The organism is Paenibacillus sp. NPDC057886 (assembly GCF_042796655.1).
GTDB lineage: Bacteria > Bacillota > Bacilli > Paenibacillales > Paenibacillaceae > Paenibacillus.
On the sequence record NZ_JBHVMZ010000007.1, the window covers coordinates 265,959 to 323,629 of the forward strand.

Below are 57,671 nucleotides of genomic sequence, written 5' to 3' on the forward strand. Positions count from 1 at the left end.
TGAGAAGCTGATTATTGTCTGCAAACAGGACATACGGAACCTGACTCTGCCGTTCGGAGACCGGAATAATGGATTCTGACTCACCGTTCCGGTACACGTATGCTGTCTGGTAGGTATTGGAGTATACATTCAAGATCACATAGGCTTGTTCATCCGAACTCACAGCAACCAGATTGCTTGTCACCTCTTCCCCCTGATGCAGAAGCTCATCCTCTCCCGTTTCCAGGTTAATTCGGCGTGAATTGAGATAGTTCGGGTTATCCCTACTTGTCATATAGTAAAGACGCTGTCCATCCTCGGACAGATGGGAGAAATAACAACGATCATTGGGCTCTGCCGGAACAACAGGAAATGGGACCCCGCCTTCCGGTTGAAGTGCATACAGATGGTAATTCTCATCCCCGTCCCGATCAAACGCCGTGAGAATATGACGTCCTTCCGGGTCTGGCTTGATAAACTGGCTGCTCTGATTCAAATACGTCAAAGGATACGGGTAGCCACCCGGCAGATCCATCGCCCAGATATTGGGCTGGCCATTCAGATTGCTGTCAAAAAACAAACGTTTCTCGTCGGCCGATACGGCAAAATGGGAAATCCGATACGTCTGGAAATACTGTTCCACATCCGGTTTGGGAAACTGAATCATGACAAACCTCCTTGAGTATGAACGAAGTATCAAACAGTGGTAAATTAAGGGTATATTTATCCATATTATATGTACATCCATTGTTTACACAATAGATATGTAAGCTATTTCCTATTCAGATTTAAATACATGACATCCATCGGATGGAGGCTTGTACTTTTCCTTCCAAACATAGCGCGGCAATATACCCGCTTCCCACATCCAGCTCCCGAAGCATATAAGATCGTCCCTCGCGTTCAACCAGATTCATCTCAGCAGAATGTTCATCCACCGTATTTAACATTCTCCATTGTCCGCACAGGGCTTGACCGGAGGCTTTGATCCAGGCCTCCTTGCGTGTAAGCATCTCCCACAACAGACGGGAACGCTCTTGCCCTTTCTGCACACCATTTAGAATATAACCCTGCTCCTCCACGGTCAAAAATCGGTTGATGATGGCTTGCTGACGCAGCAGTGGACGCATCCATTCAACGTCTACGCCAAGCTCGGCACTACTGGACGTAGCTGCCAGAACACACAGACCCTTCGTATGCGATAGACTGAACCGGGGACCACCCTGAACATACGGCTTTCCAGAGATACCATAATTGAATTGAATATCGCATGCTTGCAGCTGCATGTATTGTGCCAGCACACTTCGCAGGAAAAGTCTCGATGTCATCCAGCAATGAGCCTCTAGCAAGGAGGATTTCCCGATTCTGGACATCCGCTGCTGTTCCTCTGGAGCAAGTGTAGCTTGAGCGATGGTCACAGCTGACTGCACCTGATCCTCGCTTATGGGAAGAGCTTGCTTCCAGAGATGGATCTCCGTTTTTCCGCCATCCAGCATGAGCCTGTCCCTCCTGCGACTTCATACTCCTACGTTGAGACGAAAATGATGTCCTCCGTGACACCAAAAATCATCTAATTATCTTGAATTATCTTCATCTGCCCACTTTACAGTTAGCGTAAAACAACCATTCGCAAATGAGCAGACGCTGCCACTTTTCTCAAACCGCTTATAATCTCTTCTTCTGTCAATTCCGATACATACGTACCGATCTGCATATAGTCCAGTCCAATCACTTTATGCTCCGATACATGCATACATCGCTGTTTTAACGAGTCCATATCGGTATAATACCGACTTAGCCATTTCAATCGTGCAACCTCCAGATTGTTCAGGGTTACGCCTCTCTCCTGAATACGATCACACCGCTCCTCAATAAGGGTACGCAATGAAGCCGGGTCTGTTGAATAACCGCAAGCGTTCGAAAATGCAAATTCCTGGCGATAATAATGGTCCCAGGCTGCTCCTTTGCCGAGCAGACCCGATTTGATGCACTCCGCATAAAAATCGGAAGTTTCACCCAGAAGCGCTTCGATCCCAATCATGCAGGCGACCTGATCCTTTAACTCCATTCCACTCTCGGCCCGAAATCCAAACCTCACAAGAGACAGAGGCAACCCGAATTCAAGTTCCAGATAACGTTCTCCGGACTCCTCCCCCCTCCGATCCCACGGAAGCGCACCATGTAGAGAAGCCGTCCCGTACTCCCGAACCGGATATTGCTCCAGTATTTCGATAACGGCCTCCGATTCAACCGGACCTGCCACAGCTACCGCCATGTTTCCTGTGGAATAATAATTGTTGTAGGCAGTATTCAGCACATCCGGTGTCAATTGATACAGACTGTCAGGTGTGCCAGCAACATCCGATGTTATAGGGTGGTTATTGCCATACATCATCTGAGTCAGCTGCTGCAAGGCTCGCCAGGATGCCTGATCTTCATACATGGACAGTTCCTGATAGATGGCCGCTCGTTCCTTCTCAATATGTACCGGGGTAAAATAAGGCGTTGCCAGCGTCCGGATAAACAGTTCCATACTTGGCCTAAACTGGCCTGTGCAGGCCATCTGATATGTCGTTACATCATAACGAGTCAATGCGGACGTTGAAGCCCCAAGAGCATGAAACATTGGTTTTACAGGTTGCTCATCCGGATTGTAGAACATCATGTGCTCCAGAAAATGAGCCCGCCCTGGCAGTGCAGCATCATGAATCGATCCATAAGAAACGGAACACGAAACGAAGGTATGATGAAAATGGGATTCAGGGAAGATGCAGACGTAGAGGCCATTGGACAAGCGCCGCTGGGTGGGCGCGACATTCACAGCAATATTCATGATTCTCCTCCTACAGCTATGCCGAATATTCGCTCTCGGGGTACAAAATCCAAGTCACTGCTTTTTTCAATCCGGAAGCCACCTCTGCCACTTGCTCGGATGTAACACCCGCTATGGCATCCAGAAATTGCGGGGTGGTCATGTGGACCTGATGGAGCAGCCGATCCATATGGAGGGTCACAACCTGCTCAGGCAAATCGTAGCCCACTTGCACATAATGCATCACATTTTGAATGGCCCTGTTCAACTCACGCTGATGGATGTCTCCGCTGCATAATTTCAACCATTCCGCATCGATCGCTTCAAGAACCTCTGTTGCATAGCCGCTGCTTGTTCCCGTTGTCACATGAAGCGTTCCGCGATAATCATCCAGTGTGCTGTAGATTTGATATACCCATTGCTTTTGTTCACGAAGTCCACACTGGAGTCTTGAGGCAGGCGTGGCGCCAAACAACGAATGAAAAAGAAACAAGGCAGGGTAGTTGGAGGCCCCATAATCCACTCCGGTGTCAAATGTCACATTAATTTTGCATTGCTGAACATCCATCAGCTCCATCATCAGTTCGCCTTCTTCCCGCCGCTCAGCAGTTTGATGTTCCCGTGTTAGGAATAAAGCCCGCTTGTCATCCATGCCCACCTCCGCTTCATCCAATGTCCGAAATGCAGACAGGACAAGCCCAATCATGGGATCAGGCTCAAAATCACCGATAACATGAACATGAATTGGACAACGAATTACCTCTCTATACCATTGCAGCAGTTCACCCTCGCGCACACAATGCCGAAGCTTCTCAAGTTCGGTAGCTCTGCCTCGTTCTGCATATCCCAGCCATTCCAGACAACGCCCCCGCACTACCTTATCCCATTCAGAGATATCGTAACCGGCGTGATGCTCTGCCCACCTGATCTCTTCCTGCACCTGCATCTCATCAAAATCAAAATCACCACTGGATACCGGCCACAGCATTAGCTCCGCAAGCAGTTCCAGCGCCTCCTTCGTTCGCGCCTCTGGTAGGGGCAGTACTCCTCCAGGAGTACGCAAACGAATGGATGCAAGCTGTGCATCCCCCTTGTACTCAAAATTGCACCCAGGCTCGTCCGCATATAGGGTCCACAAATGCTGGCGCAGCTGTCTTTTATCCAGCAAGCCCGGATATGGGTTAAGCAGCAGACGAACAATGACCATAAATACTGCTGCCGGAATTCTCCCTTGTTCGTTAACGATATTGAGATGGATATAGCGGCTTGCATATTGGCGTGTCGGCATTACATGAACCGACAGCTGATTGCGCTGCTCCGTAATAAATGACTGCATCCTGCTCCCCCTTATCAGGCGGTTAACCCAAATTGTAAATCATACCACTCTCGGTGTTCAGTCCAAGCTGACCGAATCCATCCAGCGGTCTGGAGAACCAGTCCAACCGATCCTCGCCTTCATCCAAGCGAATGGGAATCTCGTCCTCTTTCCAGTGAATAACCTGCTGATGGTGTCGGTCCCAAAATCTCCAGAGTGCAGGCTGCTTCCACAGCTGAGCACGAAACGGCTCATAAACACGTTCTGCCGATGCCTCAATGTCCTCTTCCAATGTGAAAGGAGGCAGAAAAACAATTTTCGAACGGAAATCCTCGGTCAACGTCATGAAATAGGGACATACAGGCTTGCGAGCCCTTGCTAAAATGCGAAATATGCCGCTCCTCGTCCGAATCCGTGAGCTAAGAAAAGGAAGTTCCACTGCGCGGTTATCCGTATTGAATCCGGTCTGTCCATCCACAAAAAGATTAAATGAACCTCCCTTCCGCAAATGGGAATATAATCGGATGCCAATCATTTCGTCCTCTGCATTAAGCAATTCTGCTCCTGCATATTGCCGGATGGAATTCCAGGCCTCCAGCTTCTGCTCCTGCTTCACAGTCCCTTGCTCAGCCACCAGATAAAAGGGGAGTTTGGCATTGATATGTCCTGCGCGAATCTCTTGTCCAATTGTAATCATATTGTGTCTGACAAAACCGTAGTGCCAGGTCAGCAAAGCTCCGCCTTCCTTAAGCGTGGCCCTTAGATGCTCGCGTCCCTCAACCTCATCCCACTCCATAAAGGAAAACGGGCTTTTTTTGTGTTCATCAATCGTACGCAAAAATGCCAGATAATCCATCCAGATCGACTCAGGAGACATTGCCGGCTGAAGGGGTGCAAGCTCCTTAACAATATTCATCAACGCATAGAAGTAGCCGAGTTGAATGCCGTCTGTTCTTTCCTTGCAGAGCTGATCCCGTACCTGTTCCCGGTGAAACGTATATAATGATCGAAAATCCTTCATCATCGCGGCTCCTTTGTTCCCTTATTCATGAATGCTCCCGTTCCCGACAGTATACCTTCCCTGACTGCATCCCCATCGACAGGCGAAGCAAACCGGCGACGATTCCGGTCCATGCCGTCTAGCATATAAGCCAACATGCGAAGCGCCAACTCGTATTGTCCGGGAATGTTTCTGTCTGATGACACACCCTGTCCTTCAACCATGTCCATACCGAGATAAGGAAGCGGGGCATCCAGCGCTGCAACGACGCAGTTTCGAATGTTCTGCCAGGTCGGTCCTCCGCCAATGGGAAAATCAACATAAGGAAAGCTTCCAGGATCAAGGCAATCCAAATCAAAGGTCAGATAAGCCGAATCGATATCGTATCTCTCCCGAACCTCATTCAGGACGCTGCGCACCTTCTCCGGTGTCATTTGCTCCGCTGATATCTGTATCAAGCCCGGATGTCTGTACATCTGGTCTGCAGAGCGAAGACCGCGCAGACCGATCTGTACAACAACCTCAACAGTCCCATCTTCCAACAGATGTCTAACGAAATTGGAGTGACTGGGCAGCTCCTGATGAATAGCATCTATACCGCAATCATGATGGGCATCGAACTGGACCATAACCCTGCGGCTTCCTTTGGCCTTTGGCATACGTTGAAGCACGCCCCGTGTTATCGAATGATCGCCACCCAAGCAACAGAGCAACGCCTGATGTTCTCTGGCACACTCCAGAGCCGAGGCAATTCCTCTTGAATAGGGCAGTTCTGCATGATTATCCGCTTCTTCCATGAGGCAAGAACCCCAATCCTGCATGACCACGTCTTCAAGCAACCGTGTTCCATTTCCGATATCATATAATCCCGAATTCCCTGATTCTTTTAATGACGCATACAACACTTTTTTATACGATTCCGCACGTAACGCGTGCACGAACCCGGATACAGAGGAATTCTCCAAGCTTGTTCCACCGGAATAGGGAATGCCCAAGATACAGAGTTTGGGTACCTGCTGTCCGATAAGCGGCTGATACAAAAAAAAAGGGACCTCCGGGGGTTCAACCCCCGGCAAATCCGGAGGGAATTGTGGCTCCAGCGTGTGCTCAGGCTCAAGTTCATAGAACTGGCCGAACGTTTCATCCGCAGCGATCCATGTATCTCCGATACGACGCACGAGATAAGCAGGTTCGGAATATTTCATGCAAGATCCTCCTTTACTTAGTTAGAGTCAAGTCTGTGTGGAATATCCCTGACTGGAAAGAGCTGCTTCTTCCTCTGTAACTCCTGACTCGTATGAAGACGGCTCTACATAATCCCGCTTTAGCCTTCGCATGAAAGGTAGGAAGAAAGACATGCCTATAACGTTCATGCCAGCAATAACGCCATAGAAATAGATAACCTGATTAAACAGGCGAGTCAGTCCCCATCCCAGTAAGATAATTAGCAGAAAATATATTGCATTAAGGAACATGGCCTGATACCCACGCCCGCTCTGTTCCATTGTAAGCAGCGTGGTCATCATGGGACCCATACCAATATAGGAAAGAGCAACCACAGAAAGATAACGTGCAGCTTCCGCACGAGATGCCGCGTCTTCAATCAGGAATGCAGTAAGTGGTTCTCTCCAGATCCAGATTGCAATAGCAATGATTGCATAGAGAGCGAAGGATTGCAGCAGACCTTGACGATAACTTGCGTAGGCCCTTGGTCGATGAGGCGACTGCAAGTTGTGATTGATCATGATGCCGATCGCGGAACCAATCACAATGCCCGGCAGAATCGCCATCGTCTGGATTCGATACCCGACACCAAAACCGGCAACGGTACCTTCACCAAAGTGGCTGACGATTTTATTAAAGAAAAAGGTGCTCAGAAAAATCATGCAGTATGAGATGAAAACGGGAATCCCTACATGTCTGAGTGCAACAAAATGCTTCTTCGCAAAAACAAAGTGTTCCACAAGTATTTCTTTGCGAACGAAAAGAATGATCAGGGAGATGAGCAAGGATAATGTCGATGAGATCAAGTTGGCATAAACGATCCCCTTCAGATCGAGCCCGAACATCGATACAAACACATACACAAGGGAAATATTCAGCATAGCCATGCCTACTGAATTCCACGAAGCGGCTTGCGCCCGGCCCAGACCCCGAAGCGCCGCACCACTTACTGCTGCCAGAACAGCCGGAACACCCCCGATCATCATGCCCGCCACGTACAGCGTAAACATGGGAGCAATGTCGGCAGGTACGGCATAAAACCATGACAGCGCGGGAGTCAGCAGCATTACAAGGCCGCCTGTAAGGATAGCAAGCAGCACTGCACTTCCCATCATATGGACAAATAACTGTGTAAACGCCCGTGAACCCCCGGCACGACTACGCGCCACCGCCACCTGAACCGAGAGCTGCATCGCTTCAATGATAGCAATCATAACGAAGGAGACCGGGATGTACAGCGACAGGACATAGAGAACGCTCTGGCTCGTATGTCCCATGAAAAATACGTTAGCCAGTTGCGTAATTACATTGACCAGTGAAGCAAGCAGCATCGGGACAGCCGTTCGCAGCAGCAATCGCTGGATCGAACCGACCGTATAATCGATTCCTTGCATGGTGACTCACCTCCACAATTCATGTTGTCTTGATTTCCTGATTCATTGCAAGACTGCTGAGCAATGGCAGATGGATCACGTGTACACAGCAAGCGGATATCATGCGGTCCCCATCCCACGAAACCAGCACTACCCGTTCTTTCGGCCTGATAATTCCTCGCTGCAGTTTTTCTGCTAGTTGTATCCATACATCCCCGCTCTGATAATCCGCATATGGTACGCATACGGTCTTGTCAGGACCTATATGCAAAATGGAGTTGTCGCTTATGTGCAGCCCCAGCCTTGACTGAAGGATCATATGATCAGCTGTGCAACCATCCATCAGTTCACGGATAATATCCTGTACCTGGGAGGCAAAAGAATCGACTTCGCCCGACTGGATGATCCTTTTGCCGACATAGCTTACTTGCAATGCGCCTTGATTGGTGCACGCCTGAAGGGCAACCGCCATATCGGCCGTATCGCCACGCTTCTCGGTTTTCAGTCCATATCCGGCCTGACCGTCATCATGAAATACCCGCTGTTCCACCAGTACAATGGCAGCACGCTCCTTCCGACGTATGCTCCACTGAGCCGCCTGAATGGCTTCCGTACCGGCCAGCGCACCCATATGTGATAGCCCAAGCGGATAATCAACGTGCCATGCAGCCGTTTCGAGCATACGGGCAAGGGGGGCATTCAGAGCATGACGTTCAGGGCAAGTCTGCGCAAAAATCAGCCAGTCCCAGTGCGCCTCCGTAGATAACCGTTCCATCACCATGAGCGCAAGATCACCAGCAGTCAGGCGTTTCCCATCTGCCATGAGCGAACGGGTCAGCGTTCCCACGCGGCCATAATAATGATCTTCCATATATATGTGTGGGGAAACATAAAAATAATCATCCGGTGTTGGCCAGTCGAGGGTATACAGATGATCCTCCGCGGTTAACCAGCAGATATGATCCACATAAATGGGGTCGAAGTCAGCATAGCGAAATGGTTCAGGCATGCTGCATCTTCCCGTTGGCATAGGCTTGGAACACATTGATTTTCTGAATGGAAGTTGTTCCTTCCATAAACTCGAAGGCTCTGGCATCGCGATACCATTTGTTTAACAAGGGATGTTCCATCATGGAGCCGGGTCCCATCATTCCCAGTGCCAATTCCGTCGCTTCCTCGGCCAGCGCAGCCGCGCGAATTTTACTAAGGGAAGCGAGATACCCTTTCTGGGCATCATGATCAATCTCTGCCGCAGCATTGCGAATCATGCTGCGAAGCGAATGCAGACGCATCTCCATTCTCTCCAGCTCTATCTTCTCCCGTTCCTTGAAAATGGATCTGTGCTCCAGTACGTAATCGTACGCAGCCTGTGCAACACCAAGCGCCAATGCCGCTACGCTAGGGCGCATGCGATGGAATGTACGTAGTGCCCCCCATAACCCCCGCTTCGTAGGACTAAGATGACGGCCGATGATATCCTTCTCTTCCAGCGGGAAGCCTTCAAACTTCAAATGACTGATCTGCAGCGCGCAGAGTCCCATCGTATCCAGCGGGGTCGCCGTAAAACCCTTCATCGAGGGATCGACAAGCGCGATCTGAATGCCGAGAGGTGTCCGATTGGTCTGGGCAAACACCAGGCCTACACGCGCACGGCTTCCATTCCCAATGTAGATTTTATGACCGTTCAGCTCGATTTCCCCGCCAGGCTGACGCGTGATACGTGTACCGATATCCGTGGCATCCGAGCCCTTCTCCGGCTCCGACATGGCAAAAAAGGCCCATGACGCGCCCTTCATAAAATGGCTATAAAAACGTTCCTTCTGCTCCTCATCGGCGAGATCGGTCATGACGATGCTGGACATCGAGGGACCCGGGCCGCCCAGAAAAGCTCCGGCATCTCCTGTGGCCAACTTCTCAATCGTGATCACCCTCTCCAAGGAAGAGAGTCCATAATATCGCTCATTGCCTATGGTTACGATCGGTTGACCGCCATACTCCGGTGGAATCATCATATGATTGATGGCCTGCATGGAAGGCAAATGCAAAAATTCATGAATCCGTTCTGGTTCACGGTCGATTAAAAGGCCGACCTCGCGCAGCTCCGCAGCATACTCTTGCATGACATGCTCAAAGACCGCAATAGTTGACGGTGTGATCATCGATAATCCTCCTCGCCTGTTAACAACAGCATGTTTTTCACCAGTTGGCTCGTATATATATAGGAAGATACACCCTGTCTCAAAAATCCGAAGCCTCCACCCAAACGCTGAATCTGTCTGAAAGCCTCATCCAATTCCTGATGAATCCACGCGTGGACCCGGCGTAACGGAAGGTCTGGCTTCGCTGACAGGTATTGGTCCTGAGGCAACGTTTCCGTCATGTAAAGCGTTGTCAAAACATCAGCGACCATGCCTTTTACCAGTTGATGCTGAAGGGTGGACTGCCCTCCGGATATGCGACCGGACAAATGCCTGCGCATCTGCTCCAAACCAGCCCTGCACAATTCGGCTCGGAATTGGAGCAACCTTGTTCTCAAAACTTCGTCCCAAGTCGTTCCCTCGCCATTGCCAAACTTCTGGGGCTCCTCAGCCGAATTGAACCGTACACGGTATAGCTCAATCCCGGAAGGCTCAAGCATCCGATCCTGCACAAGCACGGCATGTAACTGGTCCCAACCATACAGCCCTCCTGCAGTTTCATGCCAAACCGCAGGCTCTTGTTCAATCAGACCCGCTGTCGCCAGCATGTATGCCCCCGCAGCCAAAAGCACGGGACGGTTGTTCCATCGCACGGTTGCGTCTTCCAACAAATTCGAAATTGAAGCAACAGGATCACCTGCCGCCTGCAGGCCCACGGATCTCGCCCCCGCACCCTGGAATTCAATGACGTGCATTGCCACTCCTCCTGTTCCCTCATTCTTCTTATTCTCCATGCCTCACCAATGCAAAACCAAAAAAGCTGCCCAGCCCGATGCTGACCATGACGGAGCGTCCTTTCGTGCAAACCCAGTCCTGTTCCAGTCCCGAGCTCAAATTAATAAACGGATCCGTGGAGAAGGTATGGCCGATTCGCTGAATGTTATCCAGATAGATCCGCTCCTGCTCAAATCCGGTTCTTCGCGAGAATTCCCTCCAGGTCGTCCAGTTGACGTTATGGGGAAAGATATGATCCACATCTTCAAGAGTCAAGCCTTCCTTGGACAGCAGCTCTTCCATGCCTTGAATGATATGATCCACATACAATCGATTAAATGCCGTGATCTCATCGGCGGTGGCGTGATAGCCCGTATGGAACCGGGTATCCCGAAAAATATGCGTCGCCTGAATGACGTGCTGATGACTATCCCTGCTTAACAGAACGGCTACAGCGGAATCGCCCAGGATTGCCGACTTGCGTAGATAGCGCCATTCAGAAGGCAGAAAATTGAATTGATCCGCGCAAACAAGCAGCACATTCTGAATGTGAGGCTGTGTTTGTGAAAGACGTTCAAGCCATTGAAGAGCCGCTATCGACGAAGCACAGTTCATTTGGGATATGCCATAGAAAGGGACATGCTCCATTCCGAAGCGTCGTAAGACACGCTGCACAAGCCTGTAGTCGCCGGGTGTCTGCACCTGGAAGGAATGGACATAAAGAACAAGGTCTATTCCGGCGAGAGACTGCCTGGTCTGAAGACGTTCCACAGCCTGCGCAATCGTATCATCCAGCATCTGACCAGAATCTGTAACAGGTACGCCTTCCAAGTGATGGCATTTACGCAAAAACTGAAGTTCGCCCGTTCCCAGTTCCAAGGCAGCCAGAACTTCTTCCGGTTGCTGGATTTGTTCAGGCAGGTAGACGCCAATATCCACAATACCGAACGCCACTGTGCTCCCTCCTCCTTGTTACTGACTGTCCACCCTTGCATCGCCAGTTTGGATTAACAACGCATGAATAAATGAATCGGTTTTCTCCAGATGCATAAGGCATATGTACTCGCTCCTATCCTTCTCTTCCAGAAGCTCCTGCAATGCGAAGAACGGAGCCGCACTCCAGCGTGATGGATCGTAACACCCCTTCCATTCATACTCCTCGTACCATGAAGTGCCCGTACATTCCTGCTCCAGATCAGGGTGGATGAGCAAAGTAATCTGATTCTGGTAAATGGATGTCTCCTTGCACAATTGATCCAGTACCAGAGCAGCCGTATCGGATATGGACTGGTCGGCATATCGCATCTCCACGCCCAGCAGGCAAGGTCCCTTGCCTGTCATCCGGTCGAGCAACATGACTGCAGCCGTATCCGGCCCAGGCGATTCATTCAATTCCATGGTTTCATAGGGGAGAGCCGTCTGATCCATGATCAGCAGCATACCCTTATTGAATCCCTCCCGGTTCAAATAATGCTGAAGCATATGGAGTGCTGCAAAGGGGGCGCCAAAACCAAGATCGTTTACCGCAAAGCTGATAAAGCGCGCTTGATAGCGATCCATCAAATAATTCACGATCGAAATATCGGGACGAATATTCGGGAAATTGTAAGCAAGCAGCAGCACATCTACATCCTGCATAACCTGATCAAGCCCTGTCGCTTCCAATAGCTCCACGCTCATATCGTGATAGGCATTGTTGTTACGCTCTTGCAAAAGATGAACATCATACTTTACCGGAGTATTTGCAAACATATCCCGGTGCAAGCGCAATAAATCAGGATGCTCGAATGGAGGATGGCTGTCCAAGAAAAGCCTGACCCCCATCTCACGAATGGCAACAGGCGAAGCCATCAAGCCGCGATAAGCTGCTTCTCAATATAAGCAGCCAGAGAGCCTACCGTATCAAACACATCCGGCTCCAGCTCGTCCGGATCGATCTCGAGACCCTCAATCCGGTCCTCCAGCGTCATCAGCAGTTCCAGAACCGACGTCGAATCCAGATACAGTTCGTCAAATAAAGAAGTGCTCAATTGGATATCCTGTCTGGCTTCCGTATTCAATACTTCAGCAATGGCACCCTTAATCTCCTCAAGCAATAGTGCAGTTGTCATGTTCATCATCTCTCCTTATCAATTGGTTATTGCGGTATGGGACACTTGTATCAAACGCTGTTTGCCCAGCAGATCCTCTGGAGTATCCCTATCCCGAATTAGATAGGCCTCTCCGCCAACAATTAGAACTTCAGCAGGACTTCCGTGACTTAGAAAGTGCGTTGGAGAAGCTGTTGGCCCATAGGCTCCGGAGTGAAACACGCCAATCAAATCTCCTTGCATGATGGGCGGAAGCTGAACACGTTTGCCCACAACATCGTTGGGTGTACACAAGGGACCCGTGATATTGTACTCGGCTACAGGGGCTGCTCCATAACGCGTCAGGGATGCAATCGGAAAGTTGCGTTTTACGTAGGAGCCTGTACCTACCGCTGCCATATGACAGTTCGTTCCGCCATCTGTCACGACAAAGTTTTCTCCATACGATTGTTTGACGTACAAGGCGCGGCTGACCAACATGCCCGAGGTGCCTACCAGATAACGCCCAAGCTCCATAAACAGCCGCGTATTCGGGTGTCCGAGACGAAAGGCTTCAAACTGTGGATTTAATTGTTCCGTTAGTAATGCAATGGACAGGGGCTGCTCACCTTCATGGTACGGCACACCCAATCCCCCGCCGACATCGACCATGCGCAGCGTAATATCAAGCTCATGTTCAAGGCGCTCAGCCAGATCCAGAATATGCCGGGTATTCTCGGCAATCGGTTCTACCTCCAGCATGCGGGTTCCCATGTACACGTGAAGTCCCATAATTTCCACATGGGAGCAGCTCTCGAACAGCTTCTTCCCCTGAAACACACTCTCTTCATCCATGCCAAACTGGCGTGGTTTGCCGCCCATAGTCAGCCTTGATCCTTTTACGGAAAAGGAAGGATTCACTCTCAGCGCGACCGATACAATTCTCCCTTCCCTGGCAGCGATCATCTCAATGCGCTCAAGCTCTTGGAATGATTCGCACACGATAGCATATATGCCATAATGTATACACGCTTCAATCTCATCATCGCTTTTTCCAGGCCCAAGAAAAATAATGCTGTCCGGAGCCACTCCTGCCTTTAGAGCCGTGTGCAACTCCGTCAGGGAACACACCTCCGCCTGCGCACCCATTTCTTGCAGCATGTGTACAATCGAAACATTCGGATTAGCCTTTAATGAATAAAATAGCTCCACGTGGGGCGTAAGCGATCCCCTGAGCTCCTGATACACCTGTCGCAGTACTTCCCCGTCATAAACATACAGGGGTGTCCCGAATTTCTCGGCAATTTCCGAGATGGGCAACTGTTGAATCTGATACTCTGCGGACATTCACATCACCTCATTTATGGAAGTTAATACGGCTTCTACCGATTCGTCGATGGCTCGCAGCCGTTCAGGAGAGGGCGCAATAATTACGCCATACAGACGTCCGGAAAAAAGGCTGCCCTCACTTTTGAATGCCGCATTGACCGTGGCAAAGTTGTTGATGAACAGCCCTTCGCCAGCCTCTGGTGTGAACATCAGCCCACCCAGTCTGGAGCGTAGCTCTCCATATTCCAGCAAACGCTTGAGACGAAGTGCGTATTTTTTGGCGAGACCAAACATGCCGTCTGGAAGCCAACGATCTTGAATGTTCGTCTGATATGTAGACATGTTAAACCTTGCATTGATTTCAAGGTTGGGCCAAACCGTGCCATCCTCATCCAGAATCGCGTCCATGCCGGCAATGCCGTAATATCCATCCCGATGCAAGGCTGCACCGATTTGCAAGGCTGCCTCCCGAATAATGCCAAGTTGAATGTCATCCAGACGAGAGGGCATGAGATGTCCCTGATGTACGCCTTGTTCTACCAGTGATTCCTTTACGCCGAGGAATTCGACTCCACCGGACCGATCGATGAGGATCTGGTAATTCAGGTCACAGATTTTGTCGATCCATTGTTCAAGCACATAATTGACCCTGCGAATATCCTTTTTACTCGCCTGCTTCTCCAGCAAGCTCATACATTTGTAAAACCGGCTTTCATCAGAGATCACGGTAATGCCTTTGCCCGACACGCCCATGGAATCCTTCAACACAAGGCGTCCACCCTGCTCAAGTACAGGCTTCAGGCGCTCAAAACCGGATGCAAGCTCTTCCAGGGACGTACATTCTACGCCTGGAATTTGGCGAATGCCCAGCTTGGCATTAAGGCGGCGCGAATAGCCTTTGTCATTCACCTTGCGAAACACGTCTGCGGACGGAACGGCAAGAGGAATCCCGGTAAGGCGGGAGAGCTCTTCTTCCTGCTCCGATGTCCCGAAGGGGACCAAATACGTAGGTGTGTCGGGATTCTTGGATAGTTGACGCAGCTTCTCCAGCGTATCTGGACAACTGAGAAGATTAGCAGTGATGTTCAGTGCAGGCTCATTGCATTCCGCAGCAATGCACCGCGACTGCCCAAAGCCCAGTGAATGCGCCTCTGCCATGAAGGCTTGATCCGGCAGACTCTTAAGCAAAATGATATCGTTCTCTCCGGCCAGAAACAGTCCCAATTCTTCCATCCGGTTTACGACGTCTGCAGCCGAGCCGATACTCAATGAAGGTAGCTTAAGAATCCCCTGCTCACTCCAATATTCTTCAACCTCAAAATTGTTCAAATATATAAAAGTAACATTATGCCGACCCGTTAACGCCCACTTCAACTTGCTCGAAAAATCGGTCAACACTGTCGTCACGACTACCGCCTCCAATTCCTGCAAATTGCATTACCGCTACGCTGAAGGTAACCCCAAGACCAACTGTAACAAGCAGATAATAATCATCCGGTTGCAGAAGCTCCTGCTCCAGAACAGCTTGAAGGTTGATATACGGATCTGAACAGAAGCAGTGACCAATCTCCTGCACATTTGATGTATACATACGTTCGAGGGGATACGATAATCGGGCGGCTACTTTTTTCCAGGAGGATAAATTCACATTGTGCGGTACGATATATCGAATGTCCTGCAGTGCAAGTCCCGCCTGCTCCACAGCTGTAAGAATGGCATCACATAGCCGTGGCGTGTATATCTCCTGGAATTCCCTTTGTAATTGAGGATTTCCCGTAAGCACATTACAGTACTGACCTAGCGTAATATTCGTAAGACCAACCATACGGCTTCCATCTCCGATATTACCGACCAGGACAGCAGCGGCTGCCTCTCCCATCACGGTTGTGTTGGGAATCAACTGCACAACGGGGCTAAACGTTTTCTCCCCTGTCAAAATTAAAATATGATCATCCGCTTCCAATGAAGGCAGCAAAGTTTCGGCAACATTCAGGGCAACCAAACCCGATGCACAGTTCTGCTGCGTAAGTGAAAACGCGATGGCATGCTGCAATCCATACGCCCGTTTCAGGCCCTGCAAAACTTTCATAGGAAAGGGGAAATTTTCCTGAATTGTGTGGCAATAAATGATATACTTAATCGAAGCAGGAGCTACCTTCCGATGGTTAACCACCTGGGTAAGCACACGCCCGAGCAGGGCCGCCAGATCTCCATCCCTGTCTTGCCGAACCTGTTTCAAACCATGAATTTTTTCCAGTACTTTTGTCTGGGCACTGTTGAGTCCCAGAGCATCATTCAGTTCCCGGATGGGTACGATATGTTCTGGAATGTAAGACCATATTTGCTTAATTTGCATCGGCTCAAAACACCTCGTTCTCACCAACGTGCGAATTCTCTCTGAATATAGGGAGAGAGCTTCCGTGGAAGCTCCCATCTATGAATCTACGTAATACGGTAAGTAAGTAAGATCAGGCACGGGCTGCTGCCGCACGAGCTTCTGCTGCGCGAGCCGCTGCTGCACGAGCCGCTGCTGCACGAGCCTCTACTGCACGAGCCTCTACTGCACGAGCCTCTACTGCACGAGCCTCTACTGCACGAGCCTCTACTGCACGAGCCTCTACTGCACGAGCTTCTACTGCACGGGCTTCTACTGCACGGGCACTGACTTCACGAGTCTCACCCAGTACGTTAGCTTCCATTTGTGCTGCTTCGATTTCTTTGCGTTTCAGTTGTTCCAGTGTAATGGGAGTCGCTTTAAGGACCATTCATTTCTCCTCCTTTCATCTTGGATACTATCATTCTATAATCTCCCAAATTGGAATTAAACTGTAAATGGAGGTAAATGCCCCTTACACGCCTTGCCCCTTGTTTTTGCCTACTCCATGGAGTCAACATACAATCCACAATTCTAGTAAGATCAAACTATATTTAAGGGACGGTGAATGAACATGGTCGGACCCAAAATCCGGGAAATCCGGGAGCAGCTTGGACTTTCGCAAAAGCAACTGGCGGGAGAGGACATGACGCGATCTTATATCAGCCTCATCGAAAAGGGCAGAGCCGTTCCTTCCCAACGTATGTTGAAGATCATCGCAAAAAGATTGAATACACCCATGGAGTATTTTTTGGAAGGAAATACAGGAACAGATACAGATATTGGTGAAGCCGTGCTGGACAAGGCAAAATTATATTTTGAGGAAAACAACGACCATGCTTGCATTCGAATGGCACATAACGTGCTCACATTGACCAAGGATACACTAGACCAGACAGAGGCCTACCTCCTGATTATGCGCAGCCATAACCGGATGGGAGAACATCGGGAAGCCATGGACAAGGGAGAAGCCGCCGCTTTTACGGTTACCCGCACTGGAGATCGGGGTCGTATCGTTCAATATTATCTGGAAATGGGGCGTTCCGCTTTTCATGCAGAGCTGTTTCATGCTGCGCGGAAATATTATGAACAGGCGCATACTTACAGCAGCAGGCTTAAACACCTGCAGGATGATCATATTCGTGCACTGACGTATCTTGGGACCACACATTTGCGTTTGGGGAATGTCGATCAAGGCCTGGATTTCTATCATAAAGCAGAAAAAGAAGCCCAGATGGCAGGACAGCAGGAACTTTATGGTGAGATTACGCTTGGTCTGGGCAAAGCCTACTACATGTCCGAACAGGAAGGGAACCTTTCATTAAGCCAGAAATGGACTAAAACTTCGGCAGATTCATATAAACGAGCAAAGAGTGACTCCTATGTGCTGGCCCTTCACAACCTTGCCGTAATTCAGCTCCATATGGGGCAAAAAAAAGAAGCCCTTCCCTTGCTGGCTGAATGCGCCGAAATATACGACAAACGCAAACTGCCCGACAAAAAGGCTTCCATATTGGAGGAAATCAGTAAAATCTATCTGGAGGAACGCGAACCGCTACAGGCAGAGGCTGCCATCAAAGAAGCTCTCCAACTGCTGGATCAGCGGGATGAAGGGATACTGCGGGCAAAACTATATCGTCTTCTCGGCGTGGTGTTCCACGAAAAAGACAATCCGGACGAAGGTTATTACTTTCTACGAATGAGCCACGACCTGCTAAAACGTATCTATGCAGAGCGTGAAGCTAACATCAGCCACCAATTACTCCTCTTAAGCAAACAGGATCGTAAAATGGAATATAGCGACTACAAATCATTTATCAAGTAAAGACAAATCCTATCTTCTTCTAACAACTACAGAGACAGACGAAAAGGTTTTATAAAAATGCAGGGTCTCTGGTACAGAGGCCCCCATTCATCTATGAGGAACCGGATCATTCAGATCAAGCAGCGTTACAGGTGGAAATTCGTCATTCTGCTGAACCGAAATTTCAGCAAGCCCTGTGCGTTCCCCCGAATTGGTAATCCCCCCCGTAAAAACGGAAACCAGCATGACTGTGGCCATGCAGAGTCCACTTGCAATTACCCGTAATTTGCATCCTTTGCTCTCCACGCCCATCTCTCCTTCTGTATCGTTTGGCATTAGATATATCCCATATCCTCTGCGATCCTAAGACTTATTTTACGGATAATTGCAGTGACATTAAACACGTTAATTACCATTTACCTCCATTTACATATAATCTTATGGATAAAAGGTCATATGAGTCTTCTCTTCACGATAAAAATCCAGCCTTTGCTTCATGTTGCCTGTATGCAGTTCGAACAGATGACCATCAGGATCGGTAAAATACACGGATAACGCATCCCTCGGGTCACGAGGTCTTCCGGGAAGAATGTCAGCCCCGGCTGCTCGCAGCTGCTGCACAGACTCGTCGAATTCCTCTTCTTTTACGGTAAATGCAATATGTGTATACGTTCGTTCCGTATAGTTGCGAATGACTTCTTCCTGATTCAAAGCGATCCACAGTCCGGCAAGTTCGAAATATGCCAGCTTCCTGCCTTTCACCTGAATACGGGCACCTAGAGCCTGCTCATAAAAGGTAATGGACCGTTCCAGATTGGATACGGAAAAGCACAGATGATTAATCCCCTGAATATTCATTTGGCTCCTGACACCTCCACATATAATGAACTGTTGCAATACCTACATCCTTATTATGGTATATCTCGCACCAAAAACAAATGCCCTTCTTCCTTCTGTCGCACCTTCTACTGGGCGAATGCATAGTTTAGGCGTATGAACGAACGTGCGAGGAGGATGTAAACCGAATGAATCCTGTCTATCCTTTTTACGGTGAGAAAACGGTGTGCAAGCCACAAAAGCTGGCTTTCCCACCCCAGCATCAGGACCAGCAGCCAGGTCTGGAAACCCTGATGGTGCCTGAACCGATCAGCGAAGATCCTGCCTATATTGGCAGCTGCAAGCTGGAAGGCAAGGTTGCGATTATTACCGGTGGTGACAGTGGAATCGGCAGAGCGGCAGCGATTGCTTTTGCCAAGGAAGGTGCAGATATCACCATCGCTTATCTATATGAACGGACAGACGCCGAAAGGACACGTGAACGCATTGAAGAGCTGGGACAACGGTGTCTGTTAATCGAGATTGATCTACGGTTGAAGAAAAACTGCGAGGCTGTCATCCGAACGACCATGGAAACCTTCGGAAAGATTGATGTTCTGGTCAACAATCATGGCGTGCAGTACGTACAGCCGAGCATAGTTGATATTACGGAAGAACAGCTGTACCACACGTTCCAGACGAATGTGTTTGCCTACTTTTTTCTGATTCAGGCGGCTCTCCAGCATCTGTGCAAAGGAGCATCCATCATCAATACGGCTTCCATTACGGCCTATAAAGGTGAAGTGCAGCTCATCGATTACTCTTCCAGCAAAGGGGCTGTGGTCTCTCTGACTCGTGTACTCGCCAAATCGCTCGCTGCTCAGGGCATTCGGGTCAATTGCGTCGCGCCCGGACCAATCTGGACACCGCTCATTCCTTCCAGCTTCTCCGCTGAAGATGTACAGGTATTTGGAACCGAGACGCCGATGGGCCGTGCAGGCCAACCGTATGAACTCGCGGCTGCCTACGTCTATCTCGCTTCTCGCGATTCTTCCTATGTCACCGGAGAGTGCATTCATGTCAATGGCGGCGATATGGTAACGACCTAGTCATCTGGAGAACACCTCGAATCTTTGAAAAAAATACAATGACACTGAATGAATGCAGCTGTATCATCCCCGTTCACGGGCCATGTCAGGTTGGATTTCATGCTGTCAGCAGGAGATCACGTCACCTGTTCCGAAGAGGGTTAGGAGTAATTGATCCGGCAAGCCGGAACCTGACATCTTGCGACAAGGAGCTGAACAACCTGATGAACTACGATCCACTCTACCAACCGTATCCGTCTTACCGCGTGCCCGTCTATGCCAAACAAGGCATGGTGGCCACTTCACAGCCTTTGGCTGCGCAAGCCGGTCTCGATGTGTTAAAAAAGGGCGGCAACGCCATTGATGCCGCTATTGCCACCGCTGCTGCACTCACGGTGCTGGAGCCAACGTCCAATGGCATTGGGGGCGATGCCTTTGCCCTCGTCTGGACCGAGGGCAAGCTGCATGGCCTGAATGCCAGCGGGCCTGCGCCTCAGAGTATATCGATTGAGGCGCTCAAAGCGGCAGGCCATACGGAGATGCCGAAGCTTGGGGTCATCCCGGTGACGGTTCCTGGCGCACCGGCGGGTTGGGCTGAGCTGAGCCGCCGATTCGGGCGGCTCACGTTGGCGGAAGCGCTGGAACCGGCTGTCCGCTACGCGGAAGAAGGTTACCCGCTTGCGCCGGGGCTGGCCCGCCATTGGGCACGGGCAGCCGACATTTATGCACGCCAAGGCGATGCAGAAGCCGGGCGAGCATGGTTTGAGACGTTTGCCCCGGGCGGGCGTGTTCCCGCCGTGGGCGAGATGTGGCGTTCGCCGGATCATGCGGCTACACTGCGCCGGATTGGCGAGAGCGGAGCGCGAGACTTCTATGAAGGCGAGCTTGCGGAGCGTATTCACTCTTTTATGGCAGAGCACGGAGGTTACCTGACCAAAGAAGATCTGGCTGCATTCCAGCCTGAATGGGTTGATCCAATCTCGGTCTCCTATCGTGGATATGACGTGTGGGAGATCCCACCGAACGGTCAGGGGCTGATAGCTCTTGCAGCGCTCAATCTGCTGAAAGGCTTTGATTTTGATGAAAAGGAATCCGTCCTGGCATACCACAGGCAGCTGGAAGCCATAAAGCTGGCGTTTGCCGATGGAGAGAAATACATTACCGAGGAACGCAAAATGGGCGTAACGGTGCAGGAATTATTATCTGAAGCGTATGCAGACGAACGGCGCAAGCTCATTGGCGATAGGGCACTTCCGCCTGAAGCAGGCGACCCAAAGGCAAGCGGAACGGTGTATCTTGCAACGGCAGATGGTGAGGGTAACATGGTTTCCTTCATTCAGAGCAATTATATGGGCTTCGGCTCCGGGCTGGTTGTGCCGGGCACAGGCATTACCCTGCAAAACCGGGGACATAATTTCTCTCTTGATCCGAATCACGCCAACGCACTGGAGCCGGGCAAACGGACATATCATACGATCATCCCGGGCTTTCTCACACGCGGTGATGAAGCGGTCGGACCATTCGGGGTCATGGGCGGTTTCATGCAACCCCAGGGTCACGTGCAGGTCGTCATGAATACGGTGGACTTCCACCTCAATCCACAGGCTGCGCTCGATTCTCCGCGCTGGCAGTGGACCAAAGGCAAAACGATCCTGGTTGAGCCCGGATTCCCTCAGCATATTGCACAGGCACTTGCCCGCAAAGGGCATGATATACAGGTCGCCCTCGATCCGTCGATGTTTGGACGCGGCCAGATCATCTGGCGCAACCCGGACAACGGCGTATTGTGCGGCGGCACGGAAAGCCGGGCCGATGGCTCGGTAGCAGCGTGGTAATACGCTGCAAGTGCAGCTGAATGAGAGCGGGAACGTAGCGCTCAGGAGTATTGCATATGCTGAGCGAACCGGGAAAACCGTTCATATATATGAATGTCTTGATTCATGATGTGTAGTCATTCATTTGGTTTGGTTTCAGGAAAAGGCAAAGAAGAGATCTAATCGGTCTCTTCTTTGCCTTTTTTTATCTTCCTTTTTCCCGTTGACCAGCAAGACGTATTACAGGCCCTGTATCGAATTCATGCCTCTTCAAATGTAAATTCCATGTATAATTCATGGGTTTCATTGGAATTTCATTGAGTTTTCGTAAATTTTCATCCTTTCCCATTATGGAGACTCTGCTGCCGTCCGATATACATAGAGAGGAATTGCTCACCTCACACGTCATCTCCATCTTATAGAAAAGAGGGCATACGCACATGAAAACACAATGGAAAATCAAATTCGGGTTCACCATGATGATGGCTCTGGTTGTTCTGATGCTGGGAGCATGTTCGGCAACCGATAAGGTGTCCCCCGCAGATCAGCGAACCAAAGTCGGAATCGTTCTTACGGATGTCGGCTTGGGTGATCATTCTTTCAGTGACGCATCTTTTGAGGGATTGGTACAGGCAAGAAACGAGAACAGTATTGTTTTTGATTACAAGGAGCCGGGAAAGGATTTGACATCCGAGGCAGCCTTTGAACAATTTGCAAAGGATAAGGTTGATCTGATTATTGGTCTAAGCGACACGATAAAAACCGATCTGGAGAAGGTTGCTCAGAAATATCCCGATCAGCACTTTCTCATCATTGACGGGCATTCCGACCTCCCCAATGTGACTTCCATGTCCTTCAAAGCAGAAGAAGGCAGCTATCTTGCAGGCATCATTGCTGGTTTTGCAACAACCGAAGACCATGTAGGCTTCTTGGGTGGAATGGATATTCCGGTGCTTCACGATTTCCAGCAAGGGTTTGAGCAAGGTGTAAAGGCCGCTAATCCGGATGCCACAGTCCATGTCGTGTACGCCGGGGATTTCGGCAATCCTGATCTTGGAGGAAAGCTCGCGGCACAGATGATTGAGGAACAACATGTTGACGTTATTTACGTTGCTGCCGGACTTACCGGTATAGGCTCACTTTCGGAGATTCAGAGATTGGGTAAATACGCCATTGGCGTGGACCAGGATCAGTTCTTTTTAGCAGAAAAAGCAGTACTCACTTCCATGCTCAAAAATGTAGATGTCTCTCTTCATAACGCCATTAGTACGTTCATTCAGAACCAACATTCATTTCCCGAAAAAGAAATGTTCTATGGTCTGGCAGAAAACGGCGTAGGTTTAACCGCCCTACATAACATCACCCTTACGGACGAACAACAGCAAACGTTCGAAGATTTGAAAGCACAGATCGCTTCCGGCAAAACCAAAATTACCCTAGATCATTAAACCAATTGCTAATATGGAGGCACGCTTATGAAATTACAGGGAAAGCTGATATTGAATGCCATAGTATCGTTACTGTTATGCCTTTTGCTAGTAGCTTATATCATTATTCAATTGCTGAGCATGAATGCCAAAAATCAAAACCTGGTACCTGCCATGTTAAAGGTCACTGAGTTAAACGCCAACCAGATTCAGACCGAGCAGGCGCTCGATGTATACTCGTTCTCCATGACGGCTGGTAATCAGGATAATGTAGCACGATTGCTGAATGAAGGTAAAACCATGGTAAAGCAGCTCACAGAAGGCTTGCTGGAAACAGATGAACAGCTTCGCCTGATCCAATCCATCCAAACAAAATTGGCCGCTCTAGACACGGGCGCCACCGAAGCCATCACAGCTATGAACAGTTCGGACGCCAAACGTTTCAGTTCACGGGTCAAAGGCATACAAAATGATATCTATATGCTGGATGAGGTGACCCGGGATCGATACGACCAATATACAGTAGATCTTGAACAAGACATTCAGCGGACCTGGCAGATTGCTCTCGCCGGTGCCATCGTCCTGCTTGTCGCTGTCCTGCTGTTCAACATGTACACTTCACGAAAATTGGCGAGACGCATCCGCACCTTGAAAGAAGCCGCAGGACAAATTGCGAACGGCGATCTTACGCAGCAGCTTTCGGAGACACGAGGCAAAGATGAGCTGGATGACTTAAACCGCTCCTTCCGCCTTATGACAGGGAATATTCGCAGTATCATTCAATCCATCGGTGCAGCAGGAAATCGTGTGGATGGAATGGCGCAGGATATTGATCGCGGTAATGATACGGTGCAGGCCATCGTGCAGCAAGTATCCCGAACAACCGAAGAACTGTCGATTGGCAGTCAGAAAATTGCTGAAGATCTAAGTGACACGGTCATGGTCGTGGACAAGATGCAGCATATGTTTGCAAGCAATCTTCAGGCGACTTCACAATCGGCCATCTATGGTAATGAAGTTTTGAGTTCCGTGCAGGAGGGACATATTGCCGTACAAGAACAGCTTCGACTGGCTGAAGTCAACCGGATTGCCATGTCTGAGGTAGAAAAGACTGTCCAGGAACTGGAGGAGAGCGCCTCCCGGATCGCAACCATGACTGCCTATGTATCAGGCATCGCTACGCAGACAACCCTTCTGTCTCTGAACGCTTCCATTGAAGCGGCACGTGCAGGTGAAGCCGGACGCGGCTTTGCTGTCGTCGCGGGGGAAGTGAAGAAACTGGCCGAGCAATCGGAGCAATCAGTGCAGCATATCTTTGCGGCTGTCGGTGAAATCACAGAGGCTATGGGCAAAGTGAAAAACTCTGTGACACAGAGCATTCAGCTCTTTGCAGAACAGGAGCAGGCCACTGGAAAAACCGGCGAATCCTTCTCCGGAATTCGTCACAGTGTAGAGCGGATCAGCACAAGCATTAACCAGCTTACAGAAGACATGCAGCAGTCCAGTGAACTTAGCGCACAGGTTCAGCAGGCGATTGAAAACATAAGTGCCATTACGGAACAATCGGCTGCAAGCAGTGAGGAAATTACAGCTTCAACGGCTGAGCAACAGCGTTCGTTCGCCGAAGCAAGCACCAAGGTGAAAACCCTGCGGGATATCAGTGCGGAGATGCATCAGGAGCTTTTACGGTTCCGGTTGTAGCCGAACCATAATAAAAGAAAGAAGAGCACCGCTGTACCGAAGGCAGGAAGGGACTTCCCTTCTCGGGTTGAAGCGCTAATCCATTCTAACGAATCGACCACAACTTAATTGGAGGATTTGGGTCGAATGCACAGTTTAACGAACTTCAGTCACGTTATTCTCGTTATACTGGTACAAACTTGCGCCAGAATCTGCCGATCAGTGAAATAGCGTCGCTGGCATTCGTTAAAGCGCAGATCATTGGAAAATGCAGCTCATAGCGTGTACTCGGTTCGTTAAACGGTATTCACACTAAAAAGGGATGTCCACGTCATGTCGATGACTTGCGGGACATCCCTTTCTTGATGTTATGGATAGTTCATTTGCTTCTGTTATGCACAGGAGGATGCAGGGCGTGTTCTTCCTGTGTGTACTTCTTGCGTGTACTTCTTGCGTACACTTCTTGCGTGTTACTCACCGTCTTCACTCGTGCCCCTGGTTTACAGTGCATCCATAATATCCCCGGCGAGCAGGGATGCCGGATCACCGCGCAGCAACGCGGCTCTCTCCGCTGCCTGGCCGTGCAGGAACACGCCAAAGGCGGTAGCCTGCTCCGCGCTTAGCCCTTGGGCGAGCAGACCGGCGATGATACCGGTCAATACGTCTCCCGCACCGCCGGTTGCCATGCCGGCGTGCCCGGTGGTGTTAATATACGCCTCGCCGGATGGCGTTGCGATGACCGTGCGTGCTCCCTTGAGCACCAGGGTCACGCCCTGCTCGCGGGCGTATTGTGCAGCGTGTCCGATTCGGTCACGCTGCACTTCCGGGGTCGACATGCCCAGCAGTCGGCCCATCTCCCCAGGGTGCGGCGTCAGGATAGTCGCCGCACTTCGTTTGCCCCAGTCGCGAGGCCCTGTTGGGCCAGCGTCTGCAAGCATGTTGAGGGCGTCCGCGTCAATGACGAGTGGGCGATCCGTGTGCTGCCACAGACGGCGCAGCCAGTCTGTGTCGCCCTTGAAGCGACCGAGGCCCGGGCCGGTCGCGAGCACGTCGCGGCTTTCCGCGAGACGCAGCACGGCGTCTGCGGAAGCCGCGTTCCATTCGCCGCTGTCGCCATCTGCGGCGGCAGCGAGCATAAGCTCGGGCACGGTGCCGATGACATGCGGCAGCAGTGCCGCGGGCAGCGCCCATGTGGCGAGCCCGCAGCCAGCGCGCAGCGCGGCCTTGGCCGAGAGCAGGCCTGCGCCGCTCATCGGCAGACTGCCTGCGGCCAGCAGCACGTGGCCGTAAGTGCCTTTGTGGCCGTCCGGTGCCCGGAGGCGGCCCGTATTCACGCGCAGCGCACGGCGCAGCACCTCTTCCGTCAGCAGACGGACCGAGGGGCCATGCTCCGGCGCAAGGCGCGCGGGAATGCCGATGGAGCGCACCACGATGCGCCCCGCGGCAGATGCGCCCGGGTACTGCACCAGCCCGCGCTTAAGCAGCGCGAGACATACGGTCACCCGGGCCTGAATGCAGGGCTCATATACCTCCCCGGTGTCGGCATTCAGCCCGCTTGGCACATCGGCGGACACGACCGGCTTGCCGCTGTCGTTCGCCGCCGCAATCAGCGCCGCGTATGCTCCGCGCGGCGCCCCCCGCGAGCCGGTGCCCAGCAGCGCATCCACGATGCCTGTGCACCGGCCGAAGTCCACGGCTTCGCGCCCGTGGACCAGAGCAGGGATGCCGAGCTGCGCGGCGGCATCCCGCTGCACTGCGGCTTCGCCCCGCAGTGCAGCAGGCGCATCGGCGTAGACCAAAGTCACGCCGAGCCCCGCTTCAACCAAATGGCGCGCCGCAACCAGCCCGTCGCCGCCATTATTACCCTTGCCGATCAGCATGTACCACTGCTGATCGCCGGGTTGCTCCATCACGAGCGCCGGATCGGCGATGATGTCGCCACCATGAGCAGGCCGATCACCGGGCCCGGTGTGCGCCCCCTTCCGGTTACCATCGCTCCAGCGGCCCTGCTGCTCCGAACGGCGGTCAACATCGTCTTCCCGGCACAGCCGGATAACTTCCTCAGCGATGGCTCTGCCTGCGTTCTCCATCAGACTGGCAGCAGGAATGCCAAGCTTCTGAATGGTATGCTCATCCACAGCTCTCATCTGTTCAGCGGTTACGATAAACAACGTTCATCCCTCCCCGGTGACAACCCTTTTAGAAATAATTACTGCCTATTAAACCTTAACTATTGAGCTTCAATGTTCCAAACCTCAACTCAGCAATCCTGTTCTGTTTACCGAACCAAGCCGATTCTCCGTTTCATCTTTCAGATCTAGACAAATAGCTCTTAATAACCCACCGTAAACCGGGATTGAATAAATTGCGGATCATCCAGCTCATCCACCAAAGCCGCTGCAAAATCGCCAACGGAAATCGAGCTCTCACCCAGATCATCTGTGATCACACGATTCATGCCAACCCGGAACAGGCCTGTCCGTCTTCCTGTTGTAATCGTAGCCGCAGGACTCATGTAGGTCCAGTTAATATCCGATGCCTCAATCAGGTTATACGCATCGACATGAGCCTTCGCCAGTGGTTTGACTTCCTCAGGGAATCCTGGTGTGTCCATCAGCATTTCTCCAGAATCCGTAAGCAAGCTTCCTGCTCCGCCAACGACAACCAAACGTCCTGCTTTTGCACGACGAACACCCTCAATTAGTGAACGTGTAACTTCAAGCATTTCTTCCTCCGCACCAAACTTCGGTCCATAGGCACTCACAACGGCTTCCTGTCCTGCTGTAGCATCGGCAACCTGGTCCGGGTTAAGCAAATCCCCCTCTACCACACGCAAACGCTCATGCTCCATCTCAACCTTCGAAGGATCACGAACAATCGCCGTTACCTCATGTCCGCGGTCCATCAACTCCCACAGTATCGTCTTTCCAATCGCTCCGGTTGCTCCAAAAATGGCAACTTTCATATCAAATCCCTCTTTTCAGTAGATATCATCTTGTCAACTTACCGTTATTTTAATACTTAATCCCATTGTTATATACCTTAAACGGCTCACGCCATCTTAAACCGTCTTCACCCACTTGTAAACCATCGCGAAAAAATCTCTTCTATCCCTTAATCCAAACGAAAAAAGCCGCTATATGCGGCTCAACATCAATTCCCTCATATTAAAATGAAGTTCTAGATAATTCCTTCCCTCCACTTTTCGACAACCTGCTGCTTTATTTCGCTTCCTATTCCCCTTGTCTCCACCACATACCTTCCGATTTCGGACTGGTGTAGGTGAAGCCAAATTGAGCGTACAGACGATCGGCAGGGACGTCAGCCAGCAGGCTAACCAGTCCACGAGCAGGCACATGTTCACGCAAATAATTCATGATCTCGCTCATGATCAATTTACCGTATCCTCTCCCCTGCTGGTCTGGGCGCACGGCGATATCCACCACCTGAAAAAAGCAGCCACCGTCCCCGATGACCCGGCCCATGCCTACGATTTCATTTTCTTCACGCAGACATACGGCAAACAAGCTATTGGGCAGGCCGATCTCTGCTCCCTCCTTGCTCATCGCACTGAGACCTGCGCTCTTCCGTAAAGCAAGGTATTCTGCTGTTGAGGGCGGTGTATGTTCAATGTTGATCTGGTCCATAGATCATGCTCCCTTCCTATTAAACCGATGATTATGTGCAGAATTAAAAAATTCATGGAAATTACATCTTCTTTGCTTGGGTGCCCTGGTCCTTCCTATGACAGTAAATTCCTACTGTTCCTGCTTGAATTCACGCAATTCCTGTGTAATAGTGAGAGAAAGCTTATGTGAACCGTGTTTCATGCTACGCTACAGTTTTTGCAAAGGAGGAACCATTGTGCTTCAACGCTGGATGCTTGCTCTATTCTCATATCCGGGCTTCGTGGCGTTACTACTCGGAATGATCGCTGTGCTGCTTGGACTCTACGTATGGTCTGCAACTGAGGTCAGACGAAGCCGTGACAGGCGAATGCACGCGATACGAGATACATTATACATAAGTACAACCCTATTGGGACAACTCACAGCAAAAGAACATCGGAATGTTGCTTTAACGGAACATGAGCATCATGAACTGTTTACCGCCATGCTGTCCTGCAGAGCCGCAGTACATCTGTCTCCACAGCTTCAGGATCAAATCCGCAGCTGTATCATCGATGTTGATCCCGCTCGACTCGCATTGATGCACAGGGCTCTGGAACGGGAGAGTGCAGCATTGTCCGATGAATTGAATCGCTACGCACATCCGGACCATTGGGGAAGAACGATCTGGAATGTCATTCGTCCGGCTGCCGAGCCTGCCGCTGTCGCAGCTGTACTGTACCTGATCGCTGATTTTGTGTTTCGTCAGCAAGGTCTGTTGTATCCTTTCTGGCATTCATGGTTCAACGCTTTGCCATGGATACGCTTCGTTTCCTTGATCATCACGGTGTTCTATGGTTATCTGCTCTGGTCCAGCCCAAGACAGGGTTCATCTGGCACAGTAACCAAAGCACTCGTTACCCTAATTGCCATGTGCTCCCTGCTTCATCTAATCGGACTTGCTGCTGCTCCCTACGCATTGGGATTGCAACTCATCCTGTTCATCTCGGGCTTCAGCCTGACAGGAACGCCTTCTCGCAGTGATCGCCCCTACGCGGGACACACCGATTCGGATAAAGAATTGAATAGCAGTACTGAAGCACATGAGGATGAGAACTTGGACATGGAACTAAACCTCTATAAACCACGTACATCCGGAGCAATTTCCGAAAAATGAACCTCTCTGTTAAATCAAACCAAAAAAGAGAAGCCCGCAAAATCATCGGCTTCTCTTTTTTTGATTTCTACTATTTCTGCATTGCATAATTCGATCCTGAATTACATGAAGCCTATCCCTTCGCGCTTGCATTTGATGAGCGCAATGAACGGGGTGAGCTGCTTCGTGCAGTGCTGCCGGATTTGGAGGCGCTGCCGGAGGGCGTATTTTCAAAACGCTTGCGTTCGGTCCGCTCCATCTGCACAATCTGGCCTTCGTGTACAACGATGTGTAACGAGCCAAACTCCATGTCATTCAGTTGTCCGGCAATTCGATCCATCCATACCTCATCCACTTTTAACGGCTTAGCCATAGAGCCGCCTCCTCTTCTCGGGCTACTGCCCGCTATATTCCTCAAGTGCGCTGTCATCCAACCCGACTTATAATTCATTCTTATCCAACCTATATACTTGGTTTATACATTAGCAGGGCTTCCATTAGCTGTCAATCCGAATTTTCATGAAGTTTAAACAAAATTCATTTTCATTCGGAGCCCTCTTCAAAACCAAGATGATCGGCATGGATACAGGAGTGTTACATCACTTTTCGGGAATCGTTTTATGACCCAACCAGCTCTTGAGCAGCAACGTTGCCAGAGCTAAAATCAGCAACAAAGAGGCGACGGCAAACGAAGCGGAGAATTGATATTCGTTATACAGGATCTCGACATGCAGCGGCAGCGTGTTGGTCTCCCCGCGAATATGTCCCGATACAACAGACACGGCCCCAAACTCACCCATCGCCCGCGCATTACACAGAATGATGCCATACAGCAGACCCCACTTGATGTTGGGAAGGGTCACGTTCCAGAAGATCCGCCACCCGGAGGCACCAAGCGTAACCGCCGCTTCTTCTTCCCTCGTGCCCTGGTCTTCCATCAACGGAATCAGCTCTCTGGCGACAAAGGGGAACGTAATGAACAACGTTGCGATGACAATACCGGGCAGGGCGAAAATAATTTTGATATCATGCTCGGCCAGCCACGGTCCAAACCATCCATTTGAACCAAAGACGAGGACAAAGATCAACCCACCTACCACAGGCGAGATCGAAAAAGGAAGATCGATCAGGGTAATCATGAGTCCTTTGCCCCTGAACTGGAACTTGGTAATGACCCACGCAGCCGCCACACCGAATATCGTATTGAGCGGTACGGTGATCCCGGCAACCAGCAGCGTAAGTTTTAACGCCGACATCGCATCCGGTTCGGTAAGGGCGGCAATGTAGACACCCCAGCCTTGCTTTAATGCCTCCATTAGCACGATCACCAGCGGCAAGATGAGAAGCCAGAGCAGCACCAGACTTGCCAATCCGATCAACAACCATTTAACCCACGGTGCTTCCGTGGTTGCACGGTTTGGCCCCGGCCCGGTTCGCACACGGGAAGCAGGCGTCAATGGAACGGAACCCGCCATATTCTGTACCTCCTTTTGGTTTAGGTTGGTTCACTGCTTACTAAGCTCTGCCTGCCTTACGGCTCCAGCGTTGAAGTGAATTAATGATCAAGAGCAGGACAAAAGAGACCAGCAGCAGCAGCAGGGCTACCGCCGTAGCTCCCGCATAATCGAACTGCTCCAGCTTAGCCATGATCAGCAGGGGCGCAATCTCCGTTTTCATCGGCATATTGCCTGAGATAAACACCACTGAGCCATACTCGCCAATGCCTCGGGCAAAGGCCAACGCAAAACCGGTCAACAGCGGCGGGATCAGATCCGGAAGCAGGATCTTCCGGAATATCCGCCATCTTCCCGCTCCCAACGTAGCCGCAGCTTCCTCCACCTCAGTCTCCAGTTCCTGTAAAACCGGCTGCACCGTACGCACCACAAACGGAATCCCGATAAACATCAGCGCGAGAGTAATGCCCGCCTGTGAATAAGCCAGCTTGATGCCCAAAGGTTCCACAAACTGCCCAATCCAGCCATTTCCGGCATACAATGCCGTTAAGGCAACCCCCGCCACTGCCGTCGGCAAGGCAAAAGGCAGATCAATGACGGCATCAAACAGCCGTTTCCCAGGGAACTCATACCGGACAAGTACCCAAGCCAGGAGCAGCCCGAGGACCAGATCGATCAGGGCCGCTGCACCTGCAGTCAGAAAACTCACCTGGAAAGAAGCCAGTACCCGCGGATTCGTCGCCACCTCAATCAGTGTGGACCAGGTCAGCCCCGTGGAGTTAAACAAGAGCGCTGCCAGTGGAATAAGTACAACCAGGCTCAGGTAAAGCACACTGTAACCCATCGTTAATCCAAATCCCGGCAGTGTGCGACTCCGGGCCACCATCACCTTGCTCATGCACGTTCATCCTCTCTGCCTTCAGTCGGTCGGACTGGTTGGCCGCTTACATGGTCACGCAACATCATCGACGTCAGATGCATTAGCTGCCCGGAACATAAATCTGGTCAAAGATGCCGCCGTCATTAAAATGTTTGGCCTGGGTATCGCGCCATGTGCCAAATACATCGTTCAATGTGAACAGCTCAAGCTGCGGGAACTGATCCTTGAACTTTTCCTTCACGCTGTCCAGGGTTGGACGATAATAGTTCTCGGCAGCAATGGTTTGCCCCTCTTCGCTGTACAAATATTTCAGATAGGCGTCCGCCACTTCGCGGCTGCCTTTTTTGTCTGCATTTTTATCTACAATTGCTACCGGTGGTTCAGCCAAAATACTGACCGAAGGCACAACAATATCGAATTTGTCCGGTCCCAGCTCTTTTACCGATAAGAAAGCCTCATTCTCCCATGCAAGCAGTACATCACCAATACCGCGCTCTACAAACGTAGTCGTCGCTCCTCGTGCTCCAGAGTCAAGGACAGGCGCATGTTTGAACAATTCTGCAACAAATGCTTTGGCCTTCTCTTCATCATTGTTGTTATGTTTGAGCGCATATCCCCATGCCGCCAGATAGTTCCAGCGTGCCCCGCCGGACGTTTTCGGATTCGGGGTAATGACCTGGGTATCTCCCTTGATAAGATCATCCCAGTCCTTAATGCCTTTCGGATTGCCTTTGCGTACCAAAAATACGATCGTTGATGTATACGGAGAGCTGTTATGCTCGTATTTATCCTGCCAACCCGCATTAATCAGACCTTTATCTTCAATGGCATCTATATCGTATCCCAATGCCAGTGTAACCACATCCGCGTCCAACCCATCAATGACGGAACGACTTTGTTTACCTGAACCGCCATGAGACTGTTTAACCGTTACTTCCTGACCTTTCTCTTTCAGCCAATACGCCGCAAACGCCTTGTTATATTGCTCATAGAGTTCACGTGTCGGATCATAGGATACATTCAGCAGCTCGATCGCTTTTGTACCTTCTTTGCCGCCTTCCGTTCCCCCCGATGTTCCTGCCGCATTCGTGCCACCGCTTTCCGATCCGCATGCCGCCAGTACCCCTGTTAACACCAATGCCAGACCAACCAGAATACCCTTATGAATTCTCTTTTTCATAGATAACACTCCCCCCGAATGGATCTGCAATATTACCTCAGGCAGGCTGAACAGCATGGAACGCACCGAAAAAAAACAAAAAACGGAGGAACCCCCGCACACTTCTCCCTCATAAAGTCATGCCGGCCCAATGGCCGTGTATGCTTCATCCAGAAATGATGCGCTGCGGTGTTCCTCCGTCTATACGGTGAGAACGTTATTCTGTTCATGCTACGATCTCTCATGTGACTGTAAATGACTGCTTCCGCAAATAGAGCGTAGTCATTTTTATTATTCCTACCTGTTTAGTGAGTTATATACGTATCATAAGGGCAGTACATATGGCTGTCAAACGTTTTTTTCCGATTTCTACCGAATATCTGTGTAAATGGCAGAAAAAGAAGAACAACGACCAAAGCCCGTTGTTCCCTTGTCAGTTGTATGTTTTATTCGCTGTAACATCACCCCGGGGTTTGACATGAAATCTTGCGCCTTCCTCTTATTTACCTGCATACCGGATATTCGGTACAGGAGGTGTGTTCATGCCATCTCCCAAATAAAAGCCCGTGTGTGGCGGCTGGTTATAGGCTACATTTTGCCAAGCTATACCAAGACGGTATACCGGATCATGCATCAGGGTATAGATCCGTTTGTCCGTAACGGCTGTTGTCGTGTAGATGCGCAGCGCAGAGCTGTCATTGGTCCGCCATACCACTTCTTCTCTCCAGTCTCCGAACAGGTCAGCCTGCAGATTCGGTGTGGATTTCGTTCCATTATTGGAAGAAACACCGGATGCCGTCAACAGATTAACCGTTTTGCTATTGGCGTAGTCCCATTTATCGATCCGGTTGCTGTCCAGCAATTCGCGGAGCAGGTCACCGTCCCACCAGATGCCAAAATTCGTGGAGGAAGGCAGGGTTGCCCCGATTTTCTGCCCTTTGGCTGTATACAAACCACCATCCGCCCATACTTCGGCACCCTTATAACGTGGATCAATATCCGCTGCCATCCCGCGTCCAATATCTTTCGTCGTAGGTATGCCCCAGATCAACTGGCCTGTACGCGCATCACGGAATTCCACTCCAGCATTGGACGCGGTCTCATGCACCTGGAATACTTCAAGTCCCGCACGATCCGGGTCCAGATCACTGAGATGCATTGCGTCCCCATGATGAAGTCCTGTCGTATAGAGTCCTTTGCCGTTATCATCCACCGCCATCGCCCCATAGACGATCTCATCTTTGCCATCGCCATCCACGTCCGCCACGCTCAGATTATGATTACCTTGTCCGGCATAACCGGAATTACCTGATGTATTGGAATCAAAAGTCCATTGTTTCGTCAATTGTCCGTCCCGCCAGTTGTACGCCGCCAGCACGGTCCGGGTGTAGTATCCACGCGCCATGACCAGACTTGGCCGCTCCCCATCCAAATACGCAATCGCCGCAAGGAATCGATCGACCCGGTTGCCGTAGTTGTCTCCCCAATCGGACACATTGCCGCGTGCTGGTTCGTAGTTCACCGTGGAAAGTGCTTTGCCGGTCTGTCCATTGAAGATCGTAAGAAACTCCGGTCCGGACAGAACGTATCCGCTTGAATTACGATAATCCTTGCTGGCATCGCCGATGACTACTCCCGTACCATCCTTGGTACCATCAGCCGTTTTCATCGCCACTTCGGCCTTGCCGTCTCCGTCCAGATCGTACACCATGAACTGTGTGTAATGAGCACCCGCACGGATGTTTTTGCCCAGACTGATACGCCATAGGCGCGTCCCATTCAATTTGTAGGCATCAATAAATACTTCCCCCGTGTAGCCGCTTTGGGAGTTATCCTTGGAGTTGGACGGGTCCCACTTCACGATCAATTCATACTCGCCGTCCCCATCCACATCCCCTGCACTCGCATCATTGGCACTGTACGTGTAGGCCACACCATCCGGTGTTGTCCCCCCTGCTGGCACACTGAGAGGTACGGACAAATAATTATTGCCCCATACGCTCGCTACCGCCGAAGCAGCCTGCTCGGTTCCACTGACTACGGCTCGAACCGTATATTTTGAACTGCTTGTCCCGCTTGCATCCTGGAGGTTGGTGCTGTTCGTTATGGGTGATGCGTTTACCTTGGTTCCATCCCGATAGACATTAAACGATACATTCGACCCTTCCGTACCCAGAAGCCGCCAACTGACAAACACACCTGTGCCTGTCTTCACTGCAACCACACCGCGGTCCAGAAACTCCATCTGACGGGCACCCGCAGCATGAGTGACCGGCGTGTTTCCAAGGCCGAGCGAAGTAACCAGTAACGCAGAGCTCAGCAGGGATACCCCTGCGGTCCGCAATGTACGCTTCCATAACGATCGTTTTCCCATAAAACCATAGCCTCCCCAATCGAATTGGTAAGCCCGATCCCTTGTTAGCGCCATCTCATATTTATGTAAGCGCTTTAATATATTCATTTTAAATTAAACATATAATTCCATCTATAGGTCTAAATTAGTAATTCCATGTATGAAAAAAAGGAAAAAAGCCGAAAGATGAATCTTTCGACTTGGATAATTCATTCTCGCACGCTCAATTGGAATCTGAGAGCAACAAAGAATGTTGTGTCATCTCAACTTAAACTACCGGAGCAATACACACAGGGCGGGGTATCTCCAATTTGAATCCGTTGTGTGTTAGACGTCCATCTTCACCATTGATCTGAAAAGCAACGAGGTTGTTGCTGTCCTGATTGGCCACCAGCAGAATACCACCGAGCAGCAGGTTGAAGTTGCGCGGAGTCTGACCAATCGTGGAAGTCCACTCTATAGCCTCCAGCTCACCGGATTCCTGGTCAATGTGATACAGCACAATGCTGTCGTCCCCACGGTTGGAAGCATACAGGAAGCGACCACACGGGGACACACGGATGTCCGCTGCCGTACCTTCCCCAGAATGTCCTTCAGGCAGGGTGGTGATATGCTGCAACGTAGTGAACTCACCTCTGCGCTGATCATACATGAACGCCGTAACGGTGTTACTCAATTCATTAATCACATATGCCCATTTCAAGTTGGGGTGGAAGACGAGATGTCTCGGTCCGGAACCTGGAGGCTGATTCGTCTCACGATGCGTAACCAGGCGGCCTTCTTCCTGACGATACACGATAATCTGATCCAGACCCAGATCACATACAACAGCATACTGACCGGAAGGGTCTGGTTGAATGGAGTGAGCGTGCGGCCCTTCCTGACGGTCATCATTCTGCCCTCTTCCCGTATGCTCAATCAGCGCGCTCATCTCTCCAAGTGTGCCTTGATCTCCTATCGGGAATACGTTCACACTGCCGCTGCTGTAGTTCGAAGTCAGCACCCACTTGCCGTCCTCCGTGACAGACACATAACAAGGCGAAGCGCCCTTCGTCAACTTGCGATCCATCATGTGCAGCTCACCCGTCGCAGCATCCCTGCGATAGACCAGCACCTCTCCCTCATCTGTCTCACTTACCACGTAGAGACAATTCCCATCCGGGCATAAAGCCAGATAGGATGGATTATCCACCCCATCCATATGATTTACAATCCGCAACTCACCTGTATCCCTGTTCAACGCACAGAGAAATATCCCCGGCTGATCTGCTGATGCATAAGTACCTGTATAGAAAAAAGCTTCATTCGTTGCTGTCGGTTCCATCATTTCATTCTCTCCTTATTCGTTCAAATGATTGACCTTGCTCTGTCATTCCATGCAATTATAAGAAGTTGTAACCCGAATAGTTGATTCCACTGTTATGTACTTACCCAATTCACAGACTTTTGCTTCAGTGGTTATCTCACCCTCACCATAATACAAAGCAAGAGGCCTTACAATAGTCCAAACACATTGTACATAATCCAACGGAATTTCATGTTGAGAAACATAGAAAATTACAGCAACCTTTTGAGGATTAGGGTCGTCTATAGGGACAAATAACTTTTATACAAAGGGATACTCCCTGGAAAAGTGAGGCGAAACTGACATGAAAAAAAATATATTGGCTACATTAACAGCCGGAGCTTTACTCACCCTTTCTCTGAGCGCTGGTCCGATTCACGCCGCTCAAGCGGAATTCACTGATATTCAAGGTATTGCGGGGGCAGACAAGATCGAATCCTTGCATCAGGATGGCTTAATCAAAGGCGTGAGTGATAGCTTGTTCAAACCGGAACAGGAACTAAACACGGCTCAGGGTATACAACTCATTGCAGATGGTCTCCATCTGAATTTGGACACGATTCGTTTTATCAAGCAACCACTACCAAGTGACTACTTCTCCAACGTAAAAGATGGCGTATGGTACAGTGATGCTTTTATCCGTGCCCAGTTCAATGGCATTAAGATGTCAAACGATATCGATCCTTCCAAAGCGTTGACCCGTGAACAGTATACCCTTTTCTTGATGCAAGGCATTGAAGCCAAAGGCGGCCTGCCGATGATTAATATCAAGCCTGTAGATATCACGGATGAAAAAGAGCTTACTCCAGAATTTCAAGGCGCTGTTCAACGCTCACTTGTGTTGAAGATTAATACGCTCGATGCGGAGGGCAACTTCAATCCCAAGGAAACGATTACCCGCGCCGAAGCTGCGGTTATGATGTATAACGCGATTGAGTATCTGGAAGATTTCAATGCACCGAAAATCCCGGAAACACCAGAGAAATAATGCCCCACTGTCATTTTAAAACAAACAGCCGCATGTTCCCTCTAGAGGGGACATGCGGCTGTTTACGTTATATCTATAGCGATAACTGATTCAAAATCAGTCTTAGAAAGAACCTTTAACAACAACTTCGGACAGCGGGAAACGACCTGCTGGACGAGCTGGTACTGCAGCTTTACCTACAGTGATCAACAACGTTGGCAAATAACGCGCAGGGATGTTGAATGTTTCGATCAATTGTTGCGGGTTGTAACCACCCATTGGGCAAGTATCATATCCCAGGGAACGTGCAGCAAGCATAATGTTCTGTGAAGCAAAAGATGCATTGCGGATCGCTTCATCACGGGCGATTTGTGGATTTTGGTAAGCACCGTTGATCTGTCCAACCAATGCGTCACGAACTTCAGCTGGGATCGCACCTGCTTCAACAGCCTGATCATAAATGACGGCGTTGCGGTTTGCTTCCAGATCTCCGAGTACAGCGATCGTAACGGAGCTGTCTGTGATTTGGCTTTGACCGTAAGCGATTGGCAGCAACTTGGCTTTGTCCGCTTCGGATTCGATCACGAGGAATTTCCAGTGCTGCAGATTCCATGAAGACGGTGCTTCGGAAGCGGCAGTCAGGATAGCGTTCAGATCTGCTTCAGGCATAACAAAACCATTTTCGTATTTTTTGACAGCGTGACGTTCGTTAATCACGCGAAGTGTTTCATTGTTTTCAATGCTGGACATGCGTTCCACTCCCCAAGTTCTTTTTAATTTTTTTACGTTCGCAAGGCCAAACTCTACCGAGTACTCACCTTCCGAAAATAACATCAGCGCAGACGATCGCTTCCATCTGTGTTCACGTTATGCCCGGAATCGCCTGAAACATTAACGGATCTTACAACCGGAGCAAACGCCCTTATATAGCCTGTCCACCATGCCTGACAACAGCAGTCCAAGGCCAGATCATGAAGAGCTGTTAACGATCAAATCTGTCATGATCTATCCTTCATGGACAAGGGTTCCACGGACAAGGAACATTCTTCCCCATTACCGATACGATGCTTAACATCCTCAATGGATATGTGGTCAAAATAAGCGCTTAGTGCTTCTTCGCCTCCATCGTAGATGCTACCCATTACACCCTGCATATTGGAAGAAACAACGCACGTTGAACCGGATTCTCCCGAACACCAGCTGGGACCAAGTGATCCACCTGCTACCAGTCTGTACAGTTCTCCAAGCTTGATTTCTCCACTCGGACGGCTGAGCAGATATCCACCGTGGGCACCTTCCTTGGTTGTCAGGTATCCATGCTTCCGCAGCACACTAAGCACCTTGCGTACTCTGGCTGGATGCGTACCAACACTATGAGACAAGTCTTCACTATTGGCCATACACTCATCCTTCATGGACAGAAAGACCAGACAGTGCACAGCAATGGTAAATTCACTGTTCATTACTTACTCCCTTCCCGGCATATCGTTCACCGATGAACATTCAATCCAAGGCAAGTATAACTGTCATTATAGGAATAACAGTTATGTTTGTCAACATTCTCAACTTGGTGGTTGGAAAACCTGATTCCCCCCTGTCATACCAGTATATACAGGCCCTCATAGGCTAAGTGAAATGGTCGAGTTCCATTCGTGTTTTAAGCGAACAGAGCAAAAAAAGTGAGCCGATCGCTTCGCGAAAGGCTCCAATAAGATAGACATATGAAAGGGCTTACGAGATTATTATAATCGGTTATTCCTATTTTGAAAACGCTTTTTTTGTAAAGTGTTTTGGGATTTTAAAATATCCTATTTTTTAAGCATATCAACATGGGGTATTGCAAAAACTAATGACATTAGTTATATTACTAACAACATTAGTTTTAAGGAGGATTCAATGATGCGAATTACACGTGAGCATGCTGTTGTCCAAGTTTCATTCCTTCCACGCCTTTTCCCTGTGAACGTATATCTCGTTGAAGAAGAAGAGGGGTTTACCCTTATTGATGCCGGAATGCCATTCAGTCTCAAGGGAATTCTGGCTACTGCACAATCCCTTGGCAAACCAATTACCAAAATCATTCTGACTCACGCCCATGGCGACCATGTTGGTGCACTGGATGGTCTTAAGGATGCGCTGCCTAAAGCCGAGGTCTGCATCTCCAGACGAGATGCCCCGCTGCTCGCCGGAGACGCTTCCCTGCTTCCCGGCGAGTCACAGACTCCGGTACGCGGCAGTGTACCCAAAGCGATCCGCACCCGGCCGGACCGCTTGCTCGATGACGGCGACCGGATCGGATCCCTGGTCGCCATTGCCACCCCAGGCCATACGCCGGGCCATATGGCCTTCATGGATACGCGCAGCCGCGTGCTCATCGCTGGCGACGCGTATCAGCTGCACGGCGGCCTCGCCGTATCCGGCCGCCTGCGCCCGCTCTTTCCGTTCCCCGCGCTGGCGACGTGGAACCGGGAACTTGCTCTTGCCAGCGCCAAGCGCCTGGCTGAGCTGGAACCGTCCGTGCTCGCTGTAGGGCACGGACGAATGCTGCGTCAGCCCGCCGCGGCCATGCGCGCAGCTACGGCAGACGCGGAGCAGCGGCTGCGCCCTGCCGGGGGGCACCTGTGAGCCCCCGCCAAGGGCTGGATCGCGGCGCTCTGTTAAGCGCCGCCGCCCAGCTTGCCGACAGCGACGGATTCCATTCGCTAACACTGGCCGCTCTGGCCCAGCGGCTGGATGTGCGCTCCCCGTCGCTATACAACCACATCAACGGTCTTCCAGGGCTTCGCCAGGAATTGGCGTTGATGTCCGCACAGCAGCTCAGCCGTGCGTTAACCGAGGCTTCTGCTGGCCGTTCGGGTGACGAAGCCATTCAGGAGGTCGCTGCCGCATATATCGGCTTCGTCCGCAAGCATCCTGGGCTGTACGAAGCCTTCTTCCATGCCCCGGACCGTCAGGAACCGCAGCTCGTTGTGGAGAGTACAGCTGCCCTGGATCTGCTGCTCCGCCTGTTGCAGCCTTATCCGCTAAATGAAGCGGAAGCGCTCCATGCCGTTCGCGGTTTACGCAGTCTTTGCCATGGCTTTGCCTCCATGGGTGAGAAAGGCGGCTTCGGCATGAACTTTGACCCGGATGAGAGCCTGCAACTGTCCGTGACCGCTTTCCTGAATGGGTTGCTGCATCTTCACCAAGCCTGATATATTTTGATGACAAATGGAAGAGGGCTGCAGATGATCTGCAGCCCTCCTTATGTATCCTACCGTCCCGCTACCGAAGGAACGGTTGGTTCTATTGCCAGGGTGCTTGCCCTGTCTGGACTTCCTGCAAAATCCTCTTCATCACGGGTACGTATACTTTCCAGTAAAACCGATCCGGAACTCCCTTTTGATCCGGTGTGAGCTTCGTTTTTAGCACATCCCAACCCTTAATACGGCGCCAGAATGAATAATGCTCCAGCTCTCCGAAGGACCCTGCCATATAATACGTCCGATTGTAGCCCTCATGTCGGATAAGAGCAGCGAATTCCGCCGGAATACCTGCGTCCATCAGTTTCTGCTGACCATTCTCCGTCAGATCCGTCTTATACCAGGCCAGTACAGTAGCCTGTTGTCCAGGTACAGTGATGTCGAACCATTCGCTGTAATGGATGTCCCGGGTAATTCCACTCCATTCCTCACCTTCCTGTGTAAAGGCGAGTTTTATGTCACCGGTTTTTACATCCCGGCCTTGCTTCAATACAATTACCCGTCCATCCTCATGAACCAACACAATGCCTGCTCCATGATAGGGCCAATCCTTTTTCTCCCTAAGCTCATAGTTCATTCGTACTTTCTGCGGCACTTCATCCAAGCTCTGCAGATCCGATACCGATCTCCCCTGCCATCCGCTGCTTTTCATGCCCAGAATCGGATACAATTGCTCTCTTGTCATGTTCGAAACTGCATTCGACAAGGCGCTAAACTCAGCGACAATTGTTACACCTTTGGTTGCGGCTTCACGAATTTTGTGTGCATCATATATTGTGAGACCTTCATAGACTTTACCTTGTATACGTTCATTCGTATCTGTAGATGAAATATGATGATTCGCCGTCAGATAGATCAGGTCTGTGTCTGTCACCTCATCCGGCAATGTCCGCTCAATACGGGAAATCCCGTTCTGTATATCATATCCGTAGTAGTCTTCTTCATACTTATAATGCTCCCCTGTCTGTTGGACAATCTTCTGCTGATTCAGAATCCATACCAGTCCCTTATGCCCCACATAGGACAAGTCCGGTTTACTTTTGTCGACAATCATGATGTTAAGCGGTGTCGGTGCCTGTGATTGCCACAAAATCCAGGGGATAACCAGGACCACTGATACCACGGTCAGGCAAGCCAATGTCCATACCGTGAGTGGCCTGTGATTTCTATTCATGAAGCGTATTCCTCCTTGCTCTGTTCCAAGGTATTACTATGATCGGTATACTACCCCTTTCCGTTCTTACTGTCTTTCTTCCCGTATCCCACCACCTGCAACAGTCCGTAAATACGGAATACATTGTTCATAGGTCTAAACCAGAATGTCTCGGAGCATGCATACAAAAGCAGTCGTGTCACCTCTCGAAACGTATACGCTCTGCGGGAGGACCATACTTCAAACATCACCGCGCAAGCCGACAACAGGGAACCATAGAGTACCAGAAGCAGAGCAAGGACCATACATAGCTTGGCATCCACAACTTGTAACCACATTCCCGAAATCAGCAGAAATATCGTCGTAATCTCCAGAACCGGTCCCATCAATTCAACAAGGATGAAATATGGAATCGATACCATCCCCATCCACCCATAGGTCGGATTTCCGATCATGTTGCGTTGCTCCCACAGGCTGCCCGCAAGTTGCCTATGCCAGCCAGCACGCTGCTTCCGCAGCTGCCTCCATGTCTCCGGTACTTTGACACTGCAGATCGGATCGGGAATGTATATAATACGTCCACGCTCTTTCATCTGTTTCATATGTTTGTGCAGCCGCATGACAAGCTCTATGTGACCTACCTGGGTATCCGTCTTGTAACCGCCGATTTCCATGACCCTATTTTTTTGAATACACCGAAGGCTTGTTAGGTAAACAACAGTATATTGATGTTATATCGAACCAATCCTATGCCACTGATCAGAAAAGCTCGTACATATTCAATGGTTTGCATCACAATCAGGGGGTTTCCTGCATGTTCTGATGATGTACTGCCTTGAGTCGAAGCATATGGGTACTTCCCATTGGCCATATCTACCCGTCCACTACAAGCGACGATCTCTTCGCCTTGCTGTATGCTTATCCCATAAGATGTAACCATACGCGCATAACAGGAGCACAAGTGCACTTCCACATATGATACTGGTCAACTGTAATAACAAAGCGGCCTTCCCTTCAAACCAGCCAGCACTTTGCCAACCGATAAGTCGGGCGTACATCCATAAATGTTCGTTCATTTCCTGATTTCCCCTTACTCGAATAAACCGCCTCACACTGGGTACAATAATACAAATTTTTCAAATGAACCCTCTATATACAATCCGGGTAAATGATACACTAAGCATTCTATCGGCTTTCTTCGTTTGTGATATAATAGAAACAGAAAATTCCGGTAATTCGCATCATGTTCCGGATGTTCGGATAACATATTATTCCAGAAAGAGGGAGTTTTACGTGGCTCAAATCAGTCCGTCTTACCTTCAGATCGGTGCAACTCTGGGTATGCTCGTCATGGCCCTGCTTGCCATTTTTATTCGAATGAAAGCCAGCCACCGTCCGGTAACCATTCGCAAAATACTTATCCCCCCGTTGGGAATGAGCACGGGTTTTCTCATGTTCGTAGTACCCGAGACACATGTTCCGCTTCTATGGGCACTTATCGCGCTGTTGGTGGGCTGGTTTATATTCTCGTATCCCCTCATTCGCAGTACCCGTTTTGAACGAGTTAACGAAGAAATTTTTGCCACACGTTCACGAAGCTTCGCTTTCATTCTGCTTGGATTGCTGGCAATACGTTTAATCCTGCATGAAGTCATTCAGCGTTATGTGAGCATTCCTCAAACGGGTGGATTGTTCTTCCTTCTAGCCTTCGGCATGATCGTACGCTGGCGGGTATATATGTACAAGCACTATAAGGAAGTTGTTGCTGCCGATTCCTAGCAACATCGCAATATCCTAACAACTAAAAAGACACGTTCTGTGCACTTCATCGTGCGGAACGTGTCTTTTCCTGTTCTGGCATATGTTCATGGGATTTTATATATCTATTCAGGGTCCGCAACCTTTACAAGCTGTTTGCCCAGGTTATCTCCAGAGAAGAGACCCATAAATGCTTCCGGCGTCTGGTCAAAACCTTCCACAATGTTTTCTTCAAACTGTATGTGGCCTTCCTTGATCCATTTTGCCAATTTGGCTCGGCCTTCCTTAAAGGATTTGGCATAGTCACTCACCAGAAAGCCTTTCATCAACGCTGTATTGGTTAACAGTAACGTCTGCGGGCGCATGCCGATATCCGGCTTCTCCAGATTATATGACGAAATCTGTCCACAGAGTGGAATACGTGCATTCCGATTAATATGGCGCAGTACCGCATCGGAGATTTCACCGCCAACATTGTCGAAATATACGTCTACGCCAGCCGGGCAAGCCCGTTCAATGGCAACAGACATATCCTCTTCGTGCTTATAGTTCAACACCACGTCGAATCCCAGTTTTTCTTTCAGATAAGCACATTTTTCGTCAGAACCTGCAATCCCGATAACACGTGCACCTACAATCTTGGCGATCTGACCCGCAATCATGCCTACCGCTCCGGCTGCTCCCGAGACGACCACCGTTTCACCGTCCTTCGGCTTACCAATATCTTCCATGCCAAAATAAGCGGCCAAACCGGTCATGCCAAGCGCACCCAGATAAGCCGTAATTGGAGCCTCTTCTGTATCAATCAGGGAAATATCTCCCGTATTTACGGCTGCATACTGCTGCCAGCCCCACATTCCGGATACCAAATCCCCCTTGCGCAGATTGGGTTCCGAAGACTCCACCACCTGCCCAATCGTTCCGCCCTTGATCACTTCATTCAACGCATAGGGGGGAGCATAGGATTTCGTATCTTTCATGCGGCCCCGCATGTATGGGTCTACAGACAAATATAGCGTACGTACCAGGACTTGTCCTGCATCCGGTTCAGGAAGCGGTGCATCAATGAATTTAAAATCTTCTCTGGATGGGGCACCTTCGGGACGAGACGCAAGTACGATCTGTTTATTTTCAGACACCAAAATGACCTCCTTCTTGCCAGTGGACAGGGGTTAACCCTCTGTCAGCTGATATCATTCACCACCGGCTCTATGTGTATCGCCTCTAAATAGTTTAAACCGAAACAGGCGGATCACAAACGTGGGCCGCCTTGAAATATGCAAATATCATCACATTGGAGACATCGGGAACCATTATTGAGCAGTCAGAATGACAGGACCATCTGCTGTAATGGCAATCGTATGCTCATATTGGGCAGACAGACTTCCATCCTGAGTACGCGCTGTCCAACCATCCGAGTCCAGCTTGCTACGGTACGTACCAATGTTCAGCATCGGCTCAATCGTAATAACCATGCCTTCCTTGAGACGTGGACCACGGTGTGGTGGGCCGTAGTGAGGCACCTGCGGTTCCTCATGCATTTTCTCGCCGATTCCGTGACCGATAAATTCACGGACAACCGACAGACCTTCACCTTCCGCATACGTCTGAATCGCATTGGAGATATCACCGATGCGGTTGCCAATCACAGCCAATTCAATCCCTTTGTAGAGGGATGTTTTGGTGACGTCCAGCAGGTGTTGTGCTTCTGGAGTCACCTGACCCACCGCATACGACCACGCTGAATCGGCCAGCCAGCCGTTCAGATTCACGACCATATCAATCGTAACGATGTCTCCATCCTTCAGTACATATTTTCCCGGAAATCCATGACAGATCACATCATTAACCGACGCACATGTCGCATATTGGTACCCGTTGTATCCCTTTTGTTCCGGTGTAGCGCCATTTTTCTTCATAAAAGCTTCTGCAAACTGATCAATTTCCTGCGTCGTGATCCCTGGACGGATCATTCCGGCAATTTCTCTATGGCATGCGGCAAGAATTTCTCCGGCCTTCTTCATAAGTTCTATTTGTTCTTTAGTCTTCAACGTAATCATTACAACTACTCCTGTCCGTTAAAATCTCATCCTGTCTTCTATTGTAACGCGAAATGCTCAAAATAAAAAATTCCGTGTAATCCTCGAGCATCCTATTATACGCCTAGCCCCTGTCCAATGAATACAATTCCCCTTAAAAAATCCGAAACCCGCTCCAACAGAGCCCCGTATATGCTTAAAACGGCTGAAGTCGAAAGGAGGGAAACCTCATGCTCAGGAAAATGTTAGGCAAACTTTTGGATTCCAAATCTTCTTCGCACCGTAAACGGTATAACAGTTCCTCTGGCAAACGCAACTACAGACGATATTCATCTTCGGATGCAAAACACCGGGATAGCCGCCACGGCTCCGGCTACTATAAAAGCAGAAAATACAGCTCCAGCTAAGTTGGTACTACTTTTTCCAAACAGAAATGTTCGTATCGGCTAGACCGGCGTTAAATCATGATATATGTATTGAAAGGGGTGTTCTGCCCGCCGTCCTCACGGTTAGCAAAACACCCCTTATTCTTATTTCATCGCAATTTCATCAGCACACGCTCAATATCCGCCTGTAATTCCAGCGCCTCGCCTTCATAGCCTGGACGAAGTCCAAGCAGTCGTTCCAGCATATCGCGAACCTCCGGCGTAAGCTTGAGTTCTTCTTGCCAGCTGGCCGGTTTGCGGCCCTTCTCTGGCTCATAAGCGGAATACAGCATGAACAAAAGAAAATGACCGATATCCTGCAAATCCTGGTCCGGTGCAGCCAGCTCATCTTCAGGCTCAGGCAATTCACGCATCCGGCGTTTCAGCTCAGGCAACAAAGGCTCCCCCATGCGCCGTGCCAGGCCAAAATCAATCAAATGCACCTGCCCATTACGTAAAATGACATTCGGAATACGAACATCTCCATGAATATATCCCTGCTCATGAACATGCACAATGGGAGCCAGCAGTTGCTTTACCAGCTCCAGACATGCCCGTTCCGTATATTTGCGGCCTTGATCGAATATGCACTGTTCCAGTGTCTCCCCAAGGATATACTCGGTGACAATGTAACTGCGCGCCCGGTATGTGAACACATCCAGCAACTCAGGGATGGCCGGATGATCCATCCGATTCATCACATCCGCCTCCCTGTCCAGCAGCCGTACAGCGAGTCTACCCTTGCTGGGTTTGGATTCTTTTAACGCCACATTCTTGCCAGTCTGTTCATCGGTACACAGGTATGTCAGTCCATAACTTCCCATGCCGAGCAAGTCATATATCGTATAACGCCCGGCGATCTTCTTACCTTTCCGTCGGGGACGATCAGTCCATAGACCGAGCAGTTTTTGCCAGCTTCGTCGCAGCTCCACAGATCCTCCCACGCCAGCCATCTGATCTCTCTATTCTCCGTTAATGCAGAACAGATCAGCAGCCAGTCTTGTTGTTGTATGGGCTCATTATATCAAGCTGCCTGTGTAAAATCACGACGAGCATGGACCGGGTCTCAGGCTTCTTTGTGCTTTTTGGGAAGCAGCCCGAACAACATTCGGAGCGACGCTCCTTTGGGTTTGCGTTTTCTTCCCTGGAAGCTGCGCAGATTGGTGACCAGTTCACGGTCCCGCTCCTCTTCCAGCTTCTCATTCATCCACAGGCGCTGCTTCTCCATCTGCTCCTGGAGAGCAAGATGGGTGTCCGCCAGATGTTGCAGCGTTAACTCCAGTTCGTCCACCCGATGCTGCAGCAGTTGGACCTGATCGTCTTGCTGTCCGACAGCACCATATGTCACTTCACTCACCAGTTGTCCCAGACCTTCATAAGATCTCAGGGCTCCAGTTGGCTCAGGCCCCTCAGGAAATATTGCGGGCATGACTGTTGCGGCACATTCCGTCTCCGAAGCGTCCTCTATTACCATCGCAGGCATGTCTGGAGTCAGTACAGTTACCACAGCATCTGCAAGTGGCAGGTTATGCTCCCTAAGTTCTGTCATCAGGCGTTCAATGCACTCGATATCGTCCGACTTGAACAATCTGGACTTGTTGGCTGAACGCTCGAATCGGTATCCCTGTTCCTCAAGTGCTGCCGCATATTTACGAAGAGTACTGGCACCAATGCCCAGGCTCTTGGCCGTTTCCGTCGTTGCTCCTGCTTCTGCAATCATTATTATTCCCTCCCGGAATGAAGTCTTTTTGAATACAAGGTAGTGGCTTCAGCGTTCCCCTCTGGAACTGTCATCGGATCGGGTCAACCTGTCTCATAGATCAAGTACGCATTTTTCATTTGCTTGTCGGTATGTATTCGTCAGTCTCTTTGCTGATCCCTTTGACGCTTTTCTTCTGTTTCTGCGGATTCATAAGAACTTTTGTCAGTTGCCTCATTCGTAAAAATAACCCTTCATCCGACAATGAGATTGAATGCTGTCATGTCGAAATTCGCTGGTGCAAACGCCGTCAATTTTTATGAAGATGAATTATTCATGTCAATTTAGTTAACTCCATCACTCCAATACGCTCCCGCGACAGAGGAAATCATTGCTGCACAGCTTTTCCATGTGTTATCTTATGTAACGTATAAGCAGTTATTAGCATAAAATAAAGGACTATACTTAACATAAGTCTCATTAAGAACGGATAAATTAAATGTAAATGGGGGCTGAACGGAAGTGTTAGGCAAATCAGGTAAAGTAGCGGTGATCGGGGCGGGACTTGTCGGTTCAAGTTGTGCGTATTCCATGATTAATCAATCGATATGCAGAGAAATTATGATGGTTGACCGGACGTATGACCGTGCGGTTGCACAGGCGCTGGATTTTTCCCATTGCATGGACTTCACACACAACCGCACGAAGGTATACGCTGGCACTTATGCAGATTGCGGCAGCATGGATGTCATTGTCCTGACAGCCGGAGCAAATCCGAAGCCAGGGCAGACACGTCTGGATATTCTGGAGGAAGCAGAGTCCATTGCCAAAGATATCGTTGTTCCTATCATGAATAGCGGATTCCAGGGGATTTTTGTCATCGCGGCCAATCCGGTTGACATAGTAACTTATATGGTATGGAAGCTGTCCGGTCTTCCGCGTGAACGAGTCATCGGTACAGGTACGTCTATTGATTCCTCCCGGCTCAAAACACTGTTGTCCGAGGTCTTCTCCATCGATCCACGCAGCGTGCATGGATATGCTCTCGGGGAGCATGGGGAATCCCAGTTCGTGGCATGGTCGCATGTCACCATTGGAGGTAAACCGATTATGCACATTATGGAGCAGCACAAGGAACGTTTCAAACATCTGGACCTGGAAGATATCGCTCGCAAAACGAAAGATGCCGGTTGGGAAATATTCACTCGTAAAGGTTCCACCCAATTCGGAATAGGTAACGCACTCGCACATATTACCCGTTCGATTCTCAACGATGAACACAAGATCATTGCTGTCTCCGCTATCCTCGACGGTGAGTATGGACAGAGCAACGTCTGTGCAGGTGTTCCAGCCATTATTGGCGGGGATGGGATCCAGGAGATTATCGAATTGAATCTGGATGCATCTGAACGTGAGAAATTCGAGCGTTCCTGTGAAGTTTTGTCAGGCAACATCAATCGTCTTACCCTGGTTTGACCAGTTCAGCCATTCAAGGATGGTCAATAACAAAATAAGCAGAAACACAAAAACGCCAATAACCTCCTGATACAGAAGTGCCATTGGCGTTTTTTTGTGTTTGTTTTTTTATCCACCATGTGAGTACGAGTATTCAGCTTGGTGCGAGCTGTGGTTCATCTGCTGGCCCCCACTGCTGAAGCACCCGTTTCAGTTCACTCAGCATGACTGGTTTGCTGATAAAGTCACGCATGCCAATCTCCAAACAAGCTTCCTTGTCTTCACGTTTGGCATTTCCGGTTACCGCTATAATAGCTGGAATACGCTCCTGCGGAATTAATCGGTGTACAAGGTCTGTCGCTTTGAGCCCATCCATAACAGGCATCTGAAGATCCATCAGGACAATATCATAGGCATTCTGTGAGATGGCTTCGATAGCCTCGACTCCATTCGAGCATACATCTGCTTGATAACCAAGCTTCTCCAAATACTCTGTCAAAATTTTTCGGTTTACCGGGTGGTCCTCGGCAACCAAAATGCGCATCGCCACTTTATCTCCCTGGCGTGTCCGATCATGGCTGAATTGACGGGCAGATTGCTCAGCAGTCGCATCTACACTTGTCGCAGGCACTGCGAAACGGAAGGTGGATCCCTTTCCATCTTCACTCTCCACACTGATACTGCCACCCATAATCTCCACGAGCCGCTTGGAGATGACTAATCCAAGACCTGTCCCGCCATATTTGCGGTTAATCACAGGATGCAGTTGAGAGAACGACTGGAATAACTGATCCAGCTTATCTTCTGGAATACCAATCCCCGTATCCTTCACCGCAAAGTCCAGTACACTCGCTTCCGGTCTACTGCCGCGAATAATATCGACGGTGACATCAATGCTCCCCTGATCCGTAAACTTCAAAGCATTGCTCACCAGATTGACGAGAATTTGCCGAATACGCATCGCATCACCCACCATAAACTCAGGAATGTCGGGATTGAGTCGATATCGGATATTCAACTGCTTCTCTTCCGCTTTAGGGGAGAAAAGTTCCGCAACCTGTTCCAACATGATGCGCAGCGAGAACGGTTCGTAGGCCAGAGCCATTTTCCCAGACTCCAATTTACTGAAATCAAGGATATCATTCAAAATATTTAATAGTGCATCGCCGCTCTCACGGATGATTTCGGCGTATTCTCGCTGTTCCTCCGATAAATCCGTGCCAATCAGCAATTCAGTCATGCCTACAATTCCATTCATTGGTGTACGAATCTCATGACTGACCATGGACAGGAATTCCGATTTGGCCTGTGCCGCAAGTTCAGCGGTTTCCTTGGCGCGCACAATTTCGCGATCACCAGTCACATCATTGAACACGATTACGGCGCCACGAATCTGACCCTCATCGATAATCGGTGTAACATGGTATTCCACTAGAAAGCTGGTTCCGTCTTTGCGCCAGAACACATCCTCCTTCACAGTACGACGCTGCCCGTCCATCACCGTCATATGAATAGGGCATTCATTTTTGGGAAAATAGCTGCCATCTGCACGTGAATGATGAATGATGGGATGCGAGCTTTTGCCGACAAACTCTTCCGCTTCGTAGCCAAACATGGAAGCAGCAGCTGGATTCATAAACCTGGTGATGCCATCTGCGTCCAATCCATAGATGCCCTCTGTAACCGAGTTAAGAATCAGGGTATGCTGTTTGCTAAGCTCCTGAATCTGCTCTGTATAATCCTTACGCTCGGTAATATCAGACAAGATCCCATACACACCCACAAGTTCCTGATCCACAATGATGGGAACGTTAATGATAGACACATCAACCTTCCTGCCAGTGGAATTCACGATTCGAGTTTCATAATGCTGGGGTTTACCCTGCTTCACCAGTTCGAAGTACGCCTGCCCGCAGTGCACTTCACTTTTATCCAGATGCGAAAGAAAGGACTGCCCAATCAACTTGCTTCGAGGCACATCCAGCATTTTGACCAGATTGCGGTTCACTGCAGTATATTTACCTTCGAGATTCAGCGAATACACCGCTGCCGGATTATGTTCGAACAGCGATTTGTACCGTTGACGACTCTCTCTAAGACGTCTTTCTGCATTTTTATGCTGGGTAATATCCCGGCTGACGCTTACAATTTGAGTATTCTTGCCCTCTTCTCCGGCCACAGGCTTCGCCAGCGTTTCCATCCAGATGTAGTGGCCCTTTTTATGAAGCACTCGCATCTTGCAGCCATTCCCACTCGACGACATTTCCAGAAGTTCAGGGTAATCCCCAGGGTAACAGTAATCCTTCAGGAACTTTCCTGTCACCTCTTCCGGACGATATCCCAGCAACGAATAGACGGAAGGAGAAACATAAAGCAGCTTGCCATCCATCGAACTTGTGGTAATCAGATCCTGGGCATGATCCGCCAACATCTGATATTTCTCCTGCGTTTCATGCAATTTACGTTCCACTTCTACGATCTCAGTTACATCCCTGGCAATACCGTATATCCCCACGATCTCTTCTTGCTCCGTTATGGGGACATAGGTAATCTCGGCCTGTTTCAGAGAACCGTCTCTATGATAAAACGTGATCGAATTACTGACTGAATGTCCAGCCAGTACTTCACGAATGTATTCTTTACGTAACTCCTCGCTCTCGGGAGGGCAAATCCCATTTCGATTCAATCGACGGAGCTCTTCAAATGTATACCCTGAAATCTTCTCAATCGAGGGATTGGCATCAATATAATTTCCATGGATGTCCATCACATATATGGCATCCGGGTGATTAAAGAACAATGATTGGTAAGAGCCTCCCTCAGAAATAATGCGCCTCAGGGTTTCCGTTTTATTAATATCCAAGGCTTACCCCTCTTTTCTCAGCCTATATCTTCATCTAACAACCAAAAAATATAATTTTCTGCGAAATGGGCCTACCCTCGAATAACCATGTAAGCCTGTCTAGAAACAGCTTTTTTTATTTTACCAGATTCCAATCTCATTTTGCTTACAATCTCTTCACCAAAACCATGTAAAAACGACAAAAAAATCCCCTTTAAGCGACATAGTCCGTCAAACAATGACGTCTATGTTTGCTTAAAAGGAATCTGTTAAACCAATATATATGAAATCCTATGTTTAAATTTCTTTTTTTCTAAAATATAAAACTCCAATTAAAATGAAGAGAACTGCACTGCCCCCGACTACCGCCAGCATCGTACCCAGCGGAACATTATAGGCTCCGAAACCTCCACCTTCGATCGGTGTCATTAGAATCATGGGCTGAGCCCAAGGATAATATGGACCAAATGTGACCGAGTTCACGATCAGAATGTTCGGTACGGTCAACGCGAAATTCAATGCCAGCGGTGCGGCAAAGCTGCTCCATACCAAGGAAACGAACATTTGGAGGGCAGCGAGCGGCACACAGGCGAATAGCCCCAGCAGCAGCTTGCCTGTAAGGAATCCCCATGGGATAGAACCCGTCATGCCTTGAATTGTACCTGCCAGCAGGATGGACCCTAGCAACAGCAATTGTGTTCCTGCCAGAAGCAGAATCACGATGGTCAATTTGCCTGCATATACGCCCGTACGGGTAAGCGGCAGCACCAGCATTTGCTTCCAACCTCCCCCTGCATGCTCGAAACGACAGACGAACGAGGTAAACACGCCGGTCAGGATGGGCAGCAATAACAAGCCGTGCAGAAAGACCATTGAGCCCATAAGCACATTCCATTGACCTGAAGGTGTGGATAGCAGCCCAATCAGCAGTGCGATTAACGGACTCAGCAGAATCAGAAGCCAGACAGGCGATTTGCCCATTTTGAGTCGCTCAGAGGACAGGATTCGGAAATAAGTTGTTGCAAAACTCATCTTAGGCCACATCCTTCCGGCTAAAGTGCACCATACCCAGCAACATGATTAGAAGCCCCGCACCTACACCCAAACCGGCGTATACGAATGGTTTGGGGCTGATCCAAGCCATCTGTGCCCAAGCAAGCGGAAAGTACGGTGAGATACTGAGTGCGAACATGCCCATTACTGCGAGTACAATACCAAGAGTGACGGGAAGAGCCTGATTTTTGTTTACCATCGTAAGCCACAGCTCCAGCGATAACACGGGAAGCGCGCCAGCCAGTGGCAGTAAACCCAGCTTGATTGCATGTATCCAAGGAATCTCACCAGCGTCGAATCCAAGCAGCAGTCCCAGACCAATAATTCCCGCTGTTAATAACAAGCAGGAGATGATGAGCAGCATACAGGCGAGTAGAAATTTTGCCAGATACACCGCAGGTCTCGTGATCGGCATCGCCAGCAGCTGCTTCCACGAACCCTGTTCATGTTCAACATTTGCGATCATCGAGCTGAGAATCGTCGCCCCCAGCATCAAGGCAAGTGGTACAAAAACAACCACATTGTCCAGCAAACCCTCCCACAGATGATTCCCATACTGTTCTTTCAGATAGTCCAAACGAAGCCCGAAGTTCAGAGCCTGCATTACTGTCAGTCCAATGGGTGCCAGAAAAACGAGAAACCAGATGCCTTTGCCACGAATTTTGAGCCAGTCGGACGATAACGCGCGGCCCGTCATACCGTTGCCCCCTCACCGATGACCCGCATGAACAAGTCTTCCAGAGATTGACGGTGCTCTTCCACACGATAGACCGCATGGTCCTGCTCAACCAATCGACGGACCAGCAAGGCAATTGCGCTATTATCCATATACGGGAATGTGAGCGCCGCTCCTTCACGTTGACCGAATTGTCCCTGCTCTCTTGCCAGCTTCATCGCCTCTTCCGGCTCGGATACCGTCAGTCGAATGGAGCTGCCCGTCTGACTATGCAGATTGGCGATTGTATCCTGAAGGACCATTTTCCCCTCACGGATAATGCCAACCCGGCTCGCCATCTGTTCCACTTCACTCAGCAAATGGCTGGACACCAGTACGGTGATGCCATGTTCCAACGGCATGCGTTTGATTAGCTCCCGGATCTCCTGAATGCCCGCCGGATCAAGCCCGTTCGTCGGCTCGTCCAAAATCAGCAGCTCCGGCTGGCCCAGCAGGGCACTTGCAATCCCCAGCCGCTGTTTCATTCCAAGCGAGTAACCTTTTACGGAACGTTTAGCATCCCGAGTCAGATCCACGATGGAGAGTACTTCGGCAATCCTCGATTTTGGTACATCCAATATCCGGCGCAAGGTTTCCAGATTCTCCACCGCGTTCAGATGTCCATAGTAAGACGGATATTCAACCAACGAACCTACACGTCGCAGAATGTCCATACGATCCTTGCGGATATCCTTGTCGAATATACGGATGACCCCTTTGGTCGGTTTAATTAAGCCAAGGAGCATACGAATGGTTGTTGTTTTACCAGCACCGTTAGGACCAAGGAAGCCGTAGATGTCTCCCTTTTTAATATGCAGATCAAGTTCACGGACCGCCGCACGGTCCCGGTATGTTTTCCATAAGTTAGCGGTTTGAATAATATTATCACTCACTGTTTGATCACCTCGGATATCATCGTAACCTTCCAAGGTTAAGGCTGAAGTCGTCTGAAGTTTAAGTTTAGTTTAAAAAAAGGTTAGGGCCTTGGTTTCCCAGCTCCCCCGCCGCTATAGAGACACACCCGCAATCCATTCCCGGAGCTGTGTACCATCTTCCGCAGTCCCATCTCACGAATCAGCAGATCCACGATGGACAACCCCAGACCTGTTCCCTTGGTATCCGAATCTTCCTGCAATCCTGGGCCCTTATCTCGAATAACAAGCGCCCTCTCCCCATGGATCTGTTCCGTCGATATGCCAATATATCTTCCACTCGCTGCATGACGGATGACATTCTGAAACAGGTTATCGAGAACACGACGTAATCCCTGCTCATCCACCTGCCAGATCAACGGTTCTTCCGACAGGTCAATATCAATCTCAAACTGCTCTTTCTCCCAAACGGGATACCAGGCCGCTGCTGTTTCCCTGACGATTCGCAGGACGTCCTTCTGTTCCAGCTTCAATGTATATTTCCCGCTGGTGAGCAGGTTGTACGATAACATGTTATCGATCAGTCCACTCAAGTCATCCATCTTGGCTTCCATACGACGCAATGAAGTATCCGCAGCTGTGCTTAGTGGTTCTTTGTGAAGGGAATGCATATGTCCACGAATAACAGTCAGCGGTGTACGCAGATCATGCGACAATCCCGCGACAAGACGTTTGCGCAGCTGCTCTTCCTCTCGCTCCCGGTGACGGCTGTCTGTCAACTGATGCACCATTTCGTTGAACGATTCCTCCAGCTGTCCGATCTCGTCTGATCTGCGGATTTCCACAGGAAGTGGAATGCCTTCCTTGCCCGGAGTGATCATCGCCGTCTGGAGCCGGATAAGCCGCTTGCGAATTCGCGCAAAGAACAGGATCGACATGATGATAAATAACAGGAAGATGATCATCATCAATCCACCCAAATACAAGAGTTCCATAGGCCAGTTGTTCTGCGGCTTTTGCAAAAGATACCTTGGCACTTCAATCACCATGAAGCCCTGTCCCTTGTCTTCGCTATCTCCCCCTACAAAAGAAACCACCGTTAGCGGATCACGATAAGACGCTTCTTTCATAAATTCCATGGCAGTGTTTGCCTTCCATATCGCAGGAATCCGGGTCTCTGTTGTCTGATGATTCAGTGTCCACTTCAATGTCGTCATCCTTGTTCCATCCACGGTGGATTCCGATACATCAACGTCCTCCCCAGCGAGAATAAATACCGTTTCACCGTTTTGGTCCACATGGTACATCGAAGATTTGGGATATTTGCGGTGCAGCTGTTCCATACGCTGATTGATTTTATCAGAGGTCGCCCCATCCAGCTTCTCGGATTCCCGGGTCCACAGGTTGCTGATTTTCGTGACATCCCCATAAGGTGCCGTATTCCCAGTATTCGTATTGTTCACCACCACCACATAGATGATGGATGTAATCGGGAGAACGACCGGAACAAACAAAACCGCTGCCAAGATCAGGAGAATATAACGGGACATCAGGGACCGTCCAAAACGCATTTTCCGTTTGCCCGATAAGCTTCGTTTTACGCCTCTATCCCTATTGGATGGATCGCGCATCGTCTCCTTTTTGCTCATGGCTTCTTCACACGATACCCGACACCGCGAACGGTTTGAATGATCGTTGGGTTCGCCGGATCACGCTCCAGCTTCTCGCGCAGATGCCGAATATGTACCATTAATGTCTTGTCCCCGTCCAGGTAAGGCTCGTTCCAAACGGCTTCGTAGATCTGCTCCTTGGTTCGAATCATGCCCATATGCCTAAGCAGATAGGCGAAGATATGAAACTGTTTGCCTGATAAAATAATTTCTTCCCCCGTCTCCTCATTCACGATCCGGTGGTCCTTCTCGTAGATGGACAAGTGATCCAGTTTCACCACGGTATCGGCCGAGATCGCCGTTCCTGCCTTTCGAAGCTGGACTTCAATCCGTGCGGCGAGTTCATCGGGATGGAATGGCTTGGTTACATAATCATCGGCAAAATCAAGCCCGTGCAGCTTGTCATCAATGGACGTTCTGGCCGAGAGCATGACAATGGGCACTTCAGGATGTTCCTTTTTGAGTCGCTGTCCTACCGTAAATCCATCCAGTCCCGGCAGCATGACATCCAGAATAACTAATGAGCAGCCCCCGGCAGCTTCAGCCGCACCCTCACCACTTCCGAGCCATACCACCTCATATCCACGCTCCTCCAAGTCTGCCCTTACCCAAGTGGCAATTTCCGTATCGTCTTCAATGTATAACAGTTTTGTTTTCATGCGCGCATTCGTTTCCTTTCTGCACCCTTTGGGTTAATTATATATTTGAAACATAATGAAATATCTTGTTTGTATAAAATGTACGAATGATGATCACACGACCATGGATGTCCTTTTATTTAAATTATACCTTAATCATCCGCTTCGCATA

The 57,671-nt window shown here is 49.9% G+C and carries 55 protein-coding genes and 1 pseudogene (1 of these 56 only partly in view); 13 read left to right on the forward strand and 43 right to left on the reverse strand.

Annotated features, from left to right (window positions below; genetic code table 11):
* From ACFVQB_RS24185 to ACFVQB_RS24265, 17 genes are all read right to left on the reverse strand, one after another.
* On the reverse strand, positions 1-646 hold the 5' end (the start) of the coding sequence (locus tag ACFVQB_RS24185; protein WP_379445175.1) for a S9 family peptidase. 1,166 nt of this gene lie to the left of the window's left edge; the window shows 646 of its 1,812 coding nt (coding positions 1-646); the start codon lies at positions 644-646; its stop codon lies beyond the left edge, outside the window.
* Between the two features lie 121 nt (positions 647-767).
* Positions 768-1,475, reverse strand: coding sequence for a 4'-phosphopantetheinyl transferase family protein (locus ACFVQB_RS24190; protein WP_379445178.1), 708 nt, complete (start codon positions 1,473-1,475; stop codon positions 768-770).
* 113 nt (positions 1,476-1,588) lie between these two features.
* Positions 1,589-2,812 carry a M16 family metallopeptidase gene (locus tag ACFVQB_RS24195; protein ID WP_379445181.1) on the reverse strand — a complete coding sequence of 408 codons (1,224 nt, stop codon included), beginning with the start codon at positions 2,810-2,812 and terminating at the stop codon, positions 1,589-1,591.
* Positions 2,813-2,828: 16 nt separating this feature from the next.
* On the reverse strand, positions 2,829-4,127 hold the full coding sequence (locus ACFVQB_RS24200) for a M16 family metallopeptidase (protein ID WP_379445185.1): 1,299 nt from the start codon (positions 4,125-4,127) through the stop codon (positions 2,829-2,831).
* A gap of 22 nt (positions 4,128-4,149) precedes the next feature.
* Entirely contained in the window at positions 4,150-5,130 is a 981-nt protein-coding gene (locus tag ACFVQB_RS24205; protein WP_379445188.1) for an LpxL/LpxP family acyltransferase, read from the reverse strand.
* Positions 5,127-6,311 (reverse strand): arginase family protein, encoded by a 1,185-nt coding sequence (locus ACFVQB_RS24210; RefSeq protein WP_379445192.1) that lies wholly within the window; start codon positions 6,309-6,311, stop codon positions 5,127-5,129. The genes ACFVQB_RS24205 and ACFVQB_RS24210 overlap by 4 nt, the downstream gene beginning before the upstream one ends.
* 27 nt (positions 6,312-6,338) lie before the next feature.
* Complete coding sequence (locus ACFVQB_RS24215) at positions 6,339-7,724, reverse strand: MATE family efflux transporter (protein ID WP_379445196.1); 1,386 nt, start codon at positions 7,722-7,724, stop codon at positions 6,339-6,341.
* Positions 7,725-7,743: 19 nt separating this feature from the next.
* Complete coding sequence (locus ACFVQB_RS24220; RefSeq protein ID WP_379445199.1) at positions 7,744-8,712, reverse strand: hypothetical protein; 969 nt, start codon at positions 8,710-8,712, stop codon at positions 7,744-7,746.
* Positions 8,705-9,862 (reverse strand): acyl-CoA dehydrogenase family protein, encoded by a 1,158-nt coding sequence (locus ACFVQB_RS24225; protein ID WP_379445203.1) that lies wholly within the window; start codon positions 9,860-9,862, stop codon positions 8,705-8,707. The genes ACFVQB_RS24220 and ACFVQB_RS24225 overlap by 8 nt, the downstream gene beginning before the upstream one ends.
* The gene (locus ACFVQB_RS24230) at positions 9,859-10,596 is read right to left on the reverse strand and encodes a hypothetical protein (protein WP_379445207.1); all 738 of its coding nucleotides are present in this window, start codon (positions 10,594-10,596) and stop codon (positions 9,859-9,861) included. Before ACFVQB_RS24230 ends, ACFVQB_RS24225 begins: the two co-directional genes overlap by 4 nt.
* A 28-nt stretch (positions 10,597-10,624) precedes the next feature.
* Positions 10,625-11,569 (reverse strand): 3-oxoacyl-[acyl-carrier-protein] synthase III C-terminal domain-containing protein, encoded by a 945-nt coding sequence (locus ACFVQB_RS24235; RefSeq protein ID WP_379445211.1) that lies wholly within the window; start codon positions 11,567-11,569, stop codon positions 10,625-10,627.
* A gap of 18 nt (positions 11,570-11,587) precedes the next feature.
* On the reverse strand, positions 11,588-12,421 hold the full coding sequence (locus ACFVQB_RS24240) for a hypothetical protein (RefSeq protein WP_379445215.1): 834 nt from the start codon (positions 12,419-12,421) through the stop codon (positions 11,588-11,590).
* A gap of 44 nt (positions 12,422-12,465) precedes the next feature.
* Positions 12,466-12,726: an acyl carrier protein gene (locus ACFVQB_RS24245; RefSeq protein ID WP_068964052.1), complete on the reverse strand. Its 261-nt coding sequence runs from the start codon at positions 12,724-12,726 to the stop codon at positions 12,466-12,468.
* Positions 12,727-12,744: 18 nt separating this feature from the next.
* Positions 12,745-14,031, reverse strand: coding sequence for a diaminopimelate decarboxylase (lysA, locus tag ACFVQB_RS24250; protein ID WP_379445219.1), 1,287 nt, complete (start codon positions 14,029-14,031; stop codon positions 12,745-12,747).
* Positions 14,032-15,420 (reverse strand): preATP grasp domain-containing protein, encoded by a 1,389-nt coding sequence (locus tag ACFVQB_RS24255; protein ID WP_379445223.1) that lies wholly within the window; start codon positions 15,418-15,420, stop codon positions 14,032-14,034.
* Entirely contained in the window at positions 15,359-16,369 is a 1,011-nt protein-coding gene (locus ACFVQB_RS24260) for a 3-oxoacyl-[acyl-carrier-protein] synthase III C-terminal domain-containing protein (RefSeq protein ID WP_379445226.1), read from the reverse strand. The genes ACFVQB_RS24255 and ACFVQB_RS24260 overlap by 62 nt, the downstream gene beginning before the upstream one ends.
* 112 nt (positions 16,370-16,481) lie before the next feature.
* Positions 16,482-16,778, reverse strand: coding sequence for a hypothetical protein (locus ACFVQB_RS24265; protein ID WP_379445231.1), 297 nt, complete (start codon positions 16,776-16,778; stop codon positions 16,482-16,484).
* 183 nt (positions 16,779-16,961) lie between these two features.
* Here ACFVQB_RS24265 and ACFVQB_RS24270 point away from each other — a divergent pair, with 183 nt between their 5' ends.
* Positions 16,962-18,212 (forward strand): helix-turn-helix domain-containing protein, encoded by a 1,251-nt coding sequence (locus ACFVQB_RS24270; protein ID WP_379445236.1) that lies wholly within the window; start codon positions 16,962-16,964, stop codon positions 18,210-18,212.
* A gap of 87 nt (positions 18,213-18,299) precedes the next feature.
* On the opposite strand, the gene ACFVQB_RS24275 is transcribed toward ACFVQB_RS24270, so the two are convergent.
* Complete coding sequence (locus tag ACFVQB_RS24275; RefSeq protein WP_379445240.1) at positions 18,300-18,527, reverse strand: hypothetical protein; 228 nt, start codon at positions 18,525-18,527, stop codon at positions 18,300-18,302.
* A 102-nt stretch (positions 18,528-18,629) separates the two neighbouring features.
* A complete protein-coding gene (fosB, locus tag ACFVQB_RS24280) occupies positions 18,630-19,049 on the reverse strand; it encodes a metallothiol transferase FosB (protein ID WP_379445244.1) in 420 nt (139 codons plus the stop codon).
* Between the two features lie 167 nt (positions 19,050-19,216).
* Between fosB and ACFVQB_RS24285 the strand changes: the two genes are divergently transcribed.
* From ACFVQB_RS24285 to ACFVQB_RS24300, 4 genes are all read left to right on the forward strand, one after another.
* Entirely contained in the window at positions 19,217-20,116 is a 900-nt protein-coding gene (locus tag ACFVQB_RS24285; RefSeq protein ID WP_379445249.1) for a glucose 1-dehydrogenase, read from the forward strand.
* Between the two features lie 203 nt (positions 20,117-20,319).
* Complete coding sequence (locus ACFVQB_RS24290; protein ID WP_379445253.1) at positions 20,320-21,930, forward strand: gamma-glutamyltransferase family protein; 1,611 nt, start codon at positions 20,320-20,322, stop codon at positions 21,928-21,930.
* A gap of 419 nt (positions 21,931-22,349) precedes the next feature.
* Positions 22,350-23,357 carry a BMP family lipoprotein gene (locus tag ACFVQB_RS24295; RefSeq protein ID WP_379445257.1) on the forward strand — a complete coding sequence of 336 codons (1,008 nt, stop codon included), beginning with the start codon at positions 22,350-22,352 and terminating at the stop codon, positions 23,355-23,357.
* A 27-nt stretch (positions 23,358-23,384) separates the two neighbouring features.
* Entirely contained in the window at positions 23,385-25,037 is a 1,653-nt protein-coding gene (locus ACFVQB_RS24300) for a methyl-accepting chemotaxis protein (RefSeq protein WP_379445260.1), read from the forward strand.
* Positions 25,038-25,516: 479 nt separating this feature from the next.
* Here the strand turns inward: ACFVQB_RS24300 and ACFVQB_RS24305 are convergent, their stop codons facing one another.
* The 3 genes from ACFVQB_RS24305 to ACFVQB_RS24315 all read right to left on the reverse strand — a co-directional run bounded on the left by ACFVQB_RS24305 (position 25,517) and on the right by ACFVQB_RS24315 (position 28,663).
* Positions 25,517-27,187, reverse strand: a complete 1,671-nt coding sequence (locus tag ACFVQB_RS24305) for an NAD(P)H-hydrate dehydratase (protein ID WP_379445264.1) — start codon at positions 27,185-27,187, stop codon at positions 25,517-25,519.
* Positions 27,188-27,348: 161 nt separating this feature from the next.
* On the reverse strand, positions 27,349-27,981 hold the full coding sequence (locus ACFVQB_RS24310) for an NAD(P)-dependent oxidoreductase (RefSeq protein WP_379445267.1): 633 nt from the start codon (positions 27,979-27,981) through the stop codon (positions 27,349-27,351).
* A 268-nt stretch (positions 27,982-28,249) separates the two neighbouring features.
* The gene (locus tag ACFVQB_RS24315) at positions 28,250-28,663 is read right to left on the reverse strand and encodes a GNAT family N-acetyltransferase (RefSeq protein WP_274569374.1); all 414 of its coding nucleotides are present in this window, start codon (positions 28,661-28,663) and stop codon (positions 28,250-28,252) included.
* Positions 28,664-28,880: 217 nt separating this feature from the next.
* Here ACFVQB_RS24315 and ACFVQB_RS24320 point away from each other — a divergent pair, with 217 nt between their 5' ends.
* Complete coding sequence (locus ACFVQB_RS24320; protein ID WP_379445272.1) at positions 28,881-29,801, forward strand: hypothetical protein; 921 nt, start codon at positions 28,881-28,883, stop codon at positions 29,799-29,801.
* A 112-nt stretch (positions 29,802-29,913) separates the two neighbouring features.
* On the opposite strand, the gene ACFVQB_RS24325 is transcribed toward ACFVQB_RS24320, so the two are convergent.
* The 6 genes from ACFVQB_RS24325 to ACFVQB_RS24350 all read right to left on the reverse strand — a co-directional run bounded on the left by ACFVQB_RS24325 (position 29,914) and on the right by ACFVQB_RS24350 (position 36,953).
* Positions 29,914-30,153: a YezD family protein gene (locus ACFVQB_RS24325; protein WP_062322628.1), complete on the reverse strand. Its 240-nt coding sequence runs from the start codon at positions 30,151-30,153 to the stop codon at positions 29,914-29,916.
* A 226-nt stretch (positions 30,154-30,379) separates the two neighbouring features.
* Positions 30,380-31,255, reverse strand: a complete 876-nt coding sequence (gene cysW, locus ACFVQB_RS24330; RefSeq protein WP_063566190.1) for a sulfate ABC transporter permease subunit CysW — start codon at positions 31,253-31,255, stop codon at positions 30,380-30,382.
* Between the two features lie 40 nt (positions 31,256-31,295).
* Positions 31,296-32,132 carry a sulfate ABC transporter permease subunit CysT gene (gene cysT, locus ACFVQB_RS24335; RefSeq protein WP_063566191.1) on the reverse strand — a complete coding sequence of 279 codons (837 nt, stop codon included), beginning with the start codon at positions 32,130-32,132 and terminating at the stop codon, positions 31,296-31,298.
* 82 nt (positions 32,133-32,214) lie between these two features.
* Positions 32,215-33,294: a sulfate ABC transporter substrate-binding protein gene (locus ACFVQB_RS24340; RefSeq protein WP_379445280.1), complete on the reverse strand. Its 1,080-nt coding sequence runs from the start codon at positions 33,292-33,294 to the stop codon at positions 32,215-32,217.
* Positions 33,295-33,772: 478 nt separating this feature from the next.
* Positions 33,773-35,647: a rhamnogalacturonan lyase gene (locus ACFVQB_RS24345; RefSeq protein ID WP_379445282.1), complete on the reverse strand. Its 1,875-nt coding sequence runs from the start codon at positions 35,645-35,647 to the stop codon at positions 33,773-33,775.
* A gap of 247 nt (positions 35,648-35,894) precedes the next feature.
* On the reverse strand, positions 35,895-36,953 hold the full coding sequence (locus ACFVQB_RS24350; RefSeq protein ID WP_379445284.1) for a lactonase family protein: 1,059 nt from the start codon (positions 36,951-36,953) through the stop codon (positions 35,895-35,897).
* A gap of 322 nt (positions 36,954-37,275) precedes the next feature.
* Here ACFVQB_RS24350 and ACFVQB_RS24355 point away from each other — a divergent pair, with 322 nt between their 5' ends.
* Positions 37,276-37,959 (forward strand): S-layer homology domain-containing protein, encoded by a 684-nt coding sequence (locus tag ACFVQB_RS24355; RefSeq protein ID WP_379445287.1) that lies wholly within the window; start codon positions 37,276-37,278, stop codon positions 37,957-37,959.
* Positions 37,960-38,061: 102 nt separating this feature from the next.
* Here ACFVQB_RS24355 and ACFVQB_RS24360 read toward each other — a convergent pair whose 3' ends face one another.
* Together ACFVQB_RS24360 and ACFVQB_RS24365 are read right to left on the reverse strand one after the other, a co-directional pair.
* Positions 38,062-38,688, reverse strand: a complete 627-nt coding sequence (locus tag ACFVQB_RS24360) for a nitroreductase family protein (RefSeq protein ID WP_379445290.1) — start codon at positions 38,686-38,688, stop codon at positions 38,062-38,064.
* A gap of 248 nt (positions 38,689-38,936) precedes the next feature.
* A complete protein-coding gene (locus tag ACFVQB_RS24365; RefSeq protein ID WP_379445292.1) occupies positions 38,937-39,401 on the reverse strand; it encodes an Rrf2 family transcriptional regulator in 465 nt (154 codons plus the stop codon).
* Positions 39,402-39,837: 436 nt separating this feature from the next.
* On the opposite strand from ACFVQB_RS24365, the gene ACFVQB_RS24370 reads away from it, so the two are divergent.
* From ACFVQB_RS24370 to ACFVQB_RS24380, 3 genes and pseudogenes are all read left to right on the forward strand, one after another.
* A complete protein-coding gene (locus tag ACFVQB_RS24370) occupies positions 39,838-40,563 on the forward strand; it encodes an MBL fold metallo-hydrolase (RefSeq protein ID WP_379445509.1) in 726 nt (241 codons plus the stop codon).
* Positions 40,560-40,688: pseudogene (locus ACFVQB_RS24375) on the forward strand (TetR family transcriptional regulator); the annotation flags it as partial. The gene ACFVQB_RS24370 and the pseudogene ACFVQB_RS24375, both read left to right, overlap by 4 nt.
* Before the next feature lie 51 nt (positions 40,689-40,739).
* Positions 40,740-41,132 (forward strand): TetR-like C-terminal domain-containing protein, encoded by a 393-nt coding sequence (locus tag ACFVQB_RS24380; RefSeq protein ID WP_379445514.1) that lies wholly within the window; start codon positions 40,740-40,742, stop codon positions 41,130-41,132.
* A 91-nt stretch (positions 41,133-41,223) separates the two neighbouring features.
* Here the strand turns inward: ACFVQB_RS24380 and ACFVQB_RS24385 are convergent, their stop codons facing one another.
* The 3 genes from ACFVQB_RS24385 to ACFVQB_RS24395 form a co-directional block, all read right to left on the reverse strand.
* A complete protein-coding gene (locus ACFVQB_RS24385) occupies positions 41,224-42,354 on the reverse strand; it encodes a hypothetical protein (RefSeq protein WP_379445294.1) in 1,131 nt (376 codons plus the stop codon).
* 50 nt (positions 42,355-42,404) lie between these two features.
* Positions 42,405-43,007, reverse strand: a complete 603-nt coding sequence (locus tag ACFVQB_RS24390) for a glycosyltransferase family 2 protein (RefSeq protein ID WP_379445296.1) — start codon at positions 43,005-43,007, stop codon at positions 42,405-42,407.
* 210 nt (positions 43,008-43,217) lie between these two features.
* The gene (locus ACFVQB_RS24395; protein ID WP_379445298.1) at positions 43,218-43,409 is read right to left on the reverse strand and encodes a hypothetical protein; all 192 of its coding nucleotides are present in this window, start codon (positions 43,407-43,409) and stop codon (positions 43,218-43,220) included.
* A 217-nt stretch (positions 43,410-43,626) separates the two neighbouring features.
* On the opposite strand from ACFVQB_RS24395, the gene ACFVQB_RS24400 reads away from it, so the two are divergent.
* Entirely contained in the window at positions 43,627-44,112 is a 486-nt protein-coding gene (locus ACFVQB_RS24400; RefSeq protein WP_379445300.1) for a CcdC family protein, read from the forward strand.
* A 104-nt stretch (positions 44,113-44,216) separates the two neighbouring features.
* On the opposite strand, the gene ACFVQB_RS24405 is transcribed toward ACFVQB_RS24400, so the two are convergent.
* Entirely contained in the window at positions 44,217-45,230 is a 1,014-nt protein-coding gene (locus ACFVQB_RS24405; RefSeq protein ID WP_379445302.1) for an NADP-dependent oxidoreductase, read from the reverse strand.
* 174 nt (positions 45,231-45,404) lie between these two features.
* Positions 45,405-46,151, reverse strand: a complete 747-nt coding sequence (gene map, locus ACFVQB_RS24410) for a type I methionyl aminopeptidase (RefSeq protein WP_379445306.1) — start codon at positions 46,149-46,151, stop codon at positions 45,405-45,407.
* A 209-nt stretch (positions 46,152-46,360) separates the two neighbouring features.
* Between map and ACFVQB_RS24415 the strand changes: the two genes are divergently transcribed.
* Positions 46,361-46,537 (forward strand): hypothetical protein, encoded by a 177-nt coding sequence (locus ACFVQB_RS24415; RefSeq protein WP_379445309.1) that lies wholly within the window; start codon positions 46,361-46,363, stop codon positions 46,535-46,537.
* Between the two features lie 128 nt (positions 46,538-46,665).
* Here the strand turns inward: ACFVQB_RS24415 and ACFVQB_RS24420 are convergent, their stop codons facing one another.
* Both ACFVQB_RS24420 and ACFVQB_RS24425 read right to left on the reverse strand, forming a co-directional pair.
* Entirely contained in the window at positions 46,666-47,487 is an 822-nt protein-coding gene (locus ACFVQB_RS24420; protein WP_379445311.1) for a serine/threonine protein kinase, read from the reverse strand.
* Positions 47,488-47,621: 134 nt separating this feature from the next.
* Positions 47,622-48,275: a MerR family transcriptional regulator gene (locus ACFVQB_RS24425; protein WP_379445313.1), complete on the reverse strand. Its 654-nt coding sequence runs from the start codon at positions 48,273-48,275 to the stop codon at positions 47,622-47,624.
* 501 nt (positions 48,276-48,776) lie between these two features.
* Between ACFVQB_RS24425 and ACFVQB_RS24430 the strand changes: the two genes are divergently transcribed.
* Positions 48,777-49,730 (forward strand): L-lactate dehydrogenase, encoded by a 954-nt coding sequence (locus ACFVQB_RS24430; RefSeq protein ID WP_379445315.1) that lies wholly within the window; start codon positions 48,777-48,779, stop codon positions 49,728-49,730.
* A 133-nt stretch (positions 49,731-49,863) separates the two neighbouring features.
* Here the strand turns inward: ACFVQB_RS24430 and ACFVQB_RS24435 are convergent, their stop codons facing one another.
* From ACFVQB_RS24435 to ACFVQB_RS24460, 6 genes are all read right to left on the reverse strand, one after another.
* Entirely contained in the window at positions 49,864-52,572 is a 2,709-nt protein-coding gene (locus ACFVQB_RS24435; RefSeq protein WP_379445318.1) for a PAS domain S-box protein, read from the reverse strand.
* Positions 52,573-52,848: 276 nt separating this feature from the next.
* Positions 52,849-53,583, reverse strand: coding sequence for an ABC transporter permease (locus ACFVQB_RS24440; RefSeq protein ID WP_379445320.1), 735 nt, complete (start codon positions 53,581-53,583; stop codon positions 52,849-52,851).
* 1 nt (position 53,584) lies between these two features.
* Complete coding sequence (locus ACFVQB_RS24445; protein WP_379445322.1) at positions 53,585-54,301, reverse strand: ABC transporter permease; 717 nt, start codon at positions 54,299-54,301, stop codon at positions 53,585-53,587.
* Entirely contained in the window at positions 54,298-55,212 is a 915-nt protein-coding gene (locus tag ACFVQB_RS24450) for an ABC transporter ATP-binding protein (RefSeq protein ID WP_379445325.1), read from the reverse strand. The genes ACFVQB_RS24445 and ACFVQB_RS24450 overlap by 4 nt, the downstream gene beginning before the upstream one ends.
* Before the next feature lie 83 nt (positions 55,213-55,295).
* The gene (locus ACFVQB_RS24455; RefSeq protein WP_379445327.1) at positions 55,296-56,840 is read right to left on the reverse strand and encodes a HAMP domain-containing sensor histidine kinase; all 1,545 of its coding nucleotides are present in this window, start codon (positions 56,838-56,840) and stop codon (positions 55,296-55,298) included.
* Positions 56,837-57,520 carry a response regulator transcription factor gene (locus ACFVQB_RS24460; RefSeq protein ID WP_099858628.1) on the reverse strand — a complete coding sequence of 228 codons (684 nt, stop codon included), beginning with the start codon at positions 57,518-57,520 and terminating at the stop codon, positions 56,837-56,839. Before ACFVQB_RS24460 ends, ACFVQB_RS24455 begins: the two co-directional genes overlap by 4 nt.
* Between the last annotated feature and the right edge of the window lie 151 nt (positions 57,521-57,671).

Coding starts and splice junctions, on each gene's coding strand:
- ACFVQB_RS24190 (WP_379445178.1), bottom strand. CDS start 1,475: ATGCTGGATGGCGGAAAAACGGAGATCCATCTCTGGAAGCAAGCTCTT.
- ACFVQB_RS24195 (WP_379445181.1), bottom strand. CDS start 2,812: ATGAATATTGCTGTGAATGTCGCGCCCACCCAGCGGCGCTTGTCCAAT.
- ACFVQB_RS24200 (WP_379445185.1), bottom strand. CDS start 4,127: ATGCAGTCATTTATTACGGAGCAGCGCAATCAGCTGTCGGTTCATGTA.
- ACFVQB_RS24205 (WP_379445188.1), bottom strand. CDS start 5,130: ATGATGAAGGATTTTCGATCATTATATACGTTTCACCGGGAACAGGTA.
- ACFVQB_RS24210 (WP_379445192.1), bottom strand. CDS start 6,311: ATGAAATATTCCGAACCTGCTTATCTCGTGCGTCGTATCGGAGATACA.
- ACFVQB_RS24215 (WP_379445196.1), bottom strand. CDS start 7,724: ATGCAAGGAATCGATTATACGGTCGGTTCGATCCAGCGATTGCTGCTG.
- ACFVQB_RS24220 (WP_379445199.1), bottom strand. CDS start 8,712: ATGCCTGAACCATTTCGCTATGCTGACTTCGACCCCATTTATGTGGAT.
- ACFVQB_RS24225 (WP_379445203.1), bottom strand. CDS start 9,862: ATGATCACACCGTCAACTATTGCGGTCTTTGAGCATGTCATGCAAGAG.
- ACFVQB_RS24230 (WP_379445207.1), bottom strand. CDS start 10,596: ATGCACGTCATTGAATTCCAGGGTGCGGGGGCGAGATCCGTGGGCCTG.
- ACFVQB_RS24245 (WP_068964052.1), bottom strand. CDS start 12,726: ATGACAACTGCACTATTGCTTGAGGAGATTAAGGGTGCCATTGCTGAA.
- lysA (WP_379445219.1), bottom strand. CDS start 14,031: ATGTCCGCAGAGTATCAGATTCAACAGTTGCCCATCTCGGAAATTGCC.
- ACFVQB_RS24260 (WP_379445226.1), bottom strand. CDS start 16,369: ATGCAAATTAAGCAAATATGGTCTTACATTCCAGAACATATCGTACCC.
- ACFVQB_RS24265 (WP_379445231.1), bottom strand. CDS start 16,778: ATGGTCCTTAAAGCGACTCCCATTACACTGGAACAACTGAAACGCAAA.
- ACFVQB_RS24270 (WP_379445236.1), top strand. CDS start 16,962: ATGGTCGGACCCAAAATCCGGGAAATCCGGGAGCAGCTTGGACTTTCG.
- ACFVQB_RS24275 (WP_379445240.1), bottom strand. CDS start 18,527: ATGCCAAACGATACAGAAGGAGAGATGGGCGTGGAGAGCAAAGGATGC.
- fosB (WP_379445244.1), bottom strand. CDS start 19,049: ATGAATATTCAGGGGATTAATCATCTGTGCTTTTCCGTATCCAATCTG.
- ACFVQB_RS24285 (WP_379445249.1), top strand. CDS start 19,217: ATGAATCCTGTCTATCCTTTTTACGGTGAGAAAACGGTGTGCAAGCCA.
- ACFVQB_RS24290 (WP_379445253.1), top strand. CDS start 20,320: ATGAACTACGATCCACTCTACCAACCGTATCCGTCTTACCGCGTGCCC.
- ACFVQB_RS24295 (WP_379445257.1), top strand. CDS start 22,350: ATGAAAACACAATGGAAAATCAAATTCGGGTTCACCATGATGATGGCT.
- ACFVQB_RS24300 (WP_379445260.1), top strand. CDS start 23,385: ATGAAATTACAGGGAAAGCTGATATTGAATGCCATAGTATCGTTACTG.
- ACFVQB_RS24310 (WP_379445267.1), bottom strand. CDS start 27,981: ATGAAAGTTGCCATTTTTGGAGCAACCGGAGCGATTGGAAAGACGATA.
- ACFVQB_RS24315 (WP_274569374.1), bottom strand. CDS start 28,663: ATGGACCAGATCAACATTGAACATACACCGCCCTCAACAGCAGAATAC.
- ACFVQB_RS24325 (WP_062322628.1), bottom strand. CDS start 30,153: ATGGCTAAGCCGTTAAAAGTGGATGAGGTATGGATGGATCGAATTGCC.
- cysW (WP_063566190.1), bottom strand. CDS start 31,255: ATGGCGGGTTCCGTTCCATTGACGCCTGCTTCCCGTGTGCGAACCGGG.
- cysT (WP_063566191.1), bottom strand. CDS start 32,132: ATGAGCAAGGTGATGGTGGCCCGGAGTCGCACACTGCCGGGATTTGGA.
- ACFVQB_RS24340 (WP_379445280.1), bottom strand. CDS start 33,294: ATGAAAAAGAGAATTCATAAGGGTATTCTGGTTGGTCTGGCATTGGTG.
- ACFVQB_RS24345 (WP_379445282.1), bottom strand. CDS start 35,647: ATGGGAAAACGATCGTTATGGAAGCGTACATTGCGGACCGCAGGGGTA.
- ACFVQB_RS24350 (WP_379445284.1), bottom strand. CDS start 36,953: ATGATGGAACCGACAGCAACGAATGAAGCTTTTTTCTATACAGGTACT.
- ACFVQB_RS24355 (WP_379445287.1), top strand. CDS start 37,276: ATGAAAAAAAATATATTGGCTACATTAACAGCCGGAGCTTTACTCACC.
- ACFVQB_RS24360 (WP_379445290.1), bottom strand. CDS start 38,688: ATGTCCAGCATTGAAAACAATGAAACACTTCGCGTGATTAACGAACGT.
- ACFVQB_RS24365 (WP_379445292.1), bottom strand. CDS start 39,401: ATGAACAGTGAATTTACCATTGCTGTGCACTGTCTGGTCTTTCTGTCC.
- ACFVQB_RS24370 (WP_379445509.1), top strand. CDS start 39,838: ATGCGAATTACACGTGAGCATGCTGTTGTCCAAGTTTCATTCCTTCCA.
- ACFVQB_RS24380 (WP_379445514.1), top strand. CDS start 40,740: ATGTCCGCACAGCAGCTCAGCCGTGCGTTAACCGAGGCTTCTGCTGGC.
- ACFVQB_RS24385 (WP_379445294.1), bottom strand. CDS start 42,354: ATGAATAGAAATCACAGGCCACTCACGGTATGGACATTGGCTTGCCTG.
- ACFVQB_RS24390 (WP_379445296.1), bottom strand. CDS start 43,007: ATGGAAATCGGCGGTTACAAGACGGATACCCAGGTAGGTCACATAGAG.
- ACFVQB_RS24395 (WP_379445298.1), bottom strand. CDS start 43,409: ATGAACGAACATTTATGGATGTACGCCCGACTTATCGGTTGGCAAAGT.
- map (WP_379445306.1), bottom strand. CDS start 46,151: ATGATTACGTTGAAGACTAAAGAACAAATAGAACTTATGAAGAAGGCC.
- ACFVQB_RS24415 (WP_379445309.1), top strand. CDS start 46,361: ATGCTCAGGAAAATGTTAGGCAAACTTTTGGATTCCAAATCTTCTTCG.
- ACFVQB_RS24425 (WP_379445313.1), bottom strand. CDS start 48,275: ATGATTGCAGAAGCAGGAGCAACGACGGAAACGGCCAAGAGCCTGGGC.
- ACFVQB_RS24440 (WP_379445320.1), bottom strand. CDS start 53,583: ATGAGTTTTGCAACAACTTATTTCCGAATCCTGTCCTCTGAGCGACTC.
- ACFVQB_RS24445 (WP_379445322.1), bottom strand. CDS start 54,301: ATGACGGGCCGCGCGTTATCGTCCGACTGGCTCAAAATTCGTGGCAAA.
- ACFVQB_RS24455 (WP_379445327.1), bottom strand. CDS start 56,840: ATGAGCAAAAAGGAGACGATGCGCGATCCATCCAATAGGGATAGAGGC.
- ACFVQB_RS24460 (WP_099858628.1), bottom strand. CDS start 57,520: ATGAAAACAAAACTGTTATACATTGAAGACGATACGGAAATTGCCACT.